General features: G+C 60.4%; 49 protein-coding genes and 1 riboswitch (1 of these 50 running past the window's edge). Of the genes, 19 read left to right on the top strand and 30 right to left on the bottom strand.

All coding sequences use genetic code 11. The features are described 5' to 3' along the window. On the top strand, positions 1-415 hold the 3' portion of the coding sequence (locus AC5S27_RS00245) for a 2'-5' RNA ligase family protein (protein WP_493932615.1). It extends 83 nt beyond the left edge of the window; 415 of the gene's 498 nt are visible here — the last part of the coding sequence; its start codon lies off the left edge, out of view; its stop codon occupies positions 413-415. Positions 416-425: 10 nt separating this feature from the next. Here AC5S27_RS00245 and AC5S27_RS00240 read toward each other — a convergent pair whose 3' ends face one another. The 3 genes from AC5S27_RS00240 to AC5S27_RS00230 all read right to left on the bottom strand — a co-directional run bounded on the left by AC5S27_RS00240 (position 426) and on the right by AC5S27_RS00230 (position 5,275). Continuing rightward, on the bottom strand, positions 426-1,448 hold the full coding sequence (locus AC5S27_RS00240; protein WP_493932614.1) for a ribonucleotide-diphosphate reductase subunit beta: 1,023 nt from the start codon (positions 1,446-1,448) through the stop codon (positions 426-428). Positions 1,449-1,693: 245 nt separating this feature from the next. Then, positions 1,694-4,138 carry a ribonucleoside-diphosphate reductase subunit alpha gene (locus tag AC5S27_RS00235; RefSeq protein WP_493932613.1) on the bottom strand — a complete coding sequence of 815 codons (2,445 nt, stop codon included), beginning with the start codon at positions 4,136-4,138 and terminating at the stop codon, positions 1,694-1,696. 146 nt (positions 4,139-4,284) lie between these two features. Continuing rightward, a riboswitch (cobalamin riboswitch) is annotated at positions 4,285-4,512 on the bottom strand. Positions 4,513-4,705: 193 nt separating this feature from the next. Continuing rightward, complete coding sequence (locus AC5S27_RS00230) at positions 4,706-5,275, bottom strand: DinB family protein (protein WP_493932612.1); 570 nt, start codon at positions 5,273-5,275, stop codon at positions 4,706-4,708. 149 nt (positions 5,276-5,424) lie between these two features. On the opposite strand from AC5S27_RS00230, the gene AC5S27_RS00225 reads away from it, so the two are divergent. From AC5S27_RS00225 to AC5S27_RS00205, 5 genes are all read left to right on the top strand, one after another. Next, positions 5,425-5,955 (top strand): RNA polymerase sigma factor, encoded by a 531-nt coding sequence (locus AC5S27_RS00225; protein WP_493932611.1) that lies wholly within the window; start codon positions 5,425-5,427, stop codon positions 5,953-5,955. Positions 5,956-5,981: 26 nt separating this feature from the next. Next, complete coding sequence (locus tag AC5S27_RS00220) at positions 5,982-6,308, top strand: hypothetical protein (protein WP_493932610.1); 327 nt, start codon at positions 5,982-5,984, stop codon at positions 6,306-6,308. Positions 6,309-6,406: 98 nt separating this feature from the next. Next, positions 6,407-6,985: a DUF4252 domain-containing protein gene (locus AC5S27_RS00215; RefSeq protein WP_493932609.1), complete on the top strand. Its 579-nt coding sequence runs from the start codon at positions 6,407-6,409 to the stop codon at positions 6,983-6,985. Continuing rightward, entirely contained in the window at positions 6,982-7,557 is a 576-nt protein-coding gene (locus tag AC5S27_RS00210; protein WP_493932608.1) for a hypothetical protein, read from the top strand. Before AC5S27_RS00215 ends, AC5S27_RS00210 begins: the two co-directional genes overlap by 4 nt. A 154-nt stretch (positions 7,558-7,711) precedes the next feature. Next, the gene (locus AC5S27_RS00205) at positions 7,712-8,716 is read left to right on the top strand and encodes a glutamate--tRNA ligase family protein (RefSeq protein WP_493932607.1); all 1,005 of its coding nucleotides are present in this window, start codon (positions 7,712-7,714) and stop codon (positions 8,714-8,716) included. A 101-nt stretch (positions 8,717-8,817) separates the two neighbouring features. Here AC5S27_RS00205 and AC5S27_RS00200 read toward each other — a convergent pair whose 3' ends face one another. The 3 genes from AC5S27_RS00200 to AC5S27_RS00190 form a co-directional block, all read right to left on the bottom strand. Then, positions 8,818-10,170, bottom strand: coding sequence for an alpha-amylase domain-containing protein (locus AC5S27_RS00200; RefSeq protein ID WP_493932606.1), 1,353 nt, complete (start codon positions 10,168-10,170; stop codon positions 8,818-8,820). A 212-nt stretch (positions 10,171-10,382) separates the two neighbouring features. After that, on the bottom strand, positions 10,383-10,808 hold the full coding sequence (locus AC5S27_RS00195; RefSeq protein ID WP_493932605.1) for a carboxypeptidase-like regulatory domain-containing protein: 426 nt from the start codon (positions 10,806-10,808) through the stop codon (positions 10,383-10,385). A gap of 2 nt (positions 10,809-10,810) precedes the next feature. Next, positions 10,811-11,011, bottom strand: a complete 201-nt coding sequence (locus AC5S27_RS00190; RefSeq protein WP_493932604.1) for a hypothetical protein — start codon at positions 11,009-11,011, stop codon at positions 10,811-10,813. Positions 11,012-11,173: 162 nt separating this feature from the next. Here AC5S27_RS00190 and AC5S27_RS00185 point away from each other — a divergent pair, with 162 nt between their 5' ends. The 3 genes from AC5S27_RS00185 to AC5S27_RS00175 all read left to right on the top strand — a co-directional run bounded on the left by AC5S27_RS00185 (position 11,174) and on the right by AC5S27_RS00175 (position 14,860). Next, positions 11,174-12,691 (top strand): M28 family metallopeptidase, encoded by a 1,518-nt coding sequence (locus AC5S27_RS00185; RefSeq protein ID WP_493932603.1) that lies wholly within the window; start codon positions 11,174-11,176, stop codon positions 12,689-12,691. A 38-nt stretch (positions 12,692-12,729) separates the two neighbouring features. Next, the gene (locus AC5S27_RS00180) at positions 12,730-13,971 is read left to right on the top strand and encodes a PP2C family protein-serine/threonine phosphatase (RefSeq protein WP_493932602.1); all 1,242 of its coding nucleotides are present in this window, start codon (positions 12,730-12,732) and stop codon (positions 13,969-13,971) included. A gap of 64 nt (positions 13,972-14,035) precedes the next feature. Continuing rightward, on the top strand, positions 14,036-14,860 hold the full coding sequence (locus tag AC5S27_RS00175; RefSeq protein ID WP_493932601.1) for a rhomboid family intramembrane serine protease: 825 nt from the start codon (positions 14,036-14,038) through the stop codon (positions 14,858-14,860). 93 nt (positions 14,861-14,953) lie between these two features. Here AC5S27_RS00175 and AC5S27_RS00170 read toward each other — a convergent pair whose 3' ends face one another. Both AC5S27_RS00170 and AC5S27_RS00165 read right to left on the bottom strand, forming a co-directional pair. Further along, a complete protein-coding gene (locus AC5S27_RS00170) occupies positions 14,954-15,193 on the bottom strand; it encodes a type II toxin-antitoxin system RelE/ParE family toxin (protein WP_493932600.1) in 240 nt (79 codons plus the stop codon). 3 nt (positions 15,194-15,196) lie between these two features. Continuing rightward, positions 15,197-15,454 (bottom strand): type II toxin-antitoxin system ParD family antitoxin, encoded by a 258-nt coding sequence (locus AC5S27_RS00165; RefSeq protein ID WP_493932599.1) that lies wholly within the window; start codon positions 15,452-15,454, stop codon positions 15,197-15,199. Between the two features lie 92 nt (positions 15,455-15,546). On the opposite strand from AC5S27_RS00165, the gene fabD reads away from it, so the two are divergent. Next, a complete protein-coding gene (gene fabD / locus AC5S27_RS00160; protein ID WP_493932598.1) occupies positions 15,547-16,497 on the top strand; it encodes an ACP S-malonyltransferase in 951 nt (316 codons plus the stop codon). Between the two features lie 6 nt (positions 16,498-16,503). On the opposite strand, the gene AC5S27_RS00155 is transcribed toward fabD, so the two are convergent. From AC5S27_RS00155 to rocF, 5 genes are all read right to left on the bottom strand, one after another. Next, positions 16,504-17,013 (bottom strand): hypothetical protein, encoded by a 510-nt coding sequence (locus AC5S27_RS00155; protein ID WP_493932597.1) that lies wholly within the window; start codon positions 17,011-17,013, stop codon positions 16,504-16,506. Between the two features lie 100 nt (positions 17,014-17,113). Further along, positions 17,114-18,259, bottom strand: a complete 1,146-nt coding sequence (locus AC5S27_RS00150) for a D-alanine--D-alanine ligase family protein (RefSeq protein ID WP_493932596.1) — start codon at positions 18,257-18,259, stop codon at positions 17,114-17,116. 60 nt (positions 18,260-18,319) lie between these two features. Beyond that, positions 18,320-18,733 (bottom strand): type II toxin-antitoxin system VapC family toxin, encoded by a 414-nt coding sequence (locus AC5S27_RS00145; protein WP_493932595.1) that lies wholly within the window; start codon positions 18,731-18,733, stop codon positions 18,320-18,322. Between the two features lie 8 nt (positions 18,734-18,741). After that, entirely contained in the window at positions 18,742-18,984 is a 243-nt protein-coding gene (locus tag AC5S27_RS00140) for a hypothetical protein (protein WP_493932594.1), read from the bottom strand. A gap of 60 nt (positions 18,985-19,044) precedes the next feature. Beyond that, complete coding sequence (gene rocF / locus AC5S27_RS00135; RefSeq protein ID WP_493932593.1) at positions 19,045-20,160, bottom strand: arginase; 1,116 nt, start codon at positions 20,158-20,160, stop codon at positions 19,045-19,047. Between the two features lie 309 nt (positions 20,161-20,469). Here rocF and AC5S27_RS00130 point away from each other — a divergent pair, with 309 nt between their 5' ends. Continuing rightward, positions 20,470-22,896 carry a diguanylate cyclase domain-containing protein gene (locus tag AC5S27_RS00130; protein WP_493932592.1) on the top strand — a complete coding sequence of 809 codons (2,427 nt, stop codon included), beginning with the start codon at positions 20,470-20,472 and terminating at the stop codon, positions 22,894-22,896. A 22-nt stretch (positions 22,897-22,918) separates the two neighbouring features. Here the strand turns inward: AC5S27_RS00130 and AC5S27_RS00125 are convergent, their stop codons facing one another. The 7 genes from AC5S27_RS00125 to dnaG all read right to left on the bottom strand — a co-directional run bounded on the left by AC5S27_RS00125 (position 22,919) and on the right by dnaG (position 31,713). Continuing rightward, entirely contained in the window at positions 22,919-25,006 is a 2,088-nt protein-coding gene (locus tag AC5S27_RS00125) for an alpha/beta hydrolase family protein (RefSeq protein ID WP_493932591.1), read from the bottom strand. A gap of 64 nt (positions 25,007-25,070) precedes the next feature. After that, entirely contained in the window at positions 25,071-26,687 is a 1,617-nt protein-coding gene (locus AC5S27_RS00120) for a glycoside hydrolase family 27 protein (protein ID WP_493932590.1), read from the bottom strand. 96 nt (positions 26,688-26,783) lie between these two features. Further along, positions 26,784-27,041, bottom strand: a complete 258-nt coding sequence (locus AC5S27_RS00115) for a hypothetical protein (protein WP_493932589.1) — start codon at positions 27,039-27,041, stop codon at positions 26,784-26,786. Positions 27,042-27,163: 122 nt separating this feature from the next. Then, positions 27,164-28,846 carry an RNA polymerase sigma factor RpoD gene (gene rpoD / locus AC5S27_RS00110; protein ID WP_493937248.1) on the bottom strand — a complete coding sequence of 561 codons (1,683 nt, stop codon included), beginning with the start codon at positions 28,844-28,846 and terminating at the stop codon, positions 27,164-27,166. A 450-nt stretch (positions 28,847-29,296) separates the two neighbouring features. After that, a complete protein-coding gene (locus AC5S27_RS00105) occupies positions 29,297-29,614 on the bottom strand; it encodes a type II toxin-antitoxin system RelE/ParE family toxin (RefSeq protein WP_493932588.1) in 318 nt (105 codons plus the stop codon). Between the two features lie 3 nt (positions 29,615-29,617). Beyond that, positions 29,618-29,881: a hypothetical protein gene (locus tag AC5S27_RS00100; protein ID WP_493932587.1), complete on the bottom strand. Its 264-nt coding sequence runs from the start codon at positions 29,879-29,881 to the stop codon at positions 29,618-29,620. A 53-nt stretch (positions 29,882-29,934) separates the two neighbouring features. Next, the gene (dnaG, locus tag AC5S27_RS00095) at positions 29,935-31,713 is read right to left on the bottom strand and encodes a DNA primase (RefSeq protein ID WP_493932586.1); all 1,779 of its coding nucleotides are present in this window, start codon (positions 31,711-31,713) and stop codon (positions 29,935-29,937) included. A 504-nt stretch (positions 31,714-32,217) separates the two neighbouring features. Between dnaG and AC5S27_RS00090 the strand changes: the two genes are divergently transcribed. Beyond that, a complete protein-coding gene (locus AC5S27_RS00090; RefSeq protein ID WP_493932585.1) occupies positions 32,218-35,514 on the top strand; it encodes a TonB-dependent receptor in 3,297 nt (1,098 codons plus the stop codon). Positions 35,515-35,754: 240 nt separating this feature from the next. On the opposite strand, the gene AC5S27_RS00085 is transcribed toward AC5S27_RS00090, so the two are convergent. Further along, a complete protein-coding gene (locus AC5S27_RS00085) occupies positions 35,755-36,285 on the bottom strand; it encodes a VOC family protein (protein ID WP_493932584.1) in 531 nt (176 codons plus the stop codon). 47 nt (positions 36,286-36,332) lie between these two features. Here AC5S27_RS00085 and AC5S27_RS00080 point away from each other — a divergent pair, with 47 nt between their 5' ends. After that, positions 36,333-37,079, top strand: coding sequence for a hypothetical protein (locus AC5S27_RS00080; RefSeq protein WP_493932583.1), 747 nt, complete (start codon positions 36,333-36,335; stop codon positions 37,077-37,079). Positions 37,080-37,125: 46 nt separating this feature from the next. Here the strand turns inward: AC5S27_RS00080 and AC5S27_RS00075 are convergent, their stop codons facing one another. From AC5S27_RS00075 to AC5S27_RS00055, 5 genes are all read right to left on the bottom strand, one after another. After that, on the bottom strand, positions 37,126-37,941 hold the full coding sequence (locus AC5S27_RS00075; RefSeq protein ID WP_493932582.1) for a carbohydrate-binding family 9-like protein: 816 nt from the start codon (positions 37,939-37,941) through the stop codon (positions 37,126-37,128). A gap of 220 nt (positions 37,942-38,161) precedes the next feature. Continuing rightward, positions 38,162-38,809, bottom strand: coding sequence for a Jag family protein (locus AC5S27_RS00070; protein WP_493932581.1), 648 nt, complete (start codon positions 38,807-38,809; stop codon positions 38,162-38,164). Between the two features lie 178 nt (positions 38,810-38,987). Further along, positions 38,988-39,545: a DUF6580 family putative transport protein gene (locus AC5S27_RS00065; protein ID WP_493932580.1), complete on the bottom strand. Its 558-nt coding sequence runs from the start codon at positions 39,543-39,545 to the stop codon at positions 38,988-38,990. Between the two features lie 178 nt (positions 39,546-39,723). Continuing rightward, complete coding sequence (locus tag AC5S27_RS00060; protein ID WP_493932579.1) at positions 39,724-40,245, bottom strand: Uma2 family endonuclease; 522 nt, start codon at positions 40,243-40,245, stop codon at positions 39,724-39,726. 30 nt (positions 40,246-40,275) lie between these two features. Further along, entirely contained in the window at positions 40,276-41,403 is a 1,128-nt protein-coding gene (locus AC5S27_RS00055) for a metal-dependent hydrolase (protein ID WP_493932578.1), read from the bottom strand. 176 nt (positions 41,404-41,579) lie between these two features. Between AC5S27_RS00055 and AC5S27_RS00050 the strand changes: the two genes are divergently transcribed. Both AC5S27_RS00050 and AC5S27_RS00045 read left to right on the top strand, forming a co-directional pair. Continuing rightward, entirely contained in the window at positions 41,580-41,846 is a 267-nt protein-coding gene (locus AC5S27_RS00050) for a hypothetical protein (protein ID WP_493932577.1), read from the top strand. After that, a complete protein-coding gene (locus tag AC5S27_RS00045) occupies positions 41,846-43,024 on the top strand; it encodes a glutathionylspermidine synthase family protein (protein WP_493932576.1) in 1,179 nt (392 codons plus the stop codon). The genes AC5S27_RS00050 and AC5S27_RS00045 overlap by 1 nt, the downstream gene beginning before the upstream one ends. Positions 43,025-43,190: 166 nt before the next feature. On the opposite strand, the gene AC5S27_RS00040 is transcribed toward AC5S27_RS00045, so the two are convergent. Further along, complete coding sequence (locus AC5S27_RS00040; RefSeq protein WP_493932575.1) at positions 43,191-45,365, bottom strand: beta-galactosidase; 2,175 nt, start codon at positions 45,363-45,365, stop codon at positions 43,191-43,193. A 228-nt stretch (positions 45,366-45,593) separates the two neighbouring features. Here AC5S27_RS00040 and AC5S27_RS00035 point away from each other — a divergent pair, with 228 nt between their 5' ends. Beyond that, the gene (locus AC5S27_RS00035; protein ID WP_493932574.1) at positions 45,594-46,514 is read left to right on the top strand and encodes a hypothetical protein; all 921 of its coding nucleotides are present in this window, start codon (positions 45,594-45,596) and stop codon (positions 46,512-46,514) included. 117 nt (positions 46,515-46,631) lie between these two features. Here AC5S27_RS00035 and AC5S27_RS00030 read toward each other — a convergent pair whose 3' ends face one another. From AC5S27_RS00030 to AC5S27_RS00020, 3 genes are all read right to left on the bottom strand, one after another. Further along, complete coding sequence (locus AC5S27_RS00030; RefSeq protein WP_493932573.1) at positions 46,632-49,037, bottom strand: S9 family peptidase; 2,406 nt, start codon at positions 49,035-49,037, stop codon at positions 46,632-46,634. Between the two features lie 132 nt (positions 49,038-49,169). Beyond that, complete coding sequence (locus AC5S27_RS00025) at positions 49,170-51,563, bottom strand: cyclic nucleotide-binding domain-containing protein (RefSeq protein WP_493932572.1); 2,394 nt, start codon at positions 51,561-51,563, stop codon at positions 49,170-49,172. A gap of 55 nt (positions 51,564-51,618) precedes the next feature. Continuing rightward, positions 51,619-52,542: an alpha/beta hydrolase gene (locus tag AC5S27_RS00020; protein WP_493932571.1), complete on the bottom strand. Its 924-nt coding sequence runs from the start codon at positions 52,540-52,542 to the stop codon at positions 51,619-51,621. Between the two features lie 209 nt (positions 52,543-52,751). On the opposite strand from AC5S27_RS00020, the gene AC5S27_RS00015 reads away from it, so the two are divergent. The 3 genes from AC5S27_RS00015 to AC5S27_RS00005 all read left to right on the top strand — a co-directional run. After that, positions 52,752-53,645 (top strand): sugar phosphate isomerase/epimerase family protein, encoded by an 894-nt coding sequence (locus tag AC5S27_RS00015; protein WP_493932570.1) that lies wholly within the window; start codon positions 52,752-52,754, stop codon positions 53,643-53,645. An 88-nt stretch (positions 53,646-53,733) separates the two neighbouring features. After that, positions 53,734-55,089 carry a Gfo/Idh/MocA family protein gene (locus AC5S27_RS00010; RefSeq protein ID WP_493932569.1) on the top strand — a complete coding sequence of 452 codons (1,356 nt, stop codon included), beginning with the start codon at positions 53,734-53,736 and terminating at the stop codon, positions 55,087-55,089. Between the two features lie 181 nt (positions 55,090-55,270). Further along, a partial coding sequence (locus AC5S27_RS00005; protein ID WP_493932568.1) for an ABC transporter permease occupies positions 55,271-57,254 on the top strand: 1,984 nt, incomplete at its 3' end.

Here is a 57,254-nt window from a genome sequence, read left to right as displayed (position 1 = left end):
GCCCGAACGGAACTTGATTCCGGCGCACCTGACGCTCTTTCATCACCTGCCGGATGAGGATCACGTCGATGAGACGCTTGCCGCGGAGGCGGATACAACGGCAGGATTTTCGCTTACGGAGCCAGCCATGCGCTCGATCGGCCGAGGGGTGGCCGTCTTTCTCCAGTCGCGGGCGCTGACTGCGCTGCACGGCCGGCTTTCCACGGCCTTCGCCCCCTACCTCATCCCGCAAGACCGGCAGCGCCTCCGGCCTCACATTGTTGTGCAGAACAAGGTTTCCGCGGAGATGGCTCAGCTCACGCTGCTACAACTCCAGACCGCTCCGTTGATCGAACCACTGGCCGTCGGTCTTACCCTCTGGCGCTACTTAGGCGGCCCGTGGGAGCATCTCCGCGATTTCCCCTTTGCAGGTTGATCCGGTCGGGTTAGAAGTCTTCGTGCTCGAAGCCCACTTCTCCGGCTACTGCTACCTGGTAGGCCGAGACGCGGCGCTCGAAGAAGTTCGTAAGCTCTTGAACATCCTGCAACTCCATGAATCCAAATGGGTTACGGCTTCCGAAGATGACTGGCATGCCGAGGCGGACGACGCGGCTGTCGGCTACGTATTCGAGGTACTGGCGCATCTCGCGGACGGATAAGCCGGCTACGCCGCCGGAAAGCAGATCTTCGGCAAACTGGAGTTCGCAGTCGACGGCTTCGCGCATCATGGTGACGATGTCGGCTTCGAGTTGGGCGTCGAAAAGCTCCGGGTGCTGGCTGCGGACGATGTTGACCACTTCGAAGGCGAATTCGAGGTGGCAGCTTTCGTCGCGGAAGACCCAGTTGGTGCCGGCTGCGAGGCCGTTGAGCAGGCCACGGCTGCGCAGGAAGTAGACATACGCGAACGCCGCGAAGAAGAAGAGGCCCTCGATGCAGCCCGCGAAGCAGACGAGGTTGAGCACGAATTGCTTCTGCTCGGCGGGGGTGCGGAGCTCGTCTAGCTTCTGGATGGAGTCCATCCACTTCATACAGAAGTCGGCCTTCTTGCTGATCGACGGAATATTTTCGACAGCGGCAAAGGCGGCGGCGCGGGCGTCCGGGTCTGGCACGTAGTTGTCGAGCAGCGTGAGGTAGAACTGGACGTGCACCGCCTCCTCGAAGAGCTGCCGCGATAGGTAGAGGCGCGCTTCCGGGGAGTTGATGTGCTTGTAGAGGTTCAGCACGAGGTTGTTGGAAACGATCGAATCGCCGGTGGCGAAGAAGGCGACCAGGCGCTGGATCAGGTGGATTTCGGCGGGCGTGAGGCGTGAGCGCAGATCGACGAGATCGGTCGAAAAGTCGACTTCTTCAACGGTCCAGGTGTTCTTGATGCCGTCTTTGAACATGTCAAAGAAAACGGGATAGCGCATGGGCCGCAGGGTGAGGGAGAGGCCTGGATCGAGGATGCTGAGGGGGGCTTTGGTGGACATGCTGTGACTCCAATTCTTACTGAAAAACAGGGTTTCTGAGTGGTGCAAGAGCGCTCGCGAAATTGTTCCACGCGGAGCATTTTTGGCTGAACTGCGCAGCCCCTGATTGGCTTTGTTCGAAGTGCTTTGTTTTCAGGGGCTTGCAGTTGCGTTGAATTATGGTGTTTTGTGCCTTGTTACAGCGAACGGTAATTTTCGGCGCTGGACTGAATTGTTCTACAACTTTGTTCCACAGCGCCGAAAGTCTACTGGCAGGCCTCGCAGCTTTCGGGATTTTCGAGGCTGCAGGCAATTGCGTCGGTCGCTGCCTGACCTGCGAACGGGTTCAAAACTTCCGCCGGAGGGGCTGTGGGGATGACGCGGTTGGCTACGGCTACCGTGGTTTTGGCGATCTTGGTGGCCGGGCGCGAACGCAGGTAGTAGGTGGTCTTGATTCCCTTCTTCCATGCGTACATGTACATGCTGCTGAGGCGGCCGATGTTGGGCGACTCGGCGAAGAGGTTGAGCGACTGGCTCTGATCGATAAACGCTCCGCGGTCGGCGGCCATGTCGATCAGCGAGCGCATGGGAATCTCCCAGACGGTGCGATAGATGGCCTTCAGTTCCGCAGGAATCTCGTCGATGGACTGGATGGAGCCTTCGGCGATCTTGATGCGGGTGCGCATCTCCTCGGACCAGAGGCCGAGGGCCTTGAGCTCGTTGACCAGGTATTTGTTGATCTGCATGAACTCGCCCGAAAGCGTCTCACGCTTGAACATGTTGGAGATCTGCGGCTCGATGCACTCATAGCAGCCGACGATGGATGCGATGGTTGCGGTCGGCGCAATGGCGATCATCAGCGAGTTGCGCAGGCCAGTGGTCTTCATACGCTGGCGCAGAGCTTCCCAGCGGGCGGTGTCCTTCGGGGTGACGCCCCAGAGGTCGAACTGGAATTCGCCCTGGGCGGCGCGAGTTTCCTGGAAGGCCTCGTGCGGGCCGGACTTTTCTGCCAGCTCAACCGACGCAGACAGCGCATGGAAGTAGATTTCTTCCTGGATCTTGGCGGAAAGCTCGCGGGCTTCCGGCGAATCAAAGGCCCAGCGGAGCTGGAAGAAGACATCCTGCAGACCCATGACACCGAGGCCTACCGGGCGCCAGCGGCTGTTCGATCCGGCGGCCTGCGGTACCGGGTAGTAGTTGATGTCGATGACGCGGTCGAGCATGGGCACGGCGTGGCGAACGGTCGCGGCGAGCTTTTCGAAATCGAACCTGGCCACTCCGCCCTCAACGGTCAGGTGACGGCCGAGGTTGATGGAGCCGAGGTTGCAGACGGCGGTTTCCTTATTGGAGGTGACTTCGGTGATCTCGGTGCAGAGGTTCGAGAGATGCACCGTGTTGCCCGGAGCGCCAGTCTGGTTGCACTTGATGTTGCAGGCGTCCTTGAAGACCATCCAGCCGTTGCCGGTTTCTGCGAGGGTGCGCATCATGCGGGCATATAGGTCGCGGGCCTTCACCTGGCGCTGGTAGAGCTGCTTTTCTTCGGCGGCGACGTAGGCGGCTTCAAAATCCTTGCCGTAGAGGTCGGTGAGGGTCGGGACATCCTTGGGATCGAAGAGCGACCACATGCCGTCTTCATCGGCGCGGCGCATGAAGAGGTCGGGGATCCAGTTGGCGAGATTCAGGTTGTAGGTGCGGCGGGCTGCGTCGCCGGTGTTGTCGCGCATTTCAAGAAAGCTCTCGACGTCGGCGTGCCACGGTTCGAGGTAGACACAGGCTGCGCCCTTGCGCTTGCCGCCCTGGTTGACAGCAGCGACAGAAGCGTCGAGGGTGCGGAGCCAGGGAACGATGCCGTTCGACAGGCCGTTGGTAGCGCGGATCAGCGAACCTTCGCTGCGGATGCGGTGGAAGGCGAGACCGATGCCGCCGGAGAACTTCGACAGCAGCGCGATCTGCTTGTAGGCGTCGTAGATGGAGTCGAGCGAATCGAGCGGCGAGTCGAGCAGATAGCAGCTGGACATCTGGCTGTGCTTGGTGCCGCTGTTGAAGAGGGTCGGCGAACTGGGAAGGTAGTCGTGCGAGGCCAGCAGGTTGTAGAAATCGACGGCTTCGTTCACGCGGGTCGAGAGGCCGGAAGCCACGCGCATGAAGAAGTACTGCGGTGTCTCGGTCACTTTGCGCGTGATGGGGTGGCGCAGCAGATAGCGGTCATACACGGTGCGCAGGCCGAAGTACTCAAACCGGTCGTCGTAGCGGTCGTCGATGGCGGCGTTGAGCTTGCGGGCGTTGGCCTGTACGAACGCAGCTGCGTCGGCGGAGACAACGCCTTCGCGGTTGCCGATTTCGACCGACTGCGAGAAGGAGTAGATGTTCTGGCCGGCGACTTCCTTGGCGATGGTGGCCATGAGCAGGCGGGCGGCGAGGCGCGAGTATTCCGGCTCCTCGGCGATGAGCGACGCAGCGGTCTGGATGGAAATGGAGTCGAGTTCGCGGGTCGAGGCACCGTCGAAGAGGCCGCCAATGGTTTTACTGGCGACGCGGATGGGGTCGACGTGCGGGAGGCCGTGGCAGCAGCGCTCAACGGCGCGGACGATCTTGTTCACATCGACGGGCTCATAGCCGCCGTTGCGCTTGCGGACCTGCATCTGCGGTGCGGCGTCTGTGGGGGGGAAGTTCGAATCGATTTCGGCGAGGGAGTGCTGCAGTGTGGCCATTGGGGAATGGTCCTTTCTTCGAAGGTATGACCCGGTTCTGATGCCGGTGTGGTTCCTAATTCATGGCCGGGGAGTGAAAACGGACGGGGCTAGCTGCGTTCAACAAAAACGAGCTTTCCTCACCCGGCCTTCCCCTCGGAGGCGTGTGCGTGTTTCGACTCTTGGCAGGGCAATACAGCAATTCTGGGACTTGCAGGCTGCCTAATAACTCCGGCTTCCCAATGCTTTACCGGTCCATGGCGGAACCGGGATTGCACCAGTGCCATGTCGGAGCGTTCGTTCCTGTTTACCGCTGCGGGGCAGTTCCGGAAGTTCGCCGGAGTCCCTTTTCAAATGCAGGTGTGAGTTGCATTACCAAAAGACTTACCGACTATATCGTGAGTCCGATAGCGGGTCAACATCTATATGTTGTGGTCAGTGTGGAAATTGGGCCTATTGCCGTAACTGATTTATTCTCAATATCTTCGCTTTTTATTCGCCCTAAATTTGAGGCAATTATAGTCTCAAGCCGGTGAAGACAGAGGTTGAAAACTCATCTTTTGTGTTGGAATCGCACCAGATTTGGAACTAGGAGTGGAGCGAGGAACGGACCAGGTCGACGGCCTGCTTTGCCTGCCAGAGGTGCCGGCGTTCATGGGCCAGCAGAATGTGGACGCCTGTGACCAGACTGAACCGCAACCCTGGGATGAAGGGGTTGGCGAATGGGATTCTGGCCAGGTCGAGATCGGCGTTGGCATTGAGAAAGGATCGTATTTCCTGTTGGGATTGGAAAAAGCTGGCGGAGGCTTCGGCGAGGGTGGCTGACGCGGATGGCTGGATGATGGCGGGAGCCTTGATTTTGCGGCCCGGCTTCACGGGTGGTTCGAGGAGGCTGGTGAAGAGGCGGCCGAAGATGCCCGGTTTTGCCGGGCGGCGGCGCATCTTCCCGTTGGCCCTTGCGGTGGCCGCGGCGGTGAGCATGTTGGCCAGGTAGGCGCGATTGGTGACGGCGAGGTGGTCGAGGCACTCGGCGGCGCTCCAGGAATTGGCTGCGGGCCGTTGGCTTCCCTGCTCCGGCGTGAGATGCGTGGCGAAAGCCGCGGCCTCGCTGGCGGCGAAGGCTAGCTGTTCTTCGAGAAGCTGGATATCGGGTGTCATGATCGGGCGTACAGCGAGCCTGCCCATTCTCAGGTGTGGCGAATGGGGATGGCAAGGCTGAAAATTTCTGCGGAAACATCTTTGCGAAAAAAATCGTATGGCATTGCATCCGGATGGAGAAGTTTCTGCGGATTAGAGAGTAGAGGCACATGGGAGAGACGTTGAGCTGGCAGCCGGACTTCGAAGAGCTCGTGGACGAGCACCAGTCGATGGTTTTCTCGATGGCATGGCGTATTACGGGAGATCACGGGTTGGCGGAGGAGATCGCGCAGGATGTTCTGCTCGAGCTGGACCGGCACCTGCCTCGTTTAGGCTCGGCGAATCATGCGCGCTACTGGCTGCGGCAGGTGACGCTGCACCGCTCGACGGACGCGTTGCGGCGGAAACGGACGAAAGCTGCCAGCCTGGGCACCGATGTCTGGGAAGAACTTGAGGAACGGCACGGCGTGGTGGAGATGGATCGTGAGTCGCCACTGTCTGTGCGCATGGAACAACTGCTGGCGGCATTGCCTGAGGCCCAGCGTGCGGCGATCGTCCTGCGATACCAGGAAGATATGTCGCCCGATGAGATTGCGGTGATGATGCGGGCTCCGGTGGCAACGGTGAAGAGCAATCTGCAGCGCGGGTTGAAGCTGTTGCGGGCCAGGGCTCAGCAGACATTGAAGGAGTTTGTGCGATAAGCGCGACAGCCATGGAGCATAAAGATATGGACGAGATGCAGGATTTTGAAGTCAAGCTGCGGCAGGCGATGCAGCGCCAGGATGCTCCGCTGGGGTTGAAGCAGCGGGTGCTGGCGCGGGCTCGGGAGCGGCGGCGGGCGGAGTCGAGGCCGTGGTGGAGAGTTCACTTTGCGCAGCGGATTGCGGCTTCGCTGGTGCTGGTGGCGGTGTGTGGCGGGGTTGCGGTGTACCACCAGCAGATGGAAGAGCGCCGTAAGGGAGAAGAGGCGCGGGCGCAGGTGATGATGGCGCTCCGGATTACGAGCAGGACGCTGGACCGGGTGAACGAGAAGCTGGCGGACGACGACAAGTAGGCGGGCCAATCCCTGAGGGGCTCTTGGCCCCGGGGATCAACGAGAGCGCGGGCTCTCAACAACAAAGATGGCCCCGATACGGGAGAAAGTGGGACGAGATGAACAAGATGAAGCGGAGCGCGATGTGGGCAGGGATTGTGGGTTTGGGGATGGTGGTGTCGGGATTGGTGTCGGCGGCTGCGTACGGACAGGATTCCTTGCCGGCGCCCTCGCCGATTGAGAAGACGCTGGCGGCGCGGGCTTCGCATGTCACGGAAGTCACGCTGGACAAGAATATGCTGGCGTTCGCGGCCAAGTTCATGAAGGACGACAGCGACAAAGATGCGCGGAACATGGTGCAGAACCTGAAGGGCGTCTACGTTCGCGAGTATGACTTCGACAAGGAGAACTCGTATACAGCGGAGGAGTTGGAGGGACTGAGGAAGTATTTTCAGGGCTCCGACTGGTCTTCGATGGTGCATGAGAGCACGAAAGGCAAGGCCTCCGGGACGGACGTTTTTGTGAAGATCGTGAACGGGCAGATGCAGGGATTGTTTGTGCTGGATGCGGAGGAGAAGCAGCTTTCGCTGGTGCTGATCCTGGGGCCGATCGACATCGACAAGATTGGCGAGCTGGGCGGTAACTTCGGGATTCCCAAGAGCGTGGCGAAGAAGGCGCAGAAAGAGGCCGGCAAATGACACAGCAGAAGAAATCTGGGATGTGGAAGGTGGCGCTGGTTCCCGTAGGACTGGTTGCGGTGATGACTCCGGCGATCATGCTGGCTGCGAACGGGGCGGGCATGGGCGGCGGCGGGTTTGACGAGGTTGTTCGCGGGATCGAGCACCGGTACCACGTCCATGCGAACAAGATTCCGTTCATGGGGCTGATCAGCTTTGTGGCTGGGCGGGCTACGCATGGCGGGGTTCGCGGGCTGCATGTGGCGGAGATTGAGAATGTGGACGGGCCGATCGACGGGGACGAGTTCAATGCCCTCGTTGAAGAGAAAGCCGGCAAGGGCTGGCAGCGGATCATCCGTGAGACGAGCCGCAAGGGCGACGATCAAAACCTGATCCTGGTGCGGCCGGAGGGCGACCATCTGGGGATGCTGGTGGTGAGCCTGGATGGGCGCGAGATGAATGTGGTGCAGTTGTCGATGAATCCGGATCAGCTGACGGATGAGATGGCGAAGCACCGGCATCATCGGGATGACGACAGCAAAGATAGTGAGAGCAAGGAGCACGACGAAAAGGATTCTGGCGAGGGGCAGTAGGGTTGGTACCCCCTTCGTAGGGGCAACAGCGGACTCCCTTCGGGAATGACAACCAGAAAAACAAGGACAACGGCAAGAGCAACAGCGCGGCGCGCGGATTGGGTACCAAGATGACCCTATCCGCGCGCCGAGCTGTCTGCGTAGACTGAAGGCTGTGGCCACGCAGAGATATCTTCCGGGGTTTGAGCGAACGGTGGAGGGGTACCGGGGGCGGCTTGCGCCTTCGCCGACCGGGCTGCTGCATGTAGGCCATGCTCGGACATTCTGGACGGCGTACCAGCGGGCGCGGGATGCGGGCGGAACGCTGGTGATGCGGATGGATGATCTTGATCCGGAGCGTTCAAAGGTAGAGTATGCCGAGGCGGCGATTGAGGATCTGCGCTGGCTTGGGATTCGCTGGCAGGAGGGTCCGGATAAAGCTGGCGTGAGCGCCGGCTGGAGTTCGGGTTGGGCTGGGCCGGGGAAGAATGCTGTCGACAGATCTGGCATGGGTGGGCCTTTTGGGCCGTACTGGCAGAGCAAGCGGCATGGGCTGTATCGGGATGCTTTTCAGAAGCTGCTGCGGAGAGGGTATCTGTTCCCTTGCCGGTGTTCGCGGAAAGAGCTGGCGATGGCTGCTTCTGCTCCGCATGAGGGCGCTGCTGGCGGCGTTGCCGGATTGGATGATGAGCCGGTCTATCCAGGGACCTGCCGACATTTGAGTGCAGAGACGGCGCAGCTGCCGGGGCCAACGGCAAGCAAGTATGGGCCGGAGGCGGCCAACTGGCGTTTTCGTGTGCGGGATGGCGTGGCGGTTGAGTTCTATGACCAGAACCTGGGCCCGCAGCGGTTTGTGGCCGGGGTAGACTTCGGTGATTTTCTTGTCTGGCGTCGGGATAATGTGCCGAGCTACCAGCTCTCCTGCGTGGTGGATGATGCGGCGATGGGGATTACCGAGGTGGTGCGTGGGGCGGATCTGTTAAAGTCGACCGCGCGGCAGATTCTGCTCTTCAAAGCGCTGGGGGTGGCTGCTCCGAGCTGGTTTCATTGCTCGCTTGTGGCAGACCACAATGGGCAGCGGCTGGCGAAGCGCTTCGACTCGCTGAGCCTGCGGGCGCTGCGGCAGCGCGGGCTTACGCCGATGAATGTCCTTTCGGCGGAGTTGCCGGTGATGGCTTAGAGATCACGGTGGCCCATCCTTCGCAGGTTCGCGAAGAGTAGGCTTCCCGCATTCGTCTATTTGCATAGCAGGAACTGAGTCCGGTTGGCGCCGCTGAGCCTCTACTCGAAGACAGGAACGTAGACGGCGTAGCCTCTGGGTGGTGCTGGGAATTCTGCGTTGCCGTCTGCATCCGTGGTGCGTTCGTTTGGGAGGGCCTGGTCGTGGCCATCCCATGCTACTGGCTTAAATTTCTGGTTGGGCCATTGGGTCTTCACGACCGTCCCACTCCACTTGTCGCCGAGGTTGTTCAGCACATAGATGAGGCCGGGCTGGTCGATCGGTGTAGGCTCTTCCGCCTTGTAGCCGACGCGCTGCATGATGTAGAGATCCGGGTCAGCGTGGAGGATCTGCGAGTCGCCGCCGGCGTTGCTGTGGTGCACTTCGATGAGTGCGTCGATGCCGTTGGGCGTTCCGCTACGGGCCAGCTGGTTGTTGTAGTAGTCGTACCAGAAGACGCAAGGGTAGCCTTCGTGGACCATGATGAAGGAGTAGGCAAGCATCTTGTCGTGAACGATCGTGTTGTCGCCCATGTCGTGGTTATCGACAAAGGTGGCGGCATGCATGGGCCGGTTCATGACGACGGAGCCTTCGCCGGTGAGGTTGCGCAGATCGTAATTCGGCGTGTCGCAGACATCCTTGAGCTTGTAGCGCAGAGGGAAATCGAAGGCCATGATCTGGTTGTCGGTGAGGCCGTTGACCTTATCGATCCACCCCTGAATATCTTCTGCTCCGGACCACATTTCACCTACGACGAAGGGCGTGAATTCCTGGCCGTCCTTCACGTAGCGATACTTTGAGAGCAGGCCGATGATCCACGCGCCGAAGCCTTTAACGAAGTCGAAACGGAAGCCGTCGAAGCCCAGCTCTTCAATGAGGAAACGGGCGTACTCGAACATGTGCTTGTAGACATGCGGGTTGCGATGACAGAGATGCGGGAAGCCGGCGAAGTTCTCGCCCTCCATCATCACCTGCTCGTAACGGCTGGGGTGAAAGCAGTTCCAGTCGCGAGGAAACTGACCGCTGGCGGGCGTGAACTTGGTCCAGCGCTTCTGGCCGTCGAGTGGATTGACTTCCTCTTCGTCCGCACCGGAGTTGTGGTTGATGACCATGTCGGCATAGAGGCAGATTTTGTGTTCATGGGCTTTGGCAATGAGAGCTTCAAGTTCAGCGCGGTTGCCAAAGAGAGTCTTCTTGCCGCCCTTCTGGTCGTAGTCGCCGAGATCCCAATAGTCGTAGGGATCGTAGCCCATCGAGAGGTCACTGGAAGCCTTGGAAACGGGCGGCAGCCAGAGCGCTGTGAAGCCAGATTTTCCAAGTGCCTCAATGTGTTCCGAGACGAAATTCCACCAGTTGTGTTCCTGTTTTTCGTTCTGGGGTGCGTCCCAGTAAAAGGCCTGCATCATGACTGCCATAGGTAGTTCTCCTGTATCGATTGCTCTGTATGGGGATGCAGCCGGGTAAGCCGCGATGAGCGTGATTACAGGTTCTCTGATGCCGGGATGTCCGGAACGGCTGCTTGCTGGAGGGCAGTCCTGGTCGTCAATGTTGATCCAAGGAAAGTTTCAGGAGAATTTCGATCATTTGGATCGACCCGGGCTTCAGCTCTGAAGCCCGGGCGCTGCGGTTACTTCAGCTTCAGTTCGTACTCGACCTGTTTGCGGGAGTCGAAGGAGCTTACGGTCTTCACAGGGCTCTTTTTACCGGCGTGCTCGGCCCACACTTCATAGTCGTCAACCATGCCGACCTGGGCGAAGCGGAATCCTCCGTCGGGTGTGCTGGTGAAGCTCTTCACCGTCTTGGATTTCACATTTTTCAGGAAGACAGTGGCGCCGGCCACAGCCGTATCGCCGTCGTAGACCTTGCCGAGGATGGTGCGCTGGCTGAAATTCTGGGCTTCCGCTACGGGCGGCGCCAGCATGCTGTTGTGGCGCGCGCTGCCGATGGGGAGCATGCCCACCACGGTGGCGGACAGCAGGATGGCAAAGATCAGAACTGTCTTGCTGTGGTGCATCTTCTTATGATTTGGCGTGCTGCGAGTTGGCTTGCTCAAGTTCACTCCTCTTCCTCTTCTTCATCCAGGAACTCGTCATCGTCTTCGTCGAGGTCATCGCCATCGACTTTGGCCAGTTCCAGGGGTTCGGTTCCGACGATTTCGTATTCGGAGCCGCATTCATCGCAGGCGACGATATCGCCTTCTTCCACTTCATCTACTTCAATGTCCAGCGGGTTTTCACACTCCGGGCAAACGGCCATGGGTCCTTCTCCTTTCGCGACACCGGGCGGGCACTCTCCCAAGCATTATGATGACAGCATTGCGCGGTGCGACTCCGCTAGTTTTAGAGAAAAGCCGTTTGGGGGTCAAGGCCCCGGCGGCACTGAAACGGGCGGCGATGGGCGCGAATTGGAGAAAACTGCATGAATCTGCTCAGGTTCCCTCGTGTGGCATTCGCCACGGTTGCCCTTCTGTCTTCCTTTCCGCCCGGGGCTGCCAGTGCTGGCCTCTTCCTTCTCTTGAACACAGGAATTGCCTCCAGGGTTGCGGTCGCGCAAGTTGCTCATGCCGATTATCGTCTGCATGCCGCAGCCGTGAAGCCGGCTCCGGCAGACCCGGCGATCGCGAAGGCGCTGAACGAAATCTCAGAAGCGCGCATTCGTAAGACGATTGAGACTCTGGTTGGTTTTGGCACACGCAGCACGCTCTCCAGCATGGAGACGGATTTGCCGCCGGGAACGGGCATCAAGCCGGCAGGAGACTGGATCTTTGCACAGTTCGAGGAAGTCTCGAAGGAGTGCGGCGGGTGCCTGGAGGTGAAGCGCGATACGTTTATGGCTGATCCCAACGCTGCCGCCGGGACGCCGTGGGCCAAGCGCATTCCCAAGCCGACAGAGCTGACCAATGTTTACGCGATTCTGAAAGGGACAGACCCGGTCGCTTCGAAGCGGATGTACCTGGTCACGGGCCACTACGACTCACGCAATTCGGACACGCTGGACGATCATGGCAAGGCTCCGGGGGCGAATGATGATTCTTCGGGCGTGGCGGTTTCGCTGGAGTGTGCCCGGGTGCTCAGCAAGCTCAAGCTGCCGGGATCGCTGGTGTTTGTGGCTGTGGCGGGCGAGGAGCAGGGGCTGGTCGGCTCGGCGCATCTTGCGAAGGTTGCCAAGGAGCAGGGCTGGAAGCTCGAAGGCGTGCTGAACAACGACATCGTCGGTGGCAACACGACGCCCGGTGACACGCTGCAGCGCAAGGATGTGGTGCGCGTTTTCTCTGAGGGCATTCCTGCCACAGCGACTCCCGAGCAGGTAGTTCGGATTCGAGCGCTGGGGTCAGTGGACGATGCGCCGAGCCGCCAACTGGCACGGGCGATGGCGGATGCGGCGCGGAGCTACCTTTCCCCGATGGATGCCAACGCGCACTTTGCGCCGTTCCTGGTGTCGCGGCCGGACCGGTATCTGCGCGGGGGCGACCACACGAGCTTTAACCAGCAGGGATTCACCGCGGTGCGCATCACCGAGTGGCGCGAAGACTACAACCACCAGCACCAGAACATCCGCGTGGAAAATGGCGTTCAGTTTGGCGACCTTCTGCAGTTTGTCGACTTCGGCTATGTGGCAAAGGTAGCCAAGCTGAATGCGGCGACACTGGCTACACTGGCCGCTTCACCGGGGATTCCGGTTGAGCTGAAGGTCGAGGCGACCAAGCTTGAAAACGGAACGACGCTGAGTTGGAAAGCCCCTGAAGGCGCGCCGGCCGGCATCCACTACGAGTTGCTGTGGCGGGAGACGACGGCCTCCGACTGGGAGTATGTGCAGACGGTGCCGGCGGCCGAGGGGGTGGTGACGCTGACCGTACCTGTGTCGAAGGACAATGTCGTCTTCGGAGTGCGGGCGGTGGATGCGGCGGGACATCGCGGGCTGGTGGCGACGCCTTAAGCGAACGGCGTTGGAGTATTGTGGCTGGCCGAGAGCGAATGTCTGCTATGGTGCTGGCTATGACGATTCGCTCGGCCATCGGTTGGTTGATGAAGCCTTCGGGACGCTGGGGACATTTGCAGCAGGTCCCGATGCGGCAGCTCTGGATGCTGATGGTGGCGGTCTTTCTGCTCTTCAGCGTGATCGGGTTTTACATCGATATCATCAACGGCGGCGCCTTGCCGTACGTCCTGACCATCGTGTTTGCGATTGTCAGCGGCCTGAACGCCATGACGTGGATCATCGTGCTGGCCAGGCTTCCCGTGGTGTTCCTTTTTCCACTGATCGCAGTGCAGTTTGTGGTAAGCGACGTGAACCGCTGGATCGGTGAGGGACTTGAAGGGATTTTCAACTTTCCCTCGGTTCCGGCTGAGAATGGGCTGCATTTTGCGGGTACCGCCATCATGGTTCTGGTGGTGTCGTCATACATTCTGCTGGCGCGGTACATGGGCGTGACCGGGAAAGAATCCGTCCGCATCAAGAACGAGCTGGCGCTGGCACACTCGATCCAGAAGACGCTGGTGCCGCCGGTAAGCTTCACGTCAGCCTGCTTTGAGGTGTACGGCATCTCGGAGCCCAGCGAAAAAGTGGGTGGGGATCTGGTGGACGTGGTGCAGCTCGCGGGCGGAGATACCGTGGCCTATCTCGCGGATATTGCCGGACACGGGCTGCAGGCGGGGATCCTGATGGGAATGCTGAAGACGTCGGCGCGAACAGCACTCACCGACGGAAACGGCGCTGTGGATGGCGCGGTACTTTCCATGCTGATGCAGCGGCTGAATACTGTGCTGCCGCAGGTGAAGGAGGCGCATATGTATGCCACCTTTACCGGTCTGCGGCTGAATGCGGATGGGCAGACGTTCTTTGGCATGGCCGCCAGCCCGCCGCTGTTGCACTGGAGCGCGGCGCGGCGCGCCATGTCACGTATCGAGGAGCAGCAGTTTCCGCTGGGGCTGCTGCCGGTATCGGATTTCCCATCGAGCCGGCTGGGGATGGAGCCCGGCGACCTGGTCGTGGTGGCGACAGACGGCATTCTGGAAGTGACGGCGCCGCTGACCAACGCGGCGAAGCGCGCCAAAGATGATGCTGTCGAGTACGGCGCAGCGGGACTGGAAGAGCTGATTGCCCGCCAAGGCGACAAGCCGCTGCCGGAGTTGGCGGCTTCCATTCTAAAGGCGGTTCGGGGGTATGGGGCGCAGTTCGACGATCAGACGCTGTTGCTGGTGCGACGCAGGGTGTAGCGATCATACGGCCGCAGCCGATATGACATGCAGGCTGCGCAGGATTTACTCTCGGAGCAGACGTATGCCGAGACTTGGTTCCACTCAATTCGCCTTTCCTGAGTTCACCGGAGCCACGCGCCGGATCGTTCTCTGGAATCTGGTTGCGTTTTTCCTGTTGTGGCTGGCGGCTGCGGCTAAGCCCGATTTTGCCAATCTGCTGACCGGTGTAGCTGCTCTGCGGCCGGATATGGTGATGGCTGGGCATGTATGGCAATTGCTGACTTACAGCCTTATTCACCCTTCTCTCCTGGGAACGCTCTTTGAGCTGCTGTCGATCTGGTTTCTCGGCGGGCTGTTGCAGTCGCTGCACGGCAGCCGCTGGCTGATGAATCTGTATCTGGTTTCGGTGCTGGGCGCTTCGATCACTGCGGTGCTGGTGTTTGAGATTGGCATGCTCGCGGGGATGCCGCCGCCAATGATCTCGCTTTATGGGTGCCTCGGAGCGGTCTTTGGGCTGATTACGGCTATCGCTGTCCTGCACGGGGATTTGCAGTTTCAACTCTTCTTTGTCATCGGGATTAAGGCGAAATATCTGGCGATCATCTACACGCTGATTGCGCTGGCGCAGACATTTACCGAGCAGAAGATTTATGCCTTTGCGCAGCTGGGCGGTGGTTTGGCTGCAATCCTGTTTATCAAGTACGCGCCGCAGCGGGGATTTGGCTTTGCCTTCAGCGAGAGCTGGTATGGGCTGCGCAATCGCTATTTCCGCTGGAAGCGGCGGCGGGCGGCGAGCAAGTTCCAGGTGTACATGAAGAAGCAGGGGCGCACGGTGCGCTTTGACGGGCAGGGACGGCTGATCGACGAAGACGATGTGAAGCACGACGATCGGAAGCGGTGGAATTAGGCTTGATATCGATTGAGTGTGCGTCTCGAAATCAGTCGTCGTTGAATTTCTCCGGCGTTGCCAGCATGCTCTGATGAAGAATGCGCGAAACTCTTATCCCATCTCAATAATTCTGTAAAAGATCACATGCTTCCCGTATTCCATCCGACGCAGACCGGGGCGTACTCCACCGCAAGGCCTGCCGAGCTTAGGATTCTTTACCAAACGATCAAAGGACTCCTGAAGCTGACTGAGGTAGCGCTCGACTTGCGCCTCACCCCACTCTTCGAGAGTGTAGGCATCTATCCCAATCAGGTCTCGCAGCGCGCGTTTTGAAAAGGAAAGCGATGACATCGTTTATCGCGTTTCGGTCGGGACTCGACGGTTCTTACGAACGTATTCGAATGGATCGCCCTCGAAAACTCCACTGGCATCTCCTTCGTCGATGGCGGCGCGTAGAGCGGTAAGCTTTGCTTCGTACTCCTGCTCTTCCCGTTCCAATGCACGAAGAGCAGAGCGAACTACTTCGCTGGCATTTTCATAGCGTCCACTCTCGACCTTGCTGAGAACGAAACGATCCAGTTCTTCGGTGAGATTTACGTTACGCGTAGGCATTGCGACACTCCTCGATTGCTTTTGAGTGTATGCCTGCTGGCAAAGATTGCCAAGAAGTTCCGCCGTCATGCTGGGATAAAATTCGTTATTGTATGACTACGAAAAAGATTGCTTTTCTCTTTCCGGGACAGGGTGCGCAGACCGTTGGTATGGGTCGCATCCTGGCTGAAAATTTCCCTGTTGCTGCCGAGACATTTGCCGAGGCCGATGAGGCTCTGGGATTCCCGCTGAGCCGGATTTTCCTGGACGGGCCGGAGGAGGAACTGCGGCTTACGGAAAACACTCAGCCTGCCATTCTGACCGTTAGCGTGGCGGCGTGGCGGGTGTTGGGGCAGCATGGCGTTGTGCCTGCGCTCGCGGCTGGACATTCGCTGGGCGAGTGGTCGGCGCATGTGGCGGCAGGCACGCTGAGCTTTGCCGACGCAGTCCGGGCGGTGAAGGCTCGTGGCGCGGCGATGCAGGCGGCGGTTCCGGCAGGCGAGGGTGCGATGGCTGCGGTGCTTTCGCTGGCGGCGGATCGAGTGGCTGAGGCATGCGTCGAAGCTGCGGCGGAAACGGGACTGCCGGTGTCTCCGGCGAATTTCAACACTCCGGATCAGACAGTGATTTCCGGTGCAAAGGCTGCCGTAGAAAAGGCCGCTGAGCTGGTGAAGGCCAAGGGTGCGCGCAAAGTGGTGATGCTGGCCGTGAGTGCGCCATTCCATTGCGCGCTGATGCAGTCGGCGCAGGAGGAAGTGGCGCGGGCGCTGGGTGAAATTACTCTGGCTGATCCGGCGATTCCGGTGGCGGCGAACGTCTCGGGCACGCTGGTCACAACGGCGGCTGAGGCAAAGCAGGCGCTCATCGAGCAGGTGACAGGGACGGTGCGCTGGGCTGGCTGCGTGCAGGCACTGCGGGACGCGGGGACTGAGGTCTTTATTGAAGCTGGGCCGGGCAAAGTGCTGAGCGGCTTGCTCAAGCAGATCGACCGCAGCCTGACGTATGTGAATGTCGAAGACGCGGCGAGCCTGGAAAAGTGTCTCGCAGAACTGGCTGCTGTGTAAGCACTGCTAGTTGGCGATGCCGTCGAGGGTCAGTTCGTACGGGTAGAAGCTGAGGGTGTGGTCTTTCTTGTCGTAGGCGAGGAAGAGCGGCTTGCTCTTGCGGCCATTGATGAGTGAAGCTACGACGAGTTCCCTGCTGGCGAGCTTGCGGGCGACAACTTTGTGGCTGGAGATCGTGCCGTACTCATTGTCGGAGCTGGCCTGGCCCCAGTCTTTTTCGAAGCGGGAAAAGGGATACTGTGCGTACTTGTCGGGGTGCTGCTTCCAGTCGAAGTCGTTTTGCCAGACGGCGTAGGCGCGCTGCAGGTCGTTGCCTTCGACGGCCTGCAGGAACTGGTTCACGTCGCGCTCGCCGGCCCAGTAAGTCCACCAGGTCCACGGGTAGTCGAAGGGTCGGCCTGTGAACAACCACATGCCGATGAGGAAGACGAGCAGGCCGGCGAGGATGCCTTTGATCCAGTTGGCGCGGTGGCGGGACTTTACGCGATCGAACTTGGGTGCGTCCATCAGGGTCATTGGTTTCGTTCCTCCGGCTGCTGATTTCTGACTGCAGCCCTTCTACTAGAGACAACGCCGGGGTGGAAAGTGTTCCCGGACCGGCTGTTCTCGTCGGCTACTACTGTGCCACATCGAAGCTGAAGCTGGTTCGGCTGCGCTCCTGGTGGCGTTCCAGGGCGAGTTCGATGAGGCGGGTGATCAACTCGGAATAGCTGACGCCGGTGGCCTGCCAGAGCTTGGGATACATGCTGATGGAGGTGAATCCGGGGAGGGTGTTGACCTCGTTGAGATAGATGCGGCGCCTGCCGTCCGGCTCCATCAGGAAGTCGACGCGAGCCAGGCCGGCGAGGTCGCAGGCGCGGAACGCTTCGATGGCCATGGCGCGGATCTGTTTGGATTCTGCCGCCGTAATTTTGGCTGGGATGATGGGGATGGAGCCGTCGGAGAGGTACTTGGCCTCGTAGTCGTAGAACTCCTTGCCGGGGATGATTTCGCCGACCACGCTGGCCTTCGGGTCATCGTTGCCGAGGACGGCGACTTCGAGTTCGCGTGCCTTACTGGTTCCGCGGGACTTGCCTTTGCCAGCGACGCCTTCTTCGATGACGATCTTGCGGTCGAAACGGGCGGCGAGTTTGAGCGCCGGGGCGAGTTCCTTGCGGTCGTGCACCTTGCTGATGCCGACGGAGGAGCCGAGGTTTGCGGGCTTCACGAAGAGCGGGTACTTGAGCGCGGCTTCGATTGCATTGACTGTCTTACGCGGCGAGGCTTCCCAGGCAGTGCGCAGGATGGTGACATGCTTGACGATGGGTAGTTTTGCGGCCAGGAACATGCGTTTCATCGCGTCCTTGTCCATACCGGCGGCGGAGCCCAGGACGCCGGAGCCTACGTAGGCGATGTCGGCCAGTTCGAAGAGACCCTGGATGGTGCCGTCTTCGCCGAAGGTGCCGTGGAGAACCGGAAAGACCACATCGAGCTTGCCTGCGCCGAGCGTGGCTGCGTCTGGCACGAAGGCCTGCACTGCGGTGCTGCCCGCCGGCGGAAGAAGTTCTACGCTGGGGGCTGAAGCCGAGGATGTCTCGCCGGCCAGAAGTGCCTGCGCGCCCTCGCCGGTGAGCCAGCGGCCGGTCTTGCCGATGCCGATGGGAACGACTTCGAATTTCTTGCGATCGATTGCTTTGAGGATGGAGGCGGCGGAGAGCAGAGAGACTTCATGCTCGCCGCTGCGCCCGCCGAAGAGAATGCCTACGCGAAGTTTCTTTGCCATGTCTCTTCGATTGTAGATTCCTAGGCATCGGTTCTGACGCCCCGGATTGGAATGCTCTTCTTATGGTTCCCAGGGATTCAACAGTTCCATGCCCAGACCAGTAAAGTCTCGAGTGTTGCGGGTGACGATTGTCAGGTCTTGATGAAGGGCAGTCGCGGCGATTACACCATCGACAACCGCCAACGGCTTTCCTTGCAGCTTTCTGGCTGCAGCCAAATGGCCCCAGCGTTCGGCGATGTCTTCTGAGACTGGCAAGATGCGGCCTGCAAACCAGGAACGGACGTCAACTTTCAGCCAAGCCTCAAGCGCGGTCCGCTTTTGACTGAAAGGAAGCGATGCAATCCCCTTACAGATTTCGCCAATCGTCATGACACTCAGAAAAACGCTGTTTTTGTCGACACTTTGGAGAAAGGTGGTTACATGCGAGTCCGGTCGTTCGCGGGTGAGTTCAGAGGGAATATTGGTGTCGACCAAATATCCCTTCACAGATGGATATCTCGCCCTGTGTCTCGATCGCGCTCGAAATCGAGGTTGAGGCCCCGAAGCGGTGCGAACAGCTCAACCATGTCCTTGGCTGCAAGCGGGCTCGCGGGCTTGTCGGATGCTGCATTGGCAGCTTCCTCAAGGAGACCGGCGGCGTAGGCTCCAACCGCCACGCCCTGGGCAGCAGCCTGACGCACAAGCTCATCCTGAATTTCTGGGCGGATGTCGAGAGTAATGGTCATGGCTGTCCTCCTCCTCGATTATGCCGCAGAACCAGCTCGCCCTTCATGCAGAATGCAGCATCACAAAATCTTCTTCCCAAAAGCGGAGCAGGCTAGTTCCACGGCCAGGTCGGCGGTGCGGTTGTGTTCGTCGATGACTGGATTTACTTCGACGATTTCGAAGCTGAGCAGGCGGTTGTGGTCGGCGAGGATTTCCATGGCCAGATGGGCTTCTCGATAGGTTGCGCCGCCGCGGACTGGGGTGCCGACGCCGGGAGCGTCTTCCGGGTCGATGAAGTCCATGTCGAGCGAGACGTGGTAGCCGGCGGTGCCGTTGCCGGCGATGGCCAGAGCCTCTTCCATGACGGTGCGCAGGCCACGCTCGTCGATGTCGCGCATGGTGTAGACGGCGGCCACCCCGGCACGGCGCAGGTTGTCGCGCTCGGCAGCGTCGATGTCGCGGACGCCGAGCAGGACGGTGTTCTCCGGCGAGATCTTGGGCAAGTAGCCGAAGATCCGGCTCAGCGGGGCGAGAGTGCCTTCAGAGGCCGATTCGCCGCCTGCCTCTGAGATATGCGTTCCTTGCAGGCCAGGCGAACCGGACGAACCGGGCAAGTCTGGTTGAACTGCGTCTGTCGGCACGTCCAGCCCAAGGAGCGCGGCCAAGGGCATTCCATGGACGTTTCCGGAGGGCGACGTCGCGGGAGTGTTGAAGTCGGAGTGGGCGTCGATCCAGAGGATGCCGATTTTCTTTCCCGCGCGGCGGTAGAACTCGGCCACGCCTGAGACGCTGCCTGCGGCGAGCGAATGGTCGCCGCCGAGGATCAACGGAGTCATGCCCTCCTCGAGACACTGAAGGACGGCTTCGGCGGTACGCGTACAGGTTTCGGCTATCTGGTTGAGGAATCGAGCGTTGGCATCACCGGCCTGCTGGGTTTCGGCAATTTCTACGCGGATGTTACCGCCGTCGGTAACCCGATGTCCCAGGGCGGCAAGGCGCGCCTGCAAGCCGGCGACACGGACCGCTGAGGGGCCCATATCGACGCCGCGGCGGGCAGCGCCAAGATCGAGAGGGACACCAAGAACGCGGATACGCCGAGTGGGGAGCGATTGTGCGCCTCCGTGGCCATATTCGGATGGTAGGGAGGAGTGAATCAATGTCTCTGGAACCTGAATCTCGGTGCATTCGCTTTGCATGGAAGCCTCTTTTGTGGCGCGTGAAGGATCGCGTCAGATTTTTCGCTGGACGAAAAAGTGCGGATACGCCAACCGGGTATTAGAGCAGATTGATCTGGCTTATGACATGCGTGCCCGTTCTGGTACATTTCGGGTATATCTAAAGTAACTTTTCCCGTGAGAAGATGATTGGCATCAATAGTTTGAGTTTTCCAGCCGGTGCTCTATCGGTCCGTGCGAGACTGGCGATGAATCCCTAGAGGGCTCAAACAGGTTGACCGGGGCTTTCTGCACACCGGGAAATGCAGAATGGAAATGGACAGAGCCAGGATGTCACAGGAACAGGTGCCGCGACGCTTGTCGCAAAGGTCACTGCAACAGTTGGGGCCTCAGCCCCGGCTCGGCCTGTTTCGGACTTTTGTGCTCCCAAACCTGGTTTTCTGGTTTGTAGTTTTCGCATGTGCCTGCTTTCCTTTGGTTTGCCTGGCGGCGGAAGCGCCAGCAAAGATTACCCGCGTAGAACAGGTGGTGGCGCTAACGGGCGAGCAAGCCGGCAAGAAGATTCCCGTGGAGTTGGAAGCGACTGTAACCTGGACGCCCCCGACCGGACACGACTTCTTTGCTCAGGACAACGGTTTCGGTGTGTATGTCCTGTTCAGTTCGGATATTGGTCTTCGGCCGGGCGACCGCGTAGCCATTACCGGCGTAACCGACAACAGCTTCCGGCCGGAGATTGAAAGCAGCCAGGTGCGGCTGATTTCGCATGGAAAGCTGCCTGCAGCGCAGCCGGCGAAATTTGAAGACCTCATTGAGGCCAAGTGGGACAGCCAGTACGTCCAGGTGAAGGGACGGGTGCTCGCGGCCACGACAGACGGCACGAAGCCGGGCGATGCTCTTCGCATTCGTCTAAGCATGGAAGGGGGTGCGATCGACGGCGTGATCGCACGTCCGGGCAGCCTGCGTGCGGAAGATCTTCTGGACGCCCAGGTCCGCCTGACGGGTGTGGCGGGAGGGGAGTTCGACGGTCGCGTGCAGATGTCGGGAATCCTGCTCAACATCAATTCCGCGGAAGATTTGGTTGTTTTAACTTCGCAAACCTCCGATCCGTGGGCGATTCCGGCTCTCCCGATGGAGAGCGTCATTTCCGCATACCGCAACAACAACCAGAGCCGGCGAGTGCGGATTATCGGTACGCTCACCTATTATGAGCCGGGCAGCCTGGCGGTGGTCGAGAATCACGGCGTCGGCACCCTGGTAAAAACACGTTCGCAACAGGCTCTGCAGACCGGTGCAGGTGTAGAGGCGATCGGCTTTCCTTCGGTCGACCAGGAAACCGTGCAGTTGGAGAACGGCCAGATTCGGGAATTCAAGCAGGCGAAACGGACGCAACCACGCACCATCTCCTGGGAAGACGCGTCGATGGGAGAGTATGCCTTCGATCTGGTCTCAATGGAGGGGGAAGTCGTGGCCGTCGTGCCTGACAGCCAGGCCGATATGATTGTCGTTAAATCGGAAGGTCATCTCTTTTCTGCGACGCTGCGGCAACGCTCTTCCAATGCGTCCAATGCCAACGGCGATCTGCCGTTGCCAACGGTGGGCAGCACAATTCGTGTGACGGGCGTCTGCTTTGTCGATACGGACAATCACTGGCATGACCGGCTGTGGTTTGAATTACGCATGCGGTCAATGGACGACATCGTCGTGGTGAACTCGCCGGGCTGGTGGACGGCGCGACGGTTGGGTTATCTGAGCACGGGTTTGAGCGTCGTGATTCTGCTGGCGATGATCTGGGCAGGCATTCTGGACCGGCGGGTGCGCCAGCAGAACGCCATCCTGGCGAAACAGAGCCAGGAGGATGCGATTCGCGAACGGCGGCTGGCGCGGCAGGAGTTGCAGCGGAGCCACATCCTGGAGCTGATCAGCAGCTCCGAGCCGTTGCAGGATGTGCTGCGGGAGATTGCTGCCATGGTTTCCTCCCGGCTTTATGGGGCTTCTTGCTGGTTTGAGCTCCAGGGGGAAGGCGACAGTAATGCCGAGCTGGAGCGGCCGAGCGGCCCCGGCGTTGTTTACAGGGAGTTGTTCGCCCCCGACGGCACCCGGCTGGGATTGCTGCTGGCTACGCCGTTGCTACGCACCTCACCGGACAAGGAGATCGCTTCCGCTCTGGGCGCTGGCGCCAGGCTGGCGGAGTTGGCTATCGATACCCGCCGTCTGTATACCGACCTGCGCCATCGCTCCGAATACGATCTGCTGACCGATATTCCCAACCGCTTCAGCATGGAGAAGCACCTGGATCGCCTGATGCAGGGTTCGCAGACGACGGTTTTCGGTCTTATCTACGTCGACCTGGACCGCTTCAAGCAGATCAACGACCAGTATGGCCATCGGATGGGCGACCTCTATCTACAGGCTGCGACCGGCAGAATGAAGTTCCAGCTGCGTAGCGGCGACATCCTTGCCCGCATTGGCGGGGACGAATTCATTGCGCTGGTGCCAGTCTTGCATGGCCGTGAGGATGCAGAGGAGATCGCGATGCGGATGGAACGGTGCTTCGACGAGCCGTTTGAGATCGAGGGCATCCGCTTCCTTGGGTCAGCCAGTGTTGGCCTGGCTGTCTATCCCGACGACGGCACCACGAAGGAAGACCTGCAGCGCTCCGCCGATGCCGCGATGTACGCGAACAAGGAAGGCAAGCGCCACCAGGAAAAGCTGGCCGAGGCAATGCAGCGGGCGTGGAGCGAAGATCTGCTCCACTAAGCCCGCTCCTCTTCAGACGCTCTTATTTCGCGTCCGGTTTTGCCTTGGCTTCCGGCTTCACTACCGGTGTAAGCGCTGGAGCCAGCGGATCGCCCCATATGTAGTGATTGAACCAGTTCTCGTTTTCCTCCATCACGGCGCGCTGCTGCTTGGGCTTGTTGATGGGGTGGCCGAAGCCGTCGTACACCACCATCTTGACCGGAACGCCATGATCTTCGAGCGCCTGGCGCAACTCGAAGGCGTTCGCGATGGGCACGCGCCGATCCGCGCCGCCGTGCTGAATCAGCGTGGGTGTTTTTGCCTTGGCGATGTAGGTGATCGGAGAGGTTTTCGCGTAGATTGCAGGATCATCTGACGGGGTGGCGTGCAGGTACTGCGGGGCAAACGGCGTGATGTCGGTGTTGTAGTAATACGTCGCCCAGTCCGAAATGCCGGCGCCGACCGACACTGCCTTGAAGCGGTCGCTCGACGTGGTGATGAAGGCTGAGATATAGCCACCTTCGCTCCAGCCCATCGAGCCGACGCGGTCCTTGTCCACGAAGCCCTGCGCGATGAGCGAGTCAACGCCGGAGATGACATCGGCGTAGTCGCCTACGCCGAGATTGCGCACGTTGAGCGAGCGAAACTTCTCGCCGTAGCCTGCTGAGCCGCGGTAGTTGGGGCGCAGGATCAGTGCACCTTTGGCGACGAAGCGCTCCATCGGGTAGTAGCGGTCGGGGGCGATGAGCGGCAAGTCGACACCGGTTGGTCCGCCGTGGATGACGACCAGCAGCGGGTACTTCTTCTTCGGATCAAAGTCGGCTGGCTTGTAGAGCACGCCTTCGACGGTTGTGCCGTCGCCCGATTTCCACTGGACCACTTCCCTCTTCGCGGTGTCGAAGCCGCTGAGTTGATCGGCAAGGTGCGTGATCTGGACGGGCGTAGCAGCGGGCAGAGCTGTCGCGTAAATCTCGGGAAACTGGTTCGTGCCTGCGCCACGATAGCTGATCTCTTTGAAGTCTTTCGAGAAGGAGAACTGCCCGGCGAATTCGCTGCCTGGCGTTGCAATCTGCTTCACGGACTTGGTGCCCGGATCGAGCAGGAAAAGTGCTGATTTCGTTTTCTGGAGCGCGGAGAAGTAGATGCCTTCGGGAGCCCATTTGAGAAGATCCGGGTCTTCATCGAAGCTGGCTGAGAGCACATTCGGTGTGCCGCCATCGGCTGGGACGACCGCAATGTGGCGGTTGGTGTAGTAGAAGAATTTGCTGCCGTTACTGGTGGTGTAAGCGATCTGCGAGCCATCGGGCGACCACTGCGGATCGCTGTCCGGGCTCTCGGTGGACACGATTTTCTTCACCGAGCTGTCCGCAACGGTGACGGTGTAAATATCCGAGGAAAAGTCGGAGATCAGGTCCGGATCGCGCTGCGCGTCAAAGGCGATGCGCTTGCCGTCGGGCGAGAAGACAAAACTGCCGACGGTGAAGGTGTCGCCTGCTGTCAGGAGCTTCGGCTCACCGATGGCGGCGGTGCGGCCAGCGGCGTCGGTCGTGGGTAGATCGACAAGCCAGAGATGCGTCATCGTGTAGTCCGCGTGGATGACGCGGTACTCACCGAAGCTCTCCGTCCGATCCTTGGAGGCCTTGGTCTCGGGAGCCTCGGCGGCGATGGCGATGTGCTTCGAATCCGGCGCCCATTCGAAGCCGCCTACGCCCTCTTCCATCTTGGTCAGCTGCTGCGCTTCGCCACCATCGGCGGGCATCCAGTACACCTGACGCTTGCCTCCGGGTGAGCCGGCCAGCTGGGCCGCGCGATCGGAGAGGAACGCGATCCATTGGCCATCCGGCGACCAGGCTGCCGCGTTGCTGGACTTTGCCGCCGCGGTAAGGCGATGGCGCGCACCGGTGGCTGTATCGGCGATCCATAGATCGGTTTCGAAAGCGTTGGCGTCCCAGTTGGTCCTCGTCTGTTCGTAGATGACATGCTTGCCGTCGGGCGAGATACGCGGGTTGGAAACGCTCTGCATCTCGAGCGACTGATCGATCGTTGGCGTGCGGGTCTGCGCGATAGCGGACTGGAGAAAAACAATGCAGATAGCGAGAGGAAATGAGAGCTTGAGGGCGGTGCGGAGCAAGGGCATTCTCCTTGAGCGGTGGTGAGCGCAGTATACCTGCGCTCACCTGCCCTGCCCTTGCCTTCTACTTGCTGACGCGGATCATGACCACGCTGTGCGGAGCGACGTTGGCCTTGTAGCCATCGGCGGTTGCGCCTTTGTCAGCGTGGGCCCAGAGGTCGCGCACTTTATGCTTGCCCTTCCAGTTGATCTGGCTCCAGTCGATGTGCGCTTCGCCTGCCGTAGTGCCGCGATTGAAGAAGCCCACGGCATAGTCGCCGTTGGCCAGCGGCTTGGTCCAGACGACCAGATCGCCTGTTGCTGAGAGCTGCGTACCGCCTGCGCCGAGCGCATCCTGATCGATGGCGATCACTTCCTTGTTGAGCAGGATGTCGCGAATCTCCGGAGTCATCGTGCGAATGTCATTCCCGGCGATCAGCGGCGAGGCAATCAGCGCCCAGAGGCTGAAGTGCATGCGGTACTCTTCGGTCGTCATGCCACCGTTGCCGATCTCGAGCATGTCAGGATCGTTCCAGTGGCCGGGGCCGGCGTACTTCGCTAGCTCAGTCTGCGCGAAGCCGATCTTGTCCATCGAGTCATAGCGGTCGCGGATATCGCCGGTGGTACGCCAGAGGTTCGCGCCGACCTGCGTTCCCCACGTCTGCACCTCGGACCGGCCGTACTGGCAGAGCGAGTAGACGATGGGTGCGCCGGTTGCCTTGAGCGCGTCGCCCATGCGCTGGTAGACGGCGTGCATGTCCGGGTCTTTCCAGACACGGGAGGCGCTGCACCAGTCGTACTTCAGGTAGTCGATGCCCCAGGACGCATACATCTTCGCGTCTTCCGTCTCGTGCCCGTAGCTGCCGGTGAAGCCGGCGCATGTCAGGGGTCCGGGTGAGGAGTAAATGCCCAGCTTGAGACCCTTGGAGTGCACGTAATCCGCGAGCGCCTTCATATCCGAGAAGTTGGGGTTGGGATGCAGGATACCGTTGGCGTCGCGCTTATCTTCCCAGCCGTCGTCGATGTTGATGTAGACATAGCCGGCGTCTTTCATGCCGGTTGACACCATGGCGTCGGCCATCTCGCGCACGGTCTTGTCATCGATCTTGGTGCGGAACTTGTTCCAGCTGTTCCAGCCCATGGGTGGAGTCTTGGCAAGGCCGTTGGCTGGAACCTGATGGATCGCGGGCACCTCGACTTTGGGCAGGCTTGCGTAGTCCACCGGCGCCGCACGATACGACGGGAACGGAGTTCCGCGATGCGCGATGACCGGCCCCTTCTGCGCACCCTGCATTGGAGACGGAGTTCCCGGCGGCGGACCACCCGCCGCGGGCGGTGGCGGAAGCGGCATCGCGGGATTGATCTCGAGCGTGTCACCAACGATCTTGCCGGTGGCTTCGCGATTCTGAATGCTGCCGTAGCGGTCGATTGCGACGGTGAAATGGAATTCGTTGCCGGTGAGTTGGCCATCGATGATCGGAGGGTCCCCGAAGGGTAGGCCTTCGCTGCCAGTGATCTTGCCATTGACCGACTTGAGCCGGAAGACGAGTTCTGTGTCGCCGTAGGGGCCCATCCAGTGGGCGATCCATGTGCCGGTGAGTCCGGCGTCGTTGGGTGCTTCGGGGCTAGTTTGCGAATAAGCGGTTGACGCAACGGCGAGCATGAACAGTGCGATCCAGCGTAGCGAGCGATTGGTTGTCATAGGGCCTCGAGCGGCTTGCGTTCCGCGCAGCCATTGTAAGTCAGGGACTCTGCCTCATTCGCCGCGTTCGAGACAAACTTGAAAATCAGCAGTTGCCTAAGGCTTTTTCGCAGATGCTTTCTTGGCCGGCTTAGCTTTCTTTACCGAAGCAGCCTTCTTTGTCGGGGCTTTCCTGGCAGCCGCTGCCTTCTTCGCAGGCGCAGCCTTTTTTGCGCTTTTCTTCCTTACGGGCGCTGCCGCGGGCGGAGCGTCTTCCGGAGTGTCGCCGGGCGGCAATGCGTCGAAGCGATGGTTCTTGTAGGGGTCGAACCGGTAAGGATTCACGGCAATCGCAGCGGGCTTCGGTTTTGTCATGGCGGCAGCATACTCTTCGTACGAATTGCTGAGAAGCGTTTTCTAACAGCAATCTGCGGGCAAAACAAAAGCCGCGACCCTGGTTGGGATCGCGGCTTGATGTTTGAGACTTGTCGAAATGCTTAGAGCTCTTTGACGCCTTCGACGAAGGCGCGCAGCTTGCGGCTGCGGCTGGGGTGACGCAGCTTGCGCAGCGCCTTGGCTTCGATCTGGCGGATACGCTCGCGGGTGACCTGGAAGCTCTGCCCGACTTCTTCGAGCGTGTGCTCGGAGCCGTCTTCGAGGCCGAAGCGCATCTTGATCACGCGCTCTTCACGCGGGGTCAGGGTGCGCAGGACCTGCGAGGTGTACTCCTTTAGGTTCACGCTGATCACGGCCTCAGAGGGCGAGACAGCCTGACGATCTTCAATGAAGTCGCCAAGATGCGAATCTTCCTCTTCGCCGATCGGGGTTTCGAGCGAGATCGGTTCCTGCGCGATCTTGAGTACCTTGCGGACCTTGGCGACGGGAATGTCCATGCGGCGGGCAATCTCTTCGCTCGAAGGTTCGCGGCCAAGCTCCTGCACCAGTTGACGCGAGGTGCGGATGAGCTTGTTGATGGTCTCGATCATGTGCACCGGGATGCGGATCGTACGGGCCTGATCCGCGATGGCGCGGGTAATGGCCTGACGAATCCACCACGTTGCGTAGGTCGAGAACTTGTAGCCGCGGCGATACTCGAACTTGTCCACCGCCTTCATCAGGCCGATGTTGCCTTCCTGAATCAGGTCGAGGAACTGAAGTCCGCGGTTGGTGTACTTCTTGGCGATCGACACGACGAGACGAAGGTTGGCTTCAATGAGCTCGCGCTTCGCCTTCTCGGCGTCCATGTCGCCCTGGATCATTTCGCGCTGCGTGCGGCGCAGCTCAACAACCGTAACGCCGGCTTCCGACTCAACCTTTTCGAGGTCGATACGGCAGTTCTTCTGCTGGCGCCGGTATTCCTTCTTCAGGTCCTCAGACTTCGAAGCATCGTGCTTCTGGTCGAGAGACTTGATCTGCCGCTCGAGCGAACGCATGATCTCGACGGTCTTGTTGACCTTGTCGAGCAGGCGCTTCTTTTCCTGGCCGGTGTACTTCAGTTCACGAACGATGCGCGAGATCAAGACCATTTCGCGGGCGATAAGCCAACGGGTCTTGCGCGCTTCGCGAGCCTTGGTCTTGGCTGCGAGGGTTTCGAGCTTCTCGTTGAGCAGCAAGATTTTCTTCTGGTGCTTTACGAGCGCGTCAATGCGGCCGGCCGTGGCGCGAACGCGGGCCTGCACTACATCTTCGGTGAGCTCTTCTTCATCGAACGTGACCACTTCCTTCACGTTGCGGACGCCGCGCTTCAGGTCCTCTCCGAGGGCCACGATTTCGCGTATCACCACGGGCGAACGGGAAAGCGACTTGAGCACGCGAAGCTGCCCGCGCTCAATGCGCTTGGCGATTTCGACTTCGCCTTCGCGGGTGAGCAGCGGCACGGTGCCCATCTCGCGGAGGTACATGCGGACGGGGTCGTTGGTCTTTTCAAGGGTACCCGGGGTCAGGTCCAGCTCAACGTCTTCGCCGTCTTCCTGGTCGAAGTCCTTATCGCCGAACTTGGGCCCGTCGAGCAGATCAATGCCCTGAGTACCAATGGTGGTAATCAGGTCGTCCAGATCGTCGGCATTATGCATATCGTCGGGCAACATGTCGTTCACGTCGCCGTAGGTCAGATAGCCTTTATCCTTGCCGGTGTCGATCAGGCTGGAAATATCGTCTTCAAATTTGTCGTCAATAGCCAAGGCGCTCACATCTCCTGCGCGAAAATTCTGGACCGCTTCTGGGAGCAGGCGCACTGCGATGAACGGTTCCGGTGCCAAAGTGGGCGCTGAAAAATAATTCAGCACGCCCGGCAAACCGATGCCGTACAGGCAAAAGCGACCCACAACATCGGGAAGCGATGTCCGGTTGAGTTGCTCGGATCAGGATATTCAGCGCAAGTGGCCTATTTTGGCCTGCCCGCGAGCCGTGGCTCATGTGTGGGGCAATGGGGCGCACATCCTTCAGAGAATACAAGAATACCACAGCGAACCTCCCGGATTAACAGCAGAACCCCTGACAAAGTCAAGTATTTTCGCCTTGCAGTCGGGGCGGGGCCGTATTCCTGCGGTCTCGCTCTGTGTATATAGATGCTATAACTCGGAAATTAGTTCCAAATCGCCATCTTTGGTCAAGAAGTCGCCAGCACGCAATCAGATCGGCATGGATTTCAGCAATTTCCGCATATTCCGCTTTCCGTGCGCGATTCCGATAACTCGGACCGGGCTGGGCTCCGGTATGTATAAGACGAGGTAGTTAGGGTACGCGGGAATAGGCCAGAATCGAATCGGACGTTTGGTGATGCCTTTACGAACCGATCCCATCATAGGATTCGTACCGAGCAGATGACACGCGCTGTAGATCGCTTCCTCAACCTGGTTCGCAGCATCCACATTGTCCATCGAGATGTAGTGCCAGATTCTGTCAATATCATTCGCCGCTCTGGGAGTTAACCGGTATGGATGCGACATAATTCATGCTGTCTTTCGATTTTGGCGACGTTCCTGCAGCATTTGTCTGACCTGGTCCGGATCCAGCAATTCGCCTCGCTCAGCCTGTGCATACCCTTCTTCAATCTGAGTTGCGATTTCTTCGCGATTCTCAATCAACCAATCGTCCATGTCGTGCTGCGCCTGGATAATTGCAAACGCCTGATCCAGCACTTCCTCCAGCGTTCTGCCTGACAGGATCTCCTGTTCGAGAATTTTCTGGTGCTCAGGTTTGAGTTCCAGGATCATGTGTCAACCTCCAGTCGGATGCTGGTAAAAGTATATGCAGTTTTCTCTCATCACTACTGGTGCAAGCTGCGGATTTCGCGATCTACGGCTAGTTTGCGCTGGGAGAGAGCGGCCACTTCGGCGAAGTCTCCGCGTCGCTCGGCTTCCGCGATCTGCGCACGCAGGGCACGCTGCTCGTTTTCGAGACGGCGCAAGTGGAGACCGTGCAGGGCGCCCTCAACCGCCACTTCATCGGGCGGATGATTTTCCTGCAGCAGCACCTGGGCGACGAGGGCGCGCTGGCCGGGATCTTGGACCGCCACCATCGGGTCCGGAGCGGGTTGCGCAGCCAGGGCCAGCAGGGCTTGAAATGCCGAAAGATGCTCAAACCACTCCGGATGCTCCAGAATCGGGCCGCTGGCGGTGTGCCAGCAGGCCTCGTTCGTGGCCAGCGCGCGGAGCAGGATGCGCTCGACTTCGGTCACCGTTGGCGTGCGGGATTCGACACGGGCGTCGAGATGATCCTGGCGCTTGAGCGCAGCCTGGCGTAGTTCATCCTGCAACACAGCGGAGTCGATGCCCAGCTTCTGCGCTGCGTCGTGGGCAAACTGGCCACGCTCCAGCGTCTGCGGAATGCGCCGGATGTGGGGAAGCAGGTAGTTCATCGCCTTGATCTTGGATTCGGGATTGGCTCCGGGAAACTGCTGGCGGGCGCGCTCGATCAGATAATCCGACTGGCGGCGGGCTCCCTTGATGGCCGCGACATAAGCTTCTACGCCGCGCTCGCGGATGAAGCGGTCCGGGTCGAGGCCGCCATCGAGGGTGATGACCTTGATCGAAAATCCCTCCTCGGTCAGAAGGCCGATCGACTTCTCGGCGGCATTGGCTCCGGCGGCATCGGGGTCGAAGTTGACGATGACGTTGGTCGTCTGGCGGCGCAGCAGGGCCACCTGGTGCTCGGTGAAGGCTGTGCCGCTGGTGGCGATCACGTTCAGGATGCCGCGCATGTAGACCGAGATACAGTCCATCTGGCCCTCGACGAGCAAGGCCCACTCGGCGGCGCGCATCTGGGCTTTGGCCTTGTCGAGATTGAAGAGGACCTGACCCTTCGAGTAAAGCGGCGTTTCGGGGGAGTTGATGTACTTCGGTCCCGCTTTGTCGCCTGTCTCTAAAGCGCGGGCAGTAAAGGCAATAACTCGTCCTGACTCATTCGCGATCGGGAAGGTGACGCGCTTGCGGAAGCGGTCGTAAAGGCGCCCCTGAACGACGTTGCCGCCCTGGTCTTCCGTATCTTTCGAACTGAAAAGACCGGATGCTCGCAGAGTCTCACCGTCAGCCATCGGCGCGAGCTTGTCGCGCAGGCCGTTGAAGTTGTCCGGCGCGTACCCGATGCGGAATGTCTTGATTGCCTCCGCCGTGACGCCGCGCCCGGCGAGGTATTCGCGGGCCAAGGCACCCTCCGGCGACCGGAGCTGTTCTTCGAACCACGTTGCTGCGGCCTCGTGCAGGTCCAGCAGCTTACGCCGCATTCCGGCTTCGGCGGCCTCTTCTGGCGAGTTGTACTCGCGCTTGGGCAGCGGAATGCCGCACTTTTGCGCCACGATACGGACCGATTCCGGGAAGCTGGCGTTCTCTATCTTGCTGACGAAGCTGAAGATATCCCCGGACTGGCCGCAGCCGAAGCAGTGGAAGAACTGCCGGCCGGCATGTACGGAAAACGACGGCGACTTCTCTTTATGGAAAGGACAGAGGCCGGAGTAGTTTTGCGCTCCCGCCTTGCGCAGACGGATGTAGCCGCCGATCACCTTGACGATGTCGGCCTGCTGTTTCACGGTTTGGGCGAAGTCGGACATGAATTCTGGAGGAGCGGGCGCTGTCTTCAGGATACCGCCTGTACCACTGGCTGGAACGCCTCTTGCGGTGGGAAACGAGGTGTTAAATCGGCCAAAGTGATCATCCGAAATGCCCTGATGTGATGGGAAAACATGAGTCTCTGCGGGCGAATCGAGCGATAAAGTGAAGGTGGCAGGATGCACCTTCCGGCGATGAGAACGACTGGAAGCAGGTCGTTAACGTCATAACAATTTCGCCGTCTCAGGTTGACACAGGACGCTTACTCGAAGAGCCTTAAGTTATTACGTTGTTATCAGGTCTGAAAGCTGCGAACGTCTCCAGACTGTTTCAGGCAGGCGAATTACCACCGGAGCAGCCAGACCAATCCATCATCGGCCCCCAATCCTCCCATCCTGGGCGGCCCCAATTCATAGGAGTACATCTGTATGCCATGCAAGCCTGTTAAAGCTAGGCTTTTTGCCTTTGCTCTCGCAGCAATTCTGTGTTGGGTTACGATCCTGCCAGTGACAGCCCAGACATCTGGATCCGGCAACATTACCGGAACTGTAACCGATTCAACGGGTTCCGTCGTGTCGAACGCGGCCATCGTGATCACCGACGTCGATACCGGCGTTTCCCGCACGCTCACCACCAACGACTCCGGCGAATACACCGCCACCTTCCTGCAGCCGGGCCACTACGAAGTGACGCTGGGCGGCAACTCCTTCGGCAAAGTCTCCCGCACGAACCTTGTCCTGACAGTCGGCCAGGTGCTGACGGTGGACGCCGTTCTGCCCGCTGCCTCGGTTTCGACCTCGGTGGAAGTTTCGGGCGAGTCTCCTCTGCTCGACACGGAAAAGACCGAAGTCTCGCAGACCGTGGACCAGCAGCTGATCTCTAACCTGCCAGTGAACGGGCGTAACTGGAGCGACTTTGTCCTCCTCACGCCAAACGTGGTGCAGGACGGCGGTTCCGGCCTGGTCAGCTTCCACGGAATCAGCGGCCTCTACAACCAGAACTATGTGGACGGCGCGAACAACAACGAAATGCTGTTCTCGGAAGCCCGCGGACGCGCTTCCGGCGCTCCTTATATCTACTCACTGGACTCGATCAAGGAATTCCAGGCGGAAACGTCAAACTACTCCGTCGAATTCGGCCAGGCGGCAGGCGGTCAGGTGAACGCCATCACCCGCTCCGGAACAAACGCAATCCACGGCGATCTCTTTTATTATCTGCGCTATCCGGACCTGAACGCGCTGGACCCGTACAACAAGTACCAGGGTCTGCATGGCGGAAATCCCTTCCTGCTGACGCAGCCGATCCACCAGCAGCAGCAATTTGGCGGCTCAGTAGGCGGACCGATCATCAAGGACCGGCTCTTCTACTTCTTCACGTATGATGGCTTCCGTCGCGTTGGCCGCGTGCTCTACGCAAACACCAACACGCTCTCGCTGACCCCTCAGACGGATTCGAATGGCTCCGGCACAATCATCACTCCGACGCAGTGCCCGGCGACGATCACCGCAGCCCAGTGCACCTCCGCCATTACCTTCCTGATCGACAACTCTGGCGGGGCAGGTTCGCCGCCTTCGCGCTTCAGCAAGGAAAACATCTTCTTTCCGCGCCTCGACTGGCATATCAACAGCCGGAACGACGCGTTTGTGAATTACAACTTCGCGAACTTCGACTCGACCAACGGTTACTCGGGCGCGCCGACCTTCACCAACAGCTCGCCCTCGACCAACGGGCCGACCAGCTACCACGAGCGCTTCCTCGTCGGCGGCCTGACGACCCAGTTGGGCAACACGACCGTGAATCAGGTCCATTGGCAGTATGGACGCGATCTGGAGACGGCGGGCGCCAATGCGGCTGGCCCGAGCATCGGTATCGGTTCGCTGCTGACATACGGCATGCCAAACGCGCTGCCGCGTATTGCTGAGCCGGACGAACACCGCACCCAGCTTACGGATGTGGTTTCGATGATCCATGGCCGCCACACGATCAAGTTCGGCGGCGACGTCAACCTCGTTCACGAAATCATGATCAACCTCTTCCAGGGCGGCGGTATCTACAACTACAGCGGCTCGACGGCAGTCGCGAACTTCCAGAACTGGGCTGCTGACTCGTTCCAGGGCCAGCCAGGGGACACCGATCCTTTTGCCGGATACCACTACACCAGCTTTGTGCAGACGGTAGACCAGATCAACAAGGGCAACCGCGCCGGCGCCGACGACTTCTGGATGAAGATGTTCGACGGCTTTGCCGAGGACTCGTGGAAGATTCGTAGCAACCTCACCATCACCGCGGGTGTTCGCTATGACGTGCAGCTGACGCCTAACCCGACGAAGAACAACACCAACTACGGCGACCTCTCCACCTACTACAGCAGCACGATCAAGAACGTGACCGATCGCGTGCAGCCTCGTGTGGGCTTTGCGTGGCAGCCGTATGCAGGTACTGTGGTTCGTGGCGGCTATGGCCTCTTTTCCGGCCTGAACCAGGGCAGCACGTACTACGCGATGCGCGTGGAGAACGGCGTTGTCCAGGTGAACTACAACTACACCGGTTGCGGAAGCAGCTGCAACGCGTCCAACTCGGCGGCTGCAGGACTGATCTATCCTAATGTGCCATTCAAGCCGACTGGCCCTTCACTCGACAACTCGCTCTATCCGAACGGCGGCGCTCCGCCGACCGTCGAAGGTACGGCCAAGGTCGGTGTGCAGAGCTTCCACGGGCTGGACCCGCAGTTTGTTCCACCGCTGGCGCATGAAGCTGACCTGAGCGTGGAGCAGCAGTTGCCCGGCAAGCTGACGCTTTCGGTGGGTTACGTGGGATCGCGCGGGCTTCGCCTGCCGGTCTTCCTGGATGCCAACCTGGTGGGCCAGACGCCGCACGGGCTGCGCTCGTACGACGTGCTGGACAAGAGCGGCAAGGTCACCCAGCAGTTGACCGTACCGGTGTACCTGCGGTCGGACCGCATTAACTCCTCGCTGCAGAGCTACAACACGGGCTTCAGCGTGGCGAACTCCTGGTATAACTCGCTGGCAGTGACGGTGCGCCGTCCGTTCGCCAACGGCCTAGAGATCCTGGCGAACTACACGTGGTCTCGCGCCACGGATACGGACCAGGTTGCAGGTGCTTTTGGTACCTTCTACGGCGGCAACCCTGTGCTGGACCCGAACAATGTGCGCGGTGAGAATGGGCTTTCCGATCTCGATGTGCGCAACCGCTTTGTGGGCAGCTTTGTGTACCAGCCACACGTTTTCGAAGGCAACAAGTGGATGAAGCTGACGCTGGATGGGTTCAAGTTCTCGGGAACCGATACAGCTTCCGCGGGTCAGCCAATTACGGCTTCGATGAGTGGCACGGTTTACAACGGCGGTTCGTCGAGCTTTGGCGCGGCGGGCAACATTTACGGTGGCGCGATGAGCTCAGGCTCCGGCGCGGCGACCACTGGCCGTCCCCCGCAGATCGGGCGTAACTCGTTGATCGGACCGGGGTTCAACGACTTCGACTTCCGCGTGACGCGGGAGATTCCGATCCACGATGCGATGCACATGGAGATCGTTGGCGAGGCATTCAACCTGCTGAACCATGAGATCATCACCGGTGTGAACTCGACCTATTCGACGTACATTGGCGCTGGAGCCACCACGGGCGGCATCAAGTGCGAAACCACTGTTTCGACGGAAGCTCCGCTGCAGGGCTGCATCATTCCCTACACGGGCAAGGGAACGGCGGCGTTCGGGAACAAGTCGAGCACCAACAACGTGTTGTATGGGCCGAGGCAGCTGCAGGTTTCGGCTAAATTTTTCTTCTAACTTGCTTTAGGAAATGCGAACGGCCCCTGCCAGGGTTCTGGCGGGGCCGTTTTTTTTGGCACATTCTTTCGCAGGGGAAGAACTTACGAATGGAGGGGGAGGGTATTTATTTTCCTCTGCCAACGAAAGGCGAGAAGCAGATTCCCTTCGGGAATGACAACTAAAGAGCATGTGCTGCTGAGCTGTTTCTTATGATGCGCTTTTCGGTAGAAAATACTCACAATCTGCTGGCAGATTTTTTCAGACGTTCTGCTGAAGGCTCAGGGTGTTGCCGAAGGGGTCGGTGAACCAGGCGATCTGAGTGCCGCCGGGGGCGGTCCAGATGGCGAGCGGGTGGTCGGCGTTGAGGCCGGGGTAGCGGGTGAAGTTGACGCCCGCGTTGGTGAGCTGCTGGACGGTGGCAGCGATGTCGGGGACGGTCCAGCCGAGGATGGTGAAGGGCTGGGGCTTGAAGTCTCCCGCGAACGTGGCGCGGAGCGTGGTGCCGGTGGAGGCGCCGATCGCTGAACCTGGGAGGTCGTCATTGCCGGAGCGGCTGATGCCTTCTCCACCGGTGCCGGATTCGCCTTGTAGATTTTCGCGCAAGTCGCCGGAGATCTCGCTAGGGATATGGAGCCGGAAGACGAGGGCGAAGGGCGACTGGTCTTCGACAAAGGTGAGGCCGAGCTGGTCGCGGTAGAAGGTGAGCGCTTTGGCTTTTCCCGTCTCGGTGTCGCTGATGGGGACGAAGGCTACGGGTTGGGCGGTCGCGAGTTTTTCTAAGGTGCTCATTCTTATTCTCCCAAATCTATAGGATGCAGTTCTGACTGCTGACCGCATTGATTTTCTTCCGTGAATTGACGCGGTTCAATCCCCTATCTTTGCATCAGGGGTCGATGATGCCTGACTGGTTTCGAAATACTAGTTGGTCGCCTGAGATTGAGGCGCAGTTTCTTGCAAGGCTGAAACGCAGCCGCAGCCAAAGGCCGCAATATCTAAAGATTCAGGCATGGACATTGAGGTCGACTGAGCCGCGGGTTGCTTTGCGGCTGATCGAGCTGTATTTCGAATCTGGAGATGAATCCTTCATGGCAGACGCATTGAACGTGCAGGCGGAAGCATATGTGGCGTTGGGATTAATTGATGAAGCCATCGATTCTTACCGGCGTTCACTTCAATGGGAGGAGACGCATCGTGGTTCTACCACGAGGGCGCGCTTCAATCTGCCGCTTTTGATCGCTACCTATGGCAGGCGGGAGCTTTACGACTTTGCTATCGAAACATTGGAGGCCCGTAGTTTGAACATGGTTTTCCCGGTTGAGGTCTTCATGTATTCAAGTGCATTGGCAATCGTGTATTCGGAGCTTGGGAATTCCGAACTGGCGTTGCGTCATGCGGAGCATGCACTGAAGATGGCTGACATCAAAAAGTCTCCACTATCGCGGCATCCCGATCTGGGACTTGTTAAGGGCGAGTATGAACCAGTCGTTGAGCGGATAAGGGCTTTGGTGGACAATGAGGGCGCAAACAAAACGAAGAGCGACGGTTTTGTGGACAAAGTGCGGCGAGCGTTGCGCTTGCATTGATGCCACGCAAAGACTTATGGGCTCATCGTTCGACGAGAACCGGCCGTTACCGCTTGTCTTGGAAGTTCAAGTAGCCCCACTTTTCCGGGACGTGCATGTTGATTACGCCTTGGGGGGACCAGACCCAGTTGGCTTCGTGTTCGCCGGGTTGCTGGTGGCCCTGGAGCCATTCGACGCGGCTGAAGTTGAAGCGCCATTGGTCGCCGGCCTTGGGGTGCGCTACGGGCAGGCGGCTGGTGTAGGCGGCGAAGGGGATGGCGATTTCTACGGTCCAGCCGTGGTCTTTGTCGGACGCGTTGTTGAGGGTGCCTTTGAGGGCTACTGCGGTTTTGAGGCCGGGGATGTTCCAGCTGTCGTCGGCTTTGCCGCCCTGGTTGTAGGGGCGGTTGAGGTAGAGGTCCCAGCTGGTGTTGCGGGCGTTGATCTCGAACTCGAAATAGCCGGGGGCCGGCATTTTCTGGCCTGCGGGGCCTTCTACGGTGGCTGGGGGTTTCACGAAGAATTCGAAGTCGTTGTCTTTGAAGATGACGGAGTCGTGTTCGGTGAGTTTGGCCTGGAGGTTGGGTTCTTCCAGCTCGGCGGCGATGTAGAGGTACTGGTCGTCCCAGAGCAGCTTGGCGCGGGTGCGGTAGCGGGGCTTGGGATTGGCAGGATTGGCTGCGCCTTCGATGTCGATAAAGTCTTCGGTCCAGGGGGCGGTGCGCCAGGCTGGGTCGTCCAGTTTGCCGTCGATCTTGATGGGCTTGGGGGTGTGGAGGCAGTTGTAGGTGAGGGGTGTTTCAGGGGTGGGTTGGGCTTGGGAGAGGCTCAATAGGCTGAGGGCGAATAGGGCTGCCAGGGGCTTTGCGGCGGATAGGTACATGGGCGGTATTGTTGCATACGCGGACTGGCAACAGCAGATTCCCTTCGGGAATGACTGCAAGAAAGGCAAGGGCAACGACGGGCTGGGATTTGTGATTCCCACCCTAGCGACAAAAACAAAGGCGTCGCGAGGGTGGGGCACCCGCATTTGTTCTCGCGCCAGTGAAGACAGGCTTGCTTTTGCGGCTGGCTGCCTGCTGTTCGTTGCTATCTGCTTGCTGCTATCTGCGGCCGTAGCCGCCTCGGTCGCCGCCTCTGCCTCGGCCACGATCACCTCGGTCGCCTCTGCCGCCGCGGTCTCCACCTCTACCGCCTCGGTCGCCGTAGCCGGTGCGGACTGGCATTTGGGGGATGGGGGCTGGGAGGTCGGTGCGGCCTTTGGGGTAAACGACTAGGTAGCGCTCCTGGCCTTCGCCGAGGGATTGGGTCTCTACGTCTTCGATGGAGCGGAAGGCGAGGTGGAGCATACGGCGTTCGCGGGAGTTGGTGGGGGGGAAGCTGTAGGGGGTGCCGGTCTCGCGGACGCGCTCGGCGGCGGTTTCGGCGGAGAGCTGGATCTCCTGCTGGCGGAGGGCCTTGAAGTTGAGGGCGTCGAAGCTGACGAGGTCGTGTTCGCGGACGTCGAGGCGGAGGATCTGGATAGCGAGGTGCTCGAGGGAGCGGAGGAGTTCGCCGCCGCGCTGAGTAAGCAGGGGTGCGTCGAGGCCGTTGAGCTCGACGTTGAGGACTTCGGCGCCTACGTGTTCGCTGTCTGCAGGGACGGGGCTGGCGCTGATGCGGTACTTCAGCTTGAGGCCGCCGAGCTTGACGATCGAGTTGAGGAGAGTGGCGACTTTCTGCGCGGCCTGCTGAATGTTATCGATTGGCATGACGACTTAGTATTGCAAATTACCGGGGCAGGTGGGAATTGCTGGGCGGCCAAAAGCGATTTTCCGCGGTGGATCTCAATTCGATGCCGCAGGGGCTGAAGCCCCTTTTTCTGTTCGCTCGGATAGTGCCGGGGATAAATCCCCGGCCTACCCTACTGGCCCAGTGAGCAGGATACAGCTAGCGCTTGGCGCGGATGGGTGCGGGCTGGAGAGTGTTGTTATCGCGGAAGTGGCGGACGGTGGCTTCGGCTCCGAAGGCGAGGGCGAGGACCAGGCCGGTCGAGACCACGTCGCGTCCGTAGAAAGGCAGGCCGGCGATGTAGGCGGTGATGAGGCCGCCGAGATTGCTGGCGTACATGCTGCCGGGGCGGCTGAGGATCTGCCAGGCGGCAAAGTTGGAGATGAGGAAGAAGGAGGTGGGGCCGAGCAGGCCGGTGGCGATGAAGCGGACGGCTGAGGTGCGCGCGGAGAGCAGGATGTGGCCGAGAGCGATGGCGGCGGCGTACCAGGCCCAGGTGGAGAGGTAGTTCACTACGTTGAACTCGGAGCTGTAGACCTGGGTGGTGAGGTAGTAGTCGACCGCGGCGAAGGCGGCGACGGGGAGGAGCATCTCGCGCCAGTTGCGGCGGGCACCGAAGTAGAGCAGGGCGCCACCGACGGCGGTGAATCCGTACCAGCCGGAGTGGGGAATGACGCGGCTCAGGAGAGCGGCTAGCAGGAGCAGGTATGCGGGCATTGGTACCTCGGGTGCTGGATGGACCAGTGATCTTTCAGCGATGGATTGACAAGACGATACGGGAATCGACAGAAGTCTATGACCATTCTGGGGATTGAATGGGCTGGGGTCAACCGGGAATTGTTGATCGAGTCAATAAACGCGGTGATGCGGGTGAAATTTCGCGTGTAACGCTCCATCAGCGGAGTAGTTTCGCGATTTCGGTCATTTCGAAGTGGATGCCCTTCTCCGGGTGGGAAAAGGTGGTGCTGTCGGCGAGGCGACCCTGGTGGAAGCGCTGCCAGACCGGGAACGCACCGGCAGCGGGTGGGTCGATGAGCCAGATCTGGGGGATGCCCATTTGCTCGTAGAGGTCGAGTTTGCGCATGATTTCGCGGATCTTGTTTTCCGGGCTCAGGACTTCGAAGACGGCGACGGGAGGGAGGGTAGCGATCTTCTCTCGCGGATTTGCGGCGTCGAGGATGGTAACGTCGGGGACGAGAAAGTTCTCGCGCCTGACTTGCACGCGCAGTTCAGGACGGATACGGATGTTCCATTCGTCTTCATGCTGGTGAAACCAGTAGCAAATAGCGCCTAGCCAGGAGGAGTGGTCGTCTTCGCCCACGGGTCGCTCCATAATTTCGCCATCGATGTATTCGGCGTCTGGCTGATAGTCGGAGCGGAGGTAGACTTCGACGGGAACCTGGGTTGTCGCGGCCATGGCGCTCTCCTATGGGTCTTGATTCTACGCCTACTTTTGTTCTCTGCCTCCGATGAACTGGCCGGCTTCTTCCTTGCTGCCGTTGGGGCCATCGACGATGTAGACCCAGCCAGCCAAGCCTGTGGTTGGCAGGGTGGCGGCTAGCGGGCGGCTGGAGCCGGTGCCCATGCTGGTGTCGAGATAGGCGTAGGCGAAGCGGAGGTCGCTGAACTCGATCGTGGTCCAGTTGCGGTTGGCGGGGAAGTCTGGCGGGGGCTGTTTAGGGGCGGCTTGCGGGCCGATGTCTCGGACGACTGGCCACTGGGACCAGTCGAGGTAGACCTGGCCGAGGCGCGACTGGCGGGCGGCGATGATGGCTGGGGTCCAGGCTGGTTTGAGGAGGACGTTGTTGCGGGGGTCGGATTCGACTTGATTGGTGCGAGTGTCGACTTCGGCGGTTTGCCAGGTGGTGCCGGTTTCGAGCAGGGCGTGCCAGCGGAAGGGGCTGAACGGATAGGGTTCGAGGGCGGTGCGGCTGGCTGGGGTGGCTGTGACCTGAGCCTGGGCTACTAGATTGGAGGCTTTGGCGTGCTGTGACCAGCGGAGGCCCCAGACGGCGACCATTCCTATCAGGGCGAAGATGGCCCAGCCGCGGCCTCGGAACTGCTGGCGGTGGGCGCCTACTTCGCGGTCGGTGAGGCCGAGGAGGGCGGGAACGATTATGGCGAGGAGGAGGAGTGCCCAGAGGACGGGGTCGGCTATGAAGACGAGGTCGCCGGAGTACCAGCGGGTGTTGAAGGGGAAGAAGGGACGGACACCGTAGTTGTTGGTCCAGTCGAGCAGGATGTGGCTTAGCGCGGCGATGAAGGCGGAGAAATAGACCCAGAGCCAGCGGATGGGTTGGGGATCGCGGATGGGTTTGCGGCGGGAGCTGATCGCCTTATCAACGCACCAGACGAAGCCGGTGATGACCAGCGCGACGACGGGGACGGCGACGAAGGTATGGGTGATGCCGCGATGGTGGGCGAAGCTGACGACGGGCCCGGCGACGCCCCAGAAGACATCCATGTCAGGGGCTTCGGCGGCGAGGGTGGCGGCCAGTGTGGCGTAGGCGGTGCGGCGGTTGAGGCCGGCGCGTCCGATGCAGGCTCCGGTGAGGAAGTGGGTTACTGGCTCCATGGTGGCCATTCTAGCGGGATTGTGGAGGGTTCGTTGCCTGATAACGGCCAGTGTTCACAGGAAGACTTGCTGTACCCCGCTCTGGGGTGGGGTCAGGAACGCTGCGGATAGATTCCGCGTAGTATCACTGGGATTGTTTTTGGTTGGCAATTCTGTCAGGATCTGTACTTACTTCCATGCGTAAATCGAAAGAAGTTCCACTTACTTTGCTGGCTGCTGCCGCGATGGTTTCGATCGGCTGCCATAACGGTCCGCGCCATTGCGTGGATGCGCAAAATCACCTTATGCCGGACTCCTATTGTGAGGTCTCTCACGGTGGCGGCTACTTCTATGTGTATGGCGGTTCGAGTGGCGGGCATATCGGTGATTCTGTCGTCGGAGCCAGCAGGTCGAGCGTGAGCTTTGGCGGGTTTGGGCACGGCGGCGGCGAAGGCGGCGAGTGATGCGAAGGCGCACGATTACGCCACGAGCCGACTGGCAGCGGAAGGTAGAGCGCGTTGGGCTGACGTACCACTCGCTCGACGATGGCAGCCCTTATTGGGATGAGTCTGCATACTGGGAGTTTTCCGCGGCAGAGATTGACCGGCTGGAGGCGGCTACGGCGGAGATTCAGCGATTGGCGCTGGCTGCTGGTGGAGTGATTCTGGAGCGCGACTGGCTGGGCCGGATGGGCATTCCGGCGAAGGCTGCGGCGCTCATTCGCGAGACGTGGCAGAGCGAGCCTCCGGCGCTATATGGACGGCTTGATCTGGCCTTTGACGGGCCGCAGATCAAGCTGCTCGAATACAACGCGGATACGCCTACTTGTCTTGTGGAAGCGGCGGTGGCGCAGTGGTATTGGCTGGAGGAGTGTTTCCCCAAGGCGGACCAGTTCAATTCTCTGCATGAGAAGTTAGTGGCTAAGTGGAAGGATCTGCTGCCGTATGTTTCTCAGCCGGTCTACTTCGCCCATGATGGGGCGGAGGAAGATGGGATGACCATTGCCTATCTGCAGGACACGGCGCATCAGGCGGGATTGAAGACCTCCGGGCTGGCGATGCGGCAGGTGGGATGGGACAGCGCCGGTGAGCGGTTTGTCGATGGGCGGCGGGATGAGTTGCGGACGATCTTCAAGCTGTACCCGTGGGAGTGGATGCTGGGGGATGCGTTTGGGGATCATGCGCTGGCGACGATGAATGCTGCTTCGCAGAAGCCGGTGGCGGGCAAGGTCCAGTGGATTGAGCCCATCTGGAAGATGATGTGGTCGAACAAGGCGGTGCTGGCGATTCTCTGGGAGCTGTTTCCGGATCATGAGCTGTTGCTGCCTGCTTATCTCGATGGACCGCGCAAGATGCAGAACTATGTGCGTAAGCCGCTGGTGGGACGTGAGGGCGCGGGGGTGCAGGTGTTTCGTAACTGGGCTGAAGAGGGCGGTGCGGCGAAGGCCAATGCTCTCGATGCCAAGGCGGCTGGCGGAGGCTATGTTTACCAGGCGATGGCTTCTATGGCGCAGGCGGATGGGAAGACTGCGGTGTTGGGGAGTTGGCTGATCGATGGTGAGCCGGCGGGGATGGGGATTCGGGAGTCGGATGGATTGATTACGAATAACTTGAGCCGGTTTGTGCCGCATTTGTTTCGGTGATGGCCGGCCGGAACAGCAGATTCCCTTCGGGAATGACAACCAGAAAAGCAAAGGCAGGTGCAACGACAGGCTGGCATTTGCTACTCCCACCTTAATCGCAAGTGCGCGATGAAGGTGGGCCACCCGGCGTTCGGTTGTACTGCCTGCTTGCTTATAGAAGCTCTGGCTATTCTTCGATGATTGCCAAGTCCCAGGGCTTCAGGGTTATGGATTGGTTGGGGTTGACTGCTGTGCTAGTTAGCAGGTCTTTCCCTGCGGCGTAGGGGTAGTTGAAGGTCTGAGTGTCGCTGGAGTAGTTGAGGTAGTAGTGGAGTTTTTTGCCTTCGCGGTTGGTGCCGTGTTTTACGTGGACTGGGGCTGGGAGATGCTGGTCGGCGCTGGCCAGGCCTGCGCTCTTGATTTCATCGGCGATGAGTTTGGCTTGCAGGGTGTCGGAGAGTTCTGTGCCTTCGTAGGTGAGCTGGCCTGAGCCGAAGTGGTTGCGGGTGATGGCTGGCCATTTTCCGAAGAAGGGGTGGTCGTAGTATGCGAGGGCTTCGGCGTGTTCGAGCAGGAGGAACTCGGCCCAGGTGCTGACCTTGTTTTCTTCGCCTGCATGGAAGGGGTCACCTTTGAGGGCGAGCGGCTTTTCTAAGTTGGAGAACTCCTGGTAGCTGAAGCCTGCTGCTTCGCGGAGTGGGCCGGGGGCGCGGGTCCAGCGGACTGCAGAGTTTTCGTTGGCGAAGCCGGATTTGAAGCACATCAGGACATGGCCGCCATTTTTGACGTAGTCGCTGATGCGCTTCAGGAGGGCGTCATCGGCCACATAGAGCGGCGGAATGACGAGCAGCTTGTATTGCGAGAAGTCGCCGCTGTTGGGGAAGACGAAGTCTACTCCGATGTTCTGGTTGTAAAGGCTGCGATGGAGCTGGCCGAGGACGGTGGTGTAGGCGTCGCCGGGGACGCCGGGGGTCCAGCCATTGCCGTATTTGCGGTCATAGGGCATGAAGACGATGCCGTTGTCGGAATCGACGCTGTAGAGGATGGCGACCTGATTCTTGATCTTGAGGTCGACGAGCTGGGGGCCGATTTTCTGGAGTTCGTGAGCGGTTTTGGAGACTTCGGCGTAGACGCGGTTGGGTTCGAGATCGTGGCTCAGGATGCCTTTCCAGTAGGTCTCCTGCCCGGCGTGGATGGAGTGCCAGTGCCAGTACTCGACCATGTTGGCGCCGCTCGAGAGATAGGTATAGACGTCGAGGCGGACCTGGCCGTCGTAGGGCGGGAACTGTCCAGCTGAATCCCAGCCGAGGGTCTGGGCGTTGGTTTCGGTGATGAGGAAGTTGTCGCGCTTGAGCGAGCGGGCCCAGTCGCTTTCCTGCGCCTGCCAGGCGCCGTCCATGTGGTCCTGAGTGCCGTGGTAGGTGTTGTTGGCGACGATGTCGAGAGCTTTGGCGACGGCCAGCTCGTCCTTGTCTTTCTTCATGGAGCCGCCGTAGTCGTGGGTGACGAACTGGTCTGGGCCGCGGAACTGACGAACGAGACCGGCCTGCCAGGTGAGGAAGTCTGCGACCCGCATCTGCTGCCAGCGGGACCATTCGAGCTTGTAGCTGGTGCTGGTGGCGTGGTCGGGGCGGGGCATGTTTTCCCAGCCGTTGACGTCCTGGCCCCAGTAGTTAAGGAACCAGGCTTTGTTCATGGCATCGGTGGTGACGAATTTCTTCTTGAGGTGCTCGACGAAGCCGTTGAAGACGTCGTCGTTGTAGGCGCCGTAGGAGGTGGTTTCGTTGTCGATCTGCCAGCCGATGACGGTGGGGTTGTTGCGGTAGTGGGCGACCATCTTCTCGATGACGCGTGCGGAGTACTTGCGGAAGATGGCGTTGTCGGTGTCCATGTTCTGGCGGATGCCGTAGGTGACTTCGCCGCCGACGAGGGGCGCGCCCTGCGGGCGGACGAGGATTTCGGGGTGGGCATTGGCCATCCAGGTGGGGATGGAGTAGGTCGGGGTGCCCATGATGACCTTGATGCCGGCCTTGCTCATGGCATCGACGACGGTGTCCATCCATGCGTATTCGAAGTGGCCGTCGGAGGGCTCCCAGAGCGCCCAGCTTGATTCGCCCATGCGGACGACGGAGATGCCGGCGTCTTTCATCATCTGGACGTCTTTTGCGAGGCGTTTGGCGCGTAGGGCTGGCTGGCCGTCGCCTTCGTCGGGCATGTATTCGTTGTAATAGGCGGCGCCGTAGAGGATGGTGGGGAGCGGCTTGGAGGTGTTCTGGGCGTGGGCGAAGGGCGCGGCGACGAAGGCCGAGAGGAGGCCGATGGAGAACGTTTTCTGGAGGCGGCGGAAACGGGATTCGTGCATTGGCTTCACTTCCGTTGGGGGTTTCAAAAGACGGTTCATCCTACAGGATGGAAAAGGCGGCGCGCATCTCAAAACCGCGATGGCACAGAGGAACTAGATTACGGCGGTGCAATTGGAACCAGTTCTTTTTCGCGCGGCGGGGAGATAATTGAGAGTCCTGCGGGATGTGTGTGGCTTCCAATAGACGTTGCTGGCTGTACGAAATTTGTTCGAGAAAGAGGGCCTTTGATGCGTATTTCCCCCACCCCATTTGTTGTTTTCCATGTGCGGCCGGTGATGGCTGCGGCTTTGCTGGCGGTTGCCATGTCTTCTGTGGCGCTTACGGGTTGCAAGTCCGCGCAGGATAAGGCGCTGGAACAGGCCAAGGCGCAGGCTGCCTCGAGCGGGCAAGCACAGCAAATTGTGAGCACGGATAAGGACGGTAATACGGTGACGACGGTGGTGCAGCCGCCGGTGCCCGGGCAGCCGGGACAGGTTGTTTCTACGACTGTGACGCCGAAGGGCGCGACGGCTGCGGCACCCGCACCCACTACGGATCAGGCTGCGACGGGAACGGCTCCTGCTCCCGCGCCGACTCCGGCTCCTGCGCCGAATCAGCCTCCTGTCGTTTCGCCGGTGCCGCCTCCGCCACCGCCACCGATTAATGTGGCTGCGGGGACGACCCTGGTGATTCGTGTGGATCAGACGATCAGTGCGAAGGGCAGCCGGCCGGGAGACAAGTTTACTGGCGAGATCGTGGAGCCGGTGACGGCTGGCGGCCAGGTGGTGATTCCGAAGAAGACGCCGGTGGGCGGTGAAGTAGTGGCTGCGAAGGGTCGCGGGAAGTTCAAGGGAGCGGCGGATATTGAGCTTAGGCTGGTATCGCTGACGCTGGATGGGAAGCAGTATCCGCTGGATACGAAGGATGTGCTGCGGACGAAGAAGGGCAAGGGCAAGCGGACGGCTGCGTTTGTTGGAGGCGGCGGTGGATTGGGCATGCTGATTGGCGGACTGGCCGGTGGCGGCAAGGGTGCGCTGATTGGCGGTCTGGCTGGGGCTGGCGCGGGTACGGCGGGTGCGGGATTGTCTGGGAATAAGGATCTGGTGATCCCGGCGGAGTCGATTGTGCGGTTCAAGCTGGCGGATGATTTGGAGATTGACCGGGACTGATAGGGCAGCGATGTTGGCCGCGATGCACAGGAATAGCTAACAGAGAACAGCAAAAGCCTGAGGTTGACAGCCTCAGGCTTTGCTTTGCTCGTTGTTTGATCCGCTGGTGGAGGTTGGTTATTGGTCCGGGTCGTCCTGGTCTGGCTCGGGGCCGTTGGCGGCCATGCTGCGGAGGACGGAGACGGGCTGCATCTGGTACTGGTCGGGTGGGGTGGCGCCTGCGAGGTAGCGCACGAAGTAGTCCCAGCGGCGGCGTGTCATGTAGAGGGTGGCGTACGCATAGCCGTGAGGGACGTTGGGAATGAGCAGGAGGTCGAAGTCCTTATTGGCTTTGATGAGGGCTTCTACGACGATCAGGGTGTTGTTCGGCGGGACGTTGTCGTCCATGGTGCCGTGGGCCAGGAGTAGATGGCCTTTGAGGTTCTTGGCGTAGTTCTGGTTGGCCTGGGTGTCGTAATTGCTGGTGCCGTCGGCGTTGACGACGGGGACGCCTGCCCACTTTTCGGCCCAGTCGTCTTCGTAGTCGCGCTGGTCGTGGTTGCCGCTCTCGGCGATGCCTACTTTGAAGAAATCCGGGTAGTGGAACATGGCGGCGCCCGTAGCGTTGCCTCCGCCGGAGTGACCCCAGATACCAGCGCGGTCGAGGTCGATGAAGGGGTACTTGGCGGCGAGCTGCTTCATGCCGGTGACCTGGTCGGGGAGGGTGTTGTCGCCGAGGTCGCCGAAGTAGGCTTCGTGGAAGCTCTTGGAGCGGAGGTTGGTGCCCATGCCGTCAATACAGACGACGACAAAGCCGAGTTCTGCGAGGGCCTGGTTGTCTCCGCGGGCAGCGCTGAAGCTGCGGCTCCCGCAGGAGCCGATCTGAGGGCCGGGGTAGACGTAGTTGATGATGGGGTATTTCTTCGATGCATCGAAGCTGGTGGGCTTGAACATGAGGCCGTAGAGGTCCGTCTTGCCGTCGCGGGCTTTGACGGTGATGGGGGTGGGCGGGACCCAGCCTGCGGCGAGGAGTTTGCTGATGTCCTGCTTGGCGACTTCCATCAGCTGCTTGCCTTCGGCGTTGCGGACGATGGTGATCTGGGGCTGCGTTGGGGTGGAGTAGGTGTCGACGAAGTAGCGGCCGTCGGGGGAGAGCTTGATGGTGTGATCGGCATTCTCCGGCGTGAGGAGCTTCTGGCCGGTGCCGTCGAAGTGGATGCTGTAGAGGTGCTGGAAGTAGGGGTCGCGACCCGCTTCGCGGCCTACGCCGAGGAAGTAGATGGTGCGAGCTTTTTCGTCGACGCGGAGGACCTGGGTTACGTTGCCTTCGCCGTGGGTGATCTGGTTCTTGAGCTTGCCGGTGATGAGGTCGTAGAGGTACAGCTGGCCCCAGTTGTCGCGCTCGCTGAACCAGAGGATTTCGTTGGACTTGGGCAGGTAGTGCCAGTTGACCTTGTTGTCGCCGCTTTCAAAGAACTTGGGGGCGGACTCGGTCAAGACTTCGCGGACTTCGCCGGTGGCGGTGTCAGCTACGCGGAACCATTCCTGCTTGTGGTCGCGGGAGGTGGAGACGAAGGCGAGGTAGGTGTTATCGGGGCTGAATTCGACGTCGTCCCAGGTAGTTCCGTGGCAGGCTACGTCATCGCAGATGGTCGAACGGTGCTGGTCGGGCGGCATCTTGAGGCGGGTCATTTTGCCGGTCGGGAGGTCAATGACGACGCGTTCGATCATGGTGATATCTTTGTCGCCGACTAATGGGTACTTCCAGGCTTCGAGCTTGGGGTGGCCATTGGTGACGGGGACGAGGTACATTTCGCCGGTCTTGCGCTGGTCCTGCTGGAAGGTCGCGATCTTCTTCGAGTCGTCGGACCAGAGAACGATGGCGGCGTCAGAGTGCTTCCAGCCGGCGTTGTCGGTAGCGTAGCCGTAGTCTTTCTGGCCGTCGGTGGTGAGCTGGGTTTCTTTGCCGGTGGCCATGTCGCGGAGCCAGAGGTTCCAGTCGCGGATGAAGACGCCCAGCTTCTTGTCGGGCGAAAGGTTGAGGCGCTCCTTCGGCGGCGCGGGCGCTGCGGTACAGGTGTAGGCGGCTGCGAGAGTGCAGTGGTAGGTGGCGCCGGCGTAGGTGAAGTCGAGGATTGAATCGTGGTCGGTCAGGGCGAGTTCGGAGAGCTTTAGGTGGTGGGCGTCGTCTTTGAGCTCTGGCTTGGCTACCGCCTTTAGAGCTTCCGCTAGTTTTGTGTGGTCGAAGGCTGGGGCGTGGGTGCCTTTAGCGGGGTCGACGAGGGTGTAGGTGATGCCGGAGTCGTCGACGGCGCGGTACCAGAAGCGGGGTTCCTTCTCGTCTTTCCCATCTGGCAACCATTCCGCTTTGACTACGCCCTTCCAGGCGAGCGGGGTGACGTTGTAGGACATGAACTTTTCGGCCTGGGCGTAGTCGGCGGTGGTGTATTGGCGGGGCTGGCTTGCGACCTGCGCGACGGAAGGGATGGAGAAGCTGCAGGCCAGAGCGGCGGCAGTAAAAATGGCGGATCTGTGGATGGACACTTCGCGGGTTCTCCCGGAATTCGAATTACGCAGGCGGTTGCTGGCTGACTCGCTGTGGCATTGCGTGTGGGGACATCTTATATCGGGGAGGGCTGCGGGCAAAGATTCGCAGGGCTGGCGATCAGCGCGGCGCTATGGTTTCTGGTCAGCTGTTCCCAGCCAGGGGCGGCCGTTTTCCCTGATCCAGGCTTCGAGTTGCTGCCGGGCATGATCGTAGCCAATTTTGGACATTTCGTCGCCGCGATGGAAGTCGCGGATGGCGAACTGGTCGAGCGGGATGGTCATGTAAAGGTCGGCATTGTCCTGAATCTGCTGCTTGTGGCCTACGCCGCCGAGACGGATGAGGCGCATTAGAACGTCCGCGAGGGTGCCCATCTTCTGCTGGCGGCGGAAGGGATTGAAGTTGCGGGCGGCGACGCGCCAGCCGGAGACTTCCATGCCGAATTCCTGCCCGGCGGTGAACTCGGTTTCCGGGGAGACGTCGACGGCGAAGACGGTACCTGCCCCGGCGGTGTTGGTGATGGCGGCGCGCATGACGTCGGCGGGGATGTTGTTGACCAGGCCGCCATCGACGAGGACATCACCGTCCCAGCCAAGGGGTGGGAACATGCCAGGGGCGCGGCAGCTGGCGACGACGGACTTGAGCGCGGAGCCCTGGCGATGGACAACCATGCGGGCGTTGACGAGGCTTGCGGAGATGGCGAAGTAGGGGAGCCAGAGGTCTTCGATATCGAGTTTTTCAAGGTATTTGCCGAGGGCCAGCGTGACTTTTCGGCCGGAGAGCAGGCTGAGAATGGGCAGCGTGTAATCGCCCTTGAGGGCCTGGGCGCAGCCGTGATCCATGACTTCGAGCATCTGGTCGTGGGTAAACTCCTGGGCGCAGGCGGCGGCGATGATGGCACCCATGCTGGTGCCGCCGACAAAGTCGATGGGGATGTGGAGGTCGCGCATGGCATCGACGACGCCGATGTGGGCGAGACCGAGGGCGAAGCCTCCGCCGAGCACGAGGCCGACGGACTGGCCATTGAGGGCGCGGGCGATGCGGCCAACGTCGCCGGGGTGATGCTGGCCGAGACTATTGCGGCGGACGTGTTCGTGGGCGGTGAAACCGAGGGCGCGCTTCCAGCCGATGGTGTGGGTGACGCTTCCGGGGCCTTCGGTGTGGGTGAGGATGAGCGTGGTTTTGACCGAAGGGATGGTCTTGCGATTGAGGCGGACCATGGTTTGTTCGCTCTGGCGAGGGTCGGCGGGACCGCCGGCAACGACAAGCAGGACGTCGGCCTGTCGGAGGCAGCGGGAGGTCCATTCGCTTTCTTCGAAGCCGGATTGGTAGTCGGCTTCGTAGACGACGTGACGATAGATCCGTTCGAGGTCATCGAGCCAGGCGAGGAGGCGCCGTTGGGCTACTTCGGCGACCTGGGCGGTGAGCTGCTGTGCGGAATGCCTGCGTTGGACTGGCTGGAAGACGCGGTCGACGACGGTGCGGCTGAGGTGCAGGGTTGGTCCGAAGGCGGAGAGCTGGCGGACGAGCTCTGCGGCGAAGTCGCGGGCGCTGCCGGTTTGCTCCGTGGGTGAGAGGGGCAGGATGGCGATGGCGACGGGCGGGCGATTGAGTTGTCGAGATTGTGACGTGCGGTCGTGATTTTGCCGGCTGAGCCGGCCGGCGAGCTGGCGCGCAAAGAGGCCGAGGATCTCTGTTGGATGAGCGGCGACGAGGCGGTCGAAGGCGGTGCGATCGAGGCGCGCGAGGTGGGAATCGCGGACGGCGACGGCTGTGGCGGAACGTGCCTCTCCGGTGAGCATGGCCAGTTCGCCGAAGAGGTCGCCCTTGCCAAGTTCGGCCAGCTCGGCTTGTTCGGCTGGCTCGCTGGGTTCAGATGGGCTTCCGAGGGATGCCGATTCCGGCGTGCGCATAAGGCGGATTCGGCCGCTGAGGATGAGGAAGATGGCGTCGCCGGGTTCGCCTTTGTGGAAGAGAGTCTGGCCTGCGCGGACGTCGATGCGGGTGAGAGCCAGCGCGAAGGCGTGCCTGGCGGTGGAGGAGAGGCTGCTGAGCTGGCTGCTCTGGGCTACGGCTGTCGCGATCGAATAAGCATCCAGGCGTTCCACCATCCAGACGAGGGTGGGGGCCATTTCACCTGGAGATTCCGAGCAGAGCTGGTCGAAATCCGCTGCGGATAGGCATGCGACGGTGGTGGGCTCGGTTGCGGTGATGGTGGCGGGGTTGGGATGGCCGGTGAGAAGGGAGGATTCGCCGACGATCGAGCCGGGGCCGGCTGAGCCTAAATCGAGTGCTTGATTGAGGTGAGGGCTATCGAAGGTTGGGTTGGCGGCATGACTGGTGAGGGCGAGATTTCCGTTGAGGACGAGGAAGAGATCGTTGCCGGGGTCGCCTTCCTGGGCCAGCACTTCGCCGCGGGCGAGTGTTCGCAGCGGCATCCGCAGCGCGATGCGGCTGCGGATTTCGGCGGGCAGCTGAGCGAAGGCGGGTGTGGCGCTCAGCAGGGTGGCGATGGCGTCAGACATTGGTTGGCTGCGAAGAACAAGGCGATTGTAACCAAACTCGAAAAGCGAGGTCTTGCTATTGAACCATGTGGATGGTGTGCAGCCAGAGTTCTGCTGATTTGGGCCAGGTGGTGATGGGCCATTTTTCCTGGGGGCGGAGGCCGTAGCCGTGGCCGCCTTCGGCGTAGAGGTGGAGCTCGGCTGGGACTTTGGCTTTCTTCAGTGCGAGGAACCAGGTGGTCGCGTTTTCTACGTGGACTGGGTCGTCTTCTGCCTGGACGATGAAGGTGGGTGGGGTCTTTTCGGTGGGGTGCAGATCGAGCTTGTCGAGGAAGTTGCTGGTTTCGTCGGCAAGGTAGCCGGGGTAGATGACGACGGCGAAGTCGGGGCGGCAGGAGACCTGGTCTGTGGCGTCGACGGGGGTGTCGAGGCGCTTGTCGTAGTGGGTGCTGATGGCGGCGGCGAGGTGGCCTCCGGCGGAGAAGCCGAGGACGCCGATCTTGTTGGGGTCGATATGCCACTCGGCGGCGTGGACGCGGGTGATGCTGACGGCGCGCTGGGCGTCTTCGAGGGCGGCTGGGGATTTCGGATAGGGGCCGGTGTCGGGGACGCGATATTTGACTAGTAGGCAGGCAATACCCGCTCCGTTGAGCCAGTCGCAGACTTCGGTGCCTTCGAGGTCGATGGCGAGGATGTTGTAGCCGCCGCCGGGGAAGACGACGACGGCTGTGCCGTTGGGGGTGCCTTTGGCGGGGTAGACGGTGAGCGTTGGCACGGAGACGTTGTGGTGGATGATGATGGGGTTTCCTGCAATGAGGTCGGCCTTGGCTTTGGAAGAGGTGTCGGCTTCGGGGCCGGTGGTGGGGACGGGGTCGGGCGCGGCGGCGGGCCAGAGGTTGAGGGTAGTCAGGGTGGACGGTGGCGGCCAGACGCTTTGGGCAATTGCGCCAGGGGTGGCGGCTGCAAGGAGAACGGCTAGAGCGGCGGCGGATTTGCGCATAGTTGGGTCTGGCCTTTTGATTTCGCAGCGATGATTGCAGAGTGCGGGCGGCTCGGGCAACTATGGCTGACGGTTCCCAACACCGCACGGGGATGCCAGATGCTGGAATGGAAACGTTACACCCCTTACTTGAGGTGCGGGTATTGGTATATCGTGGCTTGCAGTTCACATCAGGCTCGTGGGTGGATGGTCTAAAAGGAGCGGCGGATATGAATTCTGTTTCGAGACGGCGTTTCATGGCGGTAACCGGTGCGGTTGGCGCCGTGGCGATGGCGGAAAACTTGCTGCCGCGGATGGCGAATGCGGCCGGGCTGGCGTGGCCGGTGGGCATTCAGCTCTACATGGTGGGCAAGGCGCTGACGGCTGATCCGGCGGGGACGCTGAAGCAGCTGTATGCCTGGGGCTACCGCGAGGTGGAGACGGCGGGGCTGGCCAAGCTCTCTGCAAAAGAGTTCCGGAAGTTGCTGGACGATACCGGGCTAAAGTGCCCGAGCGCGCATCTGCAGTTTGCTCCGGAGGAGATCGAGGCGCAGTTTGAAGTGGCGAAGACGCTGGGCGCGCACTATGCGGTGAGTTCGGTGCTGCATGGGGCTGAGCCGAAGCCTGAAGGGCTGGGCGTGGACGGGTTCAAGAAGGCGGCGGCGCTGATGAACGAGGCCGGAAAGAAGGCCAAGGCCGCAGGCCTGCAGTATGCGTATCACAATCATCATTTCGAGTTTGAGAAGATGCCGGATGGGAGTCCGGGCTACGACATCATCCTGAAGGAAACCGATCCGGCGCTGGTGAAGTTCGAGGTGGATTGCGGCTGGATGAGCATCGCCGGGCACAATCCGGTGGAGTACTTCAAGAACTATCCGGGGCGGTTCAAGATGTTGCACATCAAGGACTTCAAGCCTGTGGCGACACCGATCACCAGCTTTTCGGGAGATCGTCCGGTGGGGCGGGACCTGGGCACGGGGTTTGTGGATTACAAGCCGATCTTTGCTGCGGCCAAGGCGGCGGGTATTGAGCATATCTTCGCCGAGCAGGAAGAGCCGTTCCTGGTTTCGCAGATGGAGTCGGCGAAGGCGGACATTGCTTATCTGCACAAGATCAGCTCCTAGGAATCAGTTCCTAGGAATTTGAATCTCGGGTTTGAATTTCAGTACATCAGTTCGGGGCATTTCACTTTAGAAGCAGGAGACTGGAACATTGAGCAATTCTTGGAATCGTCGTGGTTTTCTCAAGGCAGCTAGCGTAGCCACTGTGGGTTCACTGGCAAGCGGCAAGCTGCATGCGTTGAGCGGCCTTCGGGCTGAGGGAGCAAGGGCCATTTCGGCCAATGATCACATTCAGATCGCGCTGATTGGCGCGGGTATTCAGGGGCAGGGGGATACGAAGCACGCGGTTGAAGTTCCGGGCGTGAAGCTGGTGGCTGTGGCGGATTGCTACCAGGGCCGGCTTGACCATGCCAAGGAAATCTGGGGTAAGGACATCTTTACCACCAAGGATTACAACGAGATCCTGGCGCGCAAGGACATTGACGCGGTCATCGTTGCGACGCCCGATCACTGGCACAAGACGGCGGCGTGCGACGCGATGAAGGCGGGCAAAGATGTTTATCTCGAGAAGCCGATGATCCATCTGTACTCGGACGGGCCGGAGATTATTGAGACGGCGGCTTCGACGAAGCGGATTCTGCAGGTGGGCAGCCAGCGCGTGAGCTCGATTGTGTACCAGAAGGCCAAGGATCTGCTGGCGGCCGGTGCGATCGGTCAGTTGAACATGATCCAGGCGCGCTGGGACCGCAACTCATCGCAGGGCGCGTGGAACTACACGGTGCCGCTGGATGCTTCACCGGAAACCTGCGACTGGCCGCGCTTCCTGGGATCGGCGGAGAAGATTCCGTGGAACCCGGAACACTTCTTCCAGTGGCGCAAGTGGAAGGCGTATGGCTCGGGTGTTGCGGGCGACTTGTTTGTGCATCTCTTCAGCGGAACGCACTTTATTACCGGTGCGAAGGGGCCGACGCGCGCTGTAGCTTCGGCGGCGTTGCGGTACTGGAAAGATGGGCGTGACGCTCCTGATGTGATGCTGGGCATCTTTGACTACCCCGAGGGCTTCAACCTGAGCTTGCGCGTGAACTTTGTGGACGGCGGCGAGGAGAGCGAAGGCTTTGTGTTCGCCGGCAGCGAAGGGCAGATGGAGATTGCCAATAACTCGGTGATTGTGACCCGTGCTCCGCGAGAAAAGGGACCGGGATTGACGATCGGCACCTATACCGAAGCGATGCAGGGGCAGCTGATCGAGAAGTACCACGAGAAGTATCCGATCGAGCATGAGAAGGGTTTGCCGCCGCTCAGCGAGGACAAGTACTCGGCTGATCCGATGTATTCGGACAGCTATGACCACTTCCACAACTTCTTCAACTCGGTGCGCAGCCGCAAGCAGCCGGTGGAAGATGCGACGTTCGGCTTCCGCGCGGCGGGTGCTGCGCTGCTGGCGAATGAAAGCTACCAGAAGGATGCCGTGGTTCACTGGGATCCGATTGCGATGAAGCTGGTTTAACCACCAACGCAGGTGGGCTCGAAACGGGTGTCCGGAAACGGACGCCCGTTTTTTGTTTTTGGGCTTTGGTTACGCCAGATTTGTGGGGATGTTGTTGAAATCACTGAGGCTCGGTCTGGAAATCGACGTGCATACTGTATTCAACCGCGACTTGAGCTAGAGACGCGAATGGAGGCAGGGCATGTTCAGCGTGATGCAGGATCTTCGATTGGCGGTACGGCAACTGCGGCGTTCGGGGACGTTTACGGTTACCGTGATCCTTACGCTGGCGATTGGCATTGGGCTGAATGCGGCGATCTTCACGATGGTGGACTCGATCCTGCTGAAGCCGCTGGGCTACCACGATGCGGACCGGATCTATTCGCTGAACACGCGCTTTCTGGATGAGAAGCGGGCTATTCCGCGCGTCGGCGGGGATGATTTCAAGGACATGGCGACGCGGGTTTCTTCGCTTGAGGCGACGGCCTTCTATAACAACTATCAGGATGGGATTCAGGCTGGGTCGCGGATGCTCTACACGGATATTGCGCTGGCCAGTCCGCAGTTTGGGCAGGTGATGGGCGTGGAGCCGGTTGCGGGGCGGCTGTTTCTGAGCAACGGCACGGTAAGCAATCCCGATGAAGTGCTGATCAGCAATGGATTCGCGCGGCAGAACTTCGGCTCTGCGTCGCAGGCGCTGGGGCAGACGATGAAATACTTCGGGGCACTGCGAACGATTGTGGGCGTGCTGCCGGATGGGTTTTCATTCCCGGGGAAGACACAGGTTTGGGTGGAGGGGCCTTCGTTCCCCGACGTTGCGAACCGGACTTCCTACAACCAGCGGGCGATCGGAAAAGTAAAGGCGGGGGTGTCAGCGGAGCAGCTGAATGCGGAGCTGGGGACGCTGTCGCGGCAGCTGGAGGCGGCGTATCCGGAGGACAAGCAGAAGGCGCTGGAGGCGGTGTCGCTGCAGGAGCAGCTGGTGGGCAAGATTCGCCCGACGCTGCGGCTGCTGCTGGGCTCGGTGGCGGTGGTGCTGCTGATTGTCTGCGCGAACATTACGCATCTGCAACTGGTGCGGGCGACGCAGTTGCGGCGGGAGATTACGATTCGGACGGCGCTAGGGGCTACGCGTGGTGCATTGGCGCGGCGGGCGGGGCTGGAAGTGCTCCTGTTGGCGCTGGCGGGATGTGCGGCGGGTGTACTGATTGCGCTGCCGGCGCTGCGGCTGCTGGTCCAGCTGGCGCCTCAGGAGATTCCGCGGCTGGCGGAGATTCACCTGAACTTCGACGTAGTGCTGTATTCCTTCCTGATCAGCGTCGTGACGATGTCGCTGGCGGCGATGCTGCCGTTGTGGCGGGCATGGCCGGTGGACCCAGCGGGAGCGATGAAGCAGGATGCTTCGCGAGGGACGGAGAGCCGGGGGTCGGGCCGGCTGCGGCAGGGTTTGGTCATTGGCGAGGTTGCGCTGACGTTGATGCTGAGCGTGGCCGCGCTGCTGCTGGTGAAGCAGTTGATTGCCGAGTCAGAGCAGGATCTGGGGTTTTCTCCGGAACGGCTGGTGATGCTGGACACGCACATGGCTCCGCACATGGGCAACCCTGATCCGAAGGCGCGGTATGCCGTCGATTCGCCGGATGGCATGGCGGATGTGGCTTCGCTCAACCAGATGCTGGCGCGGCTGCGGGCTGTTCCGGGTGTGGAGGGCGCCGATGCGATCTCCGGAGCGCCGATGAGTGCGGGCGGATCGAATGTGGGCTATGCGATCAAGGGACGGGCGGATTTCAAGCCGGGTGTAGAGAACCTGCCGGTAGCCAACATCATGGCGATGACGCCGGGATACTTCGCGACGATGGGTATTCCTGTACTACGCGGGCGCGGTCTTATGGAGACGGATGTAGCGGGTTCGGAGCCGGTGGTAGTGATCAGCGAGTCGCTGGCGAAGGAGCAGTTTCCGGGGCAGGATCCGATTGGGAAGCAGATCAAGTGCGGTTGGGATTTTCTCGAGGGCTGGATCACGATTGTGGGTGTGGTGGGCGATGTACGGCAGGATTCGCCGGCTTCTGTTCCCTTCCCCACGTTCTACACGCCGTTGACACAGCATGCGCATGCGGCGACGGATATGCAGGTGCTGGTGCGCACACGCACGGAGGCTGGTGTGATGTCGGCGACTCTAGCGAAGTTCA

This window comes from Acidicapsa borealis (assembly GCF_059115245.1).
The sequence above is the reverse complement of the archived record's forward strand: the minus strand, read 5'-3'. Positions and strand labels throughout refer to the sequence as shown.

Excerpts from the sequence above, each read along its gene's own strand:
- AC5S27_RS00140 (WP_493932594.1), bottom strand. The coding sequence starts at position 18,984 with ATGACCATTACTCTCGACATCCGCCCAGAAATTCAGGATGAGCTTGTG.
- AC5S27_RS00175 (WP_493932601.1), top strand. The coding sequence starts at position 14,036 with ATGCCGAGACTTGGTTCCACTCAATTCGCCTTTCCTGAGTTCACCGGA.
- AC5S27_RS00020 (WP_493932571.1), bottom strand. The coding sequence starts at position 52,542 with ATGCGCAAATCCGCCGCCGCTCTAGCCGTTCTCCTTGCAGCCGCCACC.
- AC5S27_RS00190 (WP_493932604.1), bottom strand. The coding sequence starts at position 11,011 with ATGGCCGTTTGCCCGGAGTGTGAAAACCCGCTGGACATTGAAGTAGAT.
- AC5S27_RS00200 (WP_493932606.1), bottom strand. The coding sequence starts at position 10,170 with ATGGCAGTCATGATGCAGGCCTTTTACTGGGACGCACCCCAGAACGAA.
- AC5S27_RS00075 (WP_493932582.1), bottom strand. The coding sequence starts at position 37,941 with ATGTACCTATCCGCCGCAAAGCCCCTGGCAGCCCTATTCGCCCTCAGC.
- AC5S27_RS00225 (WP_493932611.1), top strand. The coding sequence starts at position 5,425 with ATGGGAGAGACGTTGAGCTGGCAGCCGGACTTCGAAGAGCTCGTGGAC.
- AC5S27_RS00120 (WP_493932590.1), bottom strand. The coding sequence starts at position 26,687 with ATGACAACCAATCGCTCGCTACGCTGGATCGCACTGTTCATGCTCGCC.
- AC5S27_RS00055 (WP_493932578.1), bottom strand. The coding sequence starts at position 41,403 with ATGGAGCCAGTAACCCACTTCCTCACCGGAGCCTGCATCGGACGCGCC.
- AC5S27_RS00060 (WP_493932579.1), bottom strand. The coding sequence starts at position 40,245 with ATGGCCGCGACAACCCAGGTTCCCGTCGAAGTCTACCTCCGCTCCGAC.
- AC5S27_RS00170 (WP_493932600.1), bottom strand. The coding sequence starts at position 15,193 with ATGTCATCGCTTTCCTTTTCAAAACGCGCGCTGCGAGACCTGATTGGG.
- AC5S27_RS00240 (WP_493932614.1), bottom strand. The coding sequence starts at position 1,448 with ATGTCCACCAAAGCCCCCCTCAGCATCCTCGATCCAGGCCTCTCCCTC.
- AC5S27_RS00015 (WP_493932570.1), top strand. The coding sequence starts at position 52,752 with ATGAATTCTGTTTCGAGACGGCGTTTCATGGCGGTAACCGGTGCGGTT.
- rocF (WP_493932593.1), bottom strand. The coding sequence starts at position 20,160 with ATGCAAAGCGAATGCACCGAGATTCAGGTTCCAGAGACATTGATTCAC.
- AC5S27_RS00115 (WP_493932589.1), bottom strand. The coding sequence starts at position 27,041 with ATGACAAAACCGAAGCCCGCTGCGATTGCCGTGAATCCTTACCGGTTC.
- AC5S27_RS00040 (WP_493932575.1), bottom strand. The coding sequence starts at position 45,365 with ATGCACGAATCCCGTTTCCGCCGCCTCCAGAAAACGTTCTCCATCGGC.
- AC5S27_RS00220 (WP_493932610.1), top strand. The coding sequence starts at position 5,982 with ATGGACGAGATGCAGGATTTTGAAGTCAAGCTGCGGCAGGCGATGCAG.
- AC5S27_RS00165 (WP_493932599.1), bottom strand. The coding sequence starts at position 15,454 with ATGCCTACGCGTAACGTAAATCTCACCGAAGAACTGGATCGTTTCGTT.
- AC5S27_RS00235 (WP_493932613.1), bottom strand. The coding sequence starts at position 4,138 with ATGGCCACACTGCAGCACTCCCTCGCCGAAATCGATTCGAACTTCCCC.
- AC5S27_RS00105 (WP_493932588.1), bottom strand. The coding sequence starts at position 29,614 with ATGTCGCATCCATACCGGTTAACTCCCAGAGCGGCGAATGATATTGAC.
- AC5S27_RS00035 (WP_493932574.1), top strand. The coding sequence starts at position 45,594 with ATGCGTATTTCCCCCACCCCATTTGTTGTTTTCCATGTGCGGCCGGTG.
- dnaG (WP_493932586.1), bottom strand. The coding sequence starts at position 31,713 with ATGTCCGACTTCGCCCAAACCGTGAAACAGCAGGCCGACATCGTCAAG.
- AC5S27_RS00130 (WP_493932592.1), top strand. The coding sequence starts at position 20,470 with ATGTCACAGGAACAGGTGCCGCGACGCTTGTCGCAAAGGTCACTGCAA.
- AC5S27_RS00180 (WP_493932602.1), top strand. The coding sequence starts at position 12,730 with ATGTCTGCTATGGTGCTGGCTATGACGATTCGCTCGGCCATCGGTTGG.
- AC5S27_RS00185 (WP_493932603.1), top strand. The coding sequence starts at position 11,174 with ATGAATCTGCTCAGGTTCCCTCGTGTGGCATTCGCCACGGTTGCCCTT.
- AC5S27_RS00210 (WP_493932608.1), top strand. The coding sequence starts at position 6,982 with ATGACACAGCAGAAGAAATCTGGGATGTGGAAGGTGGCGCTGGTTCCC.
- AC5S27_RS00025 (WP_493932572.1), bottom strand. The coding sequence starts at position 51,563 with ATGTCTGACGCCATCGCCACCCTGCTGAGCGCCACACCCGCCTTCGCT.
- AC5S27_RS00045 (WP_493932576.1), top strand. The coding sequence starts at position 41,846 with ATGCGAAGGCGCACGATTACGCCACGAGCCGACTGGCAGCGGAAGGTA.
- fabD (WP_493932598.1), top strand. The coding sequence starts at position 15,547 with ATGACTACGAAAAAGATTGCTTTTCTCTTTCCGGGACAGGGTGCGCAG.
- AC5S27_RS00215 (WP_493932609.1), top strand. The coding sequence starts at position 6,407 with ATGAACAAGATGAAGCGGAGCGCGATGTGGGCAGGGATTGTGGGTTTG.
- AC5S27_RS00230 (WP_493932612.1), bottom strand. The coding sequence starts at position 5,275 with ATGACACCCGATATCCAGCTTCTCGAAGAACAGCTAGCCTTCGCCGCC.
- AC5S27_RS00155 (WP_493932597.1), bottom strand. The coding sequence starts at position 17,013 with ATGACCCTGATGGACGCACCCAAGTTCGATCGCGTAAAGTCCCGCCAC.
- AC5S27_RS00070 (WP_493932581.1), bottom strand. The coding sequence starts at position 38,809 with ATGCCAATCGATAACATTCAGCAGGCCGCGCAGAAAGTCGCCACTCTC.
- AC5S27_RS00100 (WP_493932587.1), bottom strand. The coding sequence starts at position 29,881 with ATGATCCTGGAACTCAAACCTGAGCACCAGAAAATTCTCGAACAGGAG.
- AC5S27_RS00085 (WP_493932584.1), bottom strand. The coding sequence starts at position 36,285 with ATGAGCACCTTAGAAAAACTCGCGACCGCCCAACCCGTAGCCTTCGTC.
- AC5S27_RS00065 (WP_493932580.1), bottom strand. The coding sequence starts at position 39,545 with ATGCCCGCATACCTGCTCCTGCTAGCCGCTCTCCTGAGCCGCGTCATT.
- AC5S27_RS00050 (WP_493932577.1), top strand. The coding sequence starts at position 41,580 with ATGCGTAAATCGAAAGAAGTTCCACTTACTTTGCTGGCTGCTGCCGCG.
- AC5S27_RS00150 (WP_493932596.1), bottom strand. The coding sequence starts at position 18,259 with ATGGCAAAGAAACTTCGCGTAGGCATTCTCTTCGGCGGGCGCAGCGGC.